This window comes from Burkholderia sp. MSMB1588, assembly GCF_001546925.1.
Lineage (GTDB): Bacteria > Pseudomonadota > Gammaproteobacteria > Burkholderiales > Burkholderiaceae > Burkholderia > Burkholderia humptydooensis.
The window spans coordinates 54,725-110,588 of record NZ_LNJS01000002.1 but is presented as its reverse complement, the minus strand read 5'-3'; the positions used below and the strand labels follow the sequence as shown (position 1 = coordinate 110,588).

53 protein-coding genes and 3 pseudogenes (2 of these 56 cut by a window edge) are annotated in these 55,864 nt (G+C 67.6%); 29 read left to right on the top strand and 27 right to left on the bottom strand.

Annotated features, from left to right (window positions below):
• The 4 genes from WS92_RS28745 to WS92_RS28730 form a co-directional block, all read left to right on the top strand.
• Positions 1-701, top strand: the end of a protein-coding gene (locus WS92_RS28745; RefSeq protein WP_041861796.1) for a site-specific DNA-methyltransferase. The gene continues 1,309 nt to the left of window position 1, outside the view; only the last 701 of its 2,010 coding nucleotides appear in the window; its start codon lies off the left edge, out of view; its stop codon occupies positions 699-701.
• Between the two features lie 40 nt (positions 702-741).
• The gene (locus WS92_RS28740) at positions 742-3,771 is read left to right on the top strand and encodes a type III restriction-modification system endonuclease (protein WP_059933088.1); all 3,030 of its coding nucleotides are present in this window, start codon (positions 742-744) and stop codon (positions 3,769-3,771) included.
• Positions 3,772-4,010: 239 nt separating this feature from the next.
• Entirely contained in the window at positions 4,011-5,111 is a 1,101-nt protein-coding gene (locus WS92_RS28735) for a porin (RefSeq protein ID WP_059933086.1), read from the top strand.
• A 216-nt stretch (positions 5,112-5,327) separates the two neighbouring features.
• On the top strand, positions 5,328-6,287 hold the full coding sequence (locus WS92_RS28730) for an AraC-like ligand-binding domain-containing protein (protein WP_059933084.1): 960 nt from the start codon (positions 5,328-5,330) through the stop codon (positions 6,285-6,287).
• Between the two features lie 94 nt (positions 6,288-6,381).
• Here the strand turns inward: WS92_RS28730 and WS92_RS28725 are convergent, their stop codons facing one another.
• From WS92_RS28725 to WS92_RS28680, 10 genes are all read right to left on the bottom strand, one after another.
• Complete coding sequence (locus tag WS92_RS28725; protein ID WP_059933082.1) at positions 6,382-7,113, bottom strand: ABC transporter ATP-binding protein; 732 nt, start codon at positions 7,111-7,113, stop codon at positions 6,382-6,384.
• A gap of 54 nt (positions 7,114-7,167) precedes the next feature.
• Positions 7,168-7,890, bottom strand: coding sequence for an ABC transporter ATP-binding protein (locus tag WS92_RS28720; protein WP_059933080.1), 723 nt, complete (start codon positions 7,888-7,890; stop codon positions 7,168-7,170).
• The gene (locus WS92_RS28715; protein ID WP_059933078.1) at positions 7,887-8,936 is read right to left on the bottom strand and encodes a branched-chain amino acid ABC transporter permease; all 1,050 of its coding nucleotides are present in this window, start codon (positions 8,934-8,936) and stop codon (positions 7,887-7,889) included. Before WS92_RS28715 ends, WS92_RS28720 begins: the two co-directional genes overlap by 4 nt.
• Positions 8,933-9,811, bottom strand: a complete 879-nt coding sequence (locus tag WS92_RS28710; protein WP_059933076.1) for a branched-chain amino acid ABC transporter permease — start codon at positions 9,809-9,811, stop codon at positions 8,933-8,935. The genes WS92_RS28715 and WS92_RS28710 overlap by 4 nt, the downstream gene beginning before the upstream one ends.
• Positions 9,812-9,815: 4 nt before the next feature.
• Positions 9,816-11,075 (bottom strand): ABC transporter substrate-binding protein, encoded by a 1,260-nt coding sequence (locus WS92_RS28705; protein ID WP_082743813.1) that lies wholly within the window; start codon positions 11,073-11,075, stop codon positions 9,816-9,818.
• Between the two features lie 119 nt (positions 11,076-11,194).
• Positions 11,195-12,700 (bottom strand): aldehyde dehydrogenase family protein, encoded by a 1,506-nt coding sequence (locus tag WS92_RS28700; RefSeq protein ID WP_059933073.1) that lies wholly within the window; start codon positions 12,698-12,700, stop codon positions 11,195-11,197.
• A 55-nt stretch (positions 12,701-12,755) separates the two neighbouring features.
• Complete coding sequence (locus WS92_RS28695; RefSeq protein ID WP_059933194.1) at positions 12,756-13,148, bottom strand: nuclear transport factor 2 family protein; 393 nt, start codon at positions 13,146-13,148, stop codon at positions 12,756-12,758.
• Positions 13,149-13,158: 10 nt separating this feature from the next.
• Positions 13,159-13,950: a molybdenum cofactor biosynthesis F family protein gene (locus WS92_RS28690; protein WP_059933071.1), complete on the bottom strand. Its 792-nt coding sequence runs from the start codon at positions 13,948-13,950 to the stop codon at positions 13,159-13,161.
• 43 nt (positions 13,951-13,993) lie between these two features.
• Complete coding sequence (locus WS92_RS28685; RefSeq protein WP_006024026.1) at positions 13,994-14,791, bottom strand: SDR family NAD(P)-dependent oxidoreductase; 798 nt, start codon at positions 14,789-14,791, stop codon at positions 13,994-13,996.
• 73 nt (positions 14,792-14,864) lie between these two features.
• Entirely contained in the window at positions 14,865-16,538 is a 1,674-nt protein-coding gene (locus WS92_RS28680) for a GMC family oxidoreductase (RefSeq protein WP_006024027.1), read from the bottom strand.
• Positions 16,539-16,822: 284 nt separating this feature from the next.
• On the opposite strand from WS92_RS28680, the gene WS92_RS28675 reads away from it, so the two are divergent.
• On the top strand, positions 16,823-17,164 hold the full coding sequence (locus WS92_RS28675; RefSeq protein ID WP_006024029.1) for a PadR family transcriptional regulator: 342 nt from the start codon (positions 16,823-16,825) through the stop codon (positions 17,162-17,164).
• A complete protein-coding gene (locus tag WS92_RS28670; protein ID WP_059933069.1) occupies positions 17,161-18,051 on the top strand; it encodes a DUF1700 domain-containing protein in 891 nt (296 codons plus the stop codon). Before WS92_RS28675 ends, WS92_RS28670 begins: the two co-directional genes overlap by 4 nt.
• 162 nt (positions 18,052-18,213) lie before the next feature.
• Here the strand turns inward: WS92_RS28670 and WS92_RS28665 are convergent, their stop codons facing one another.
• The 3 genes from WS92_RS28665 to WS92_RS28655 all read right to left on the bottom strand — a co-directional run bounded on the left by WS92_RS28665 (position 18,214) and on the right by WS92_RS28655 (position 21,270).
• Positions 18,214-19,203, bottom strand: a complete 990-nt coding sequence (locus WS92_RS28665) for a fatty acid desaturase family protein (protein ID WP_006024031.1) — start codon at positions 19,201-19,203, stop codon at positions 18,214-18,216.
• 35 nt (positions 19,204-19,238) lie between these two features.
• Entirely contained in the window at positions 19,239-20,075 is an 837-nt protein-coding gene (locus WS92_RS28660; protein ID WP_059933067.1) for a PaaX family transcriptional regulator C-terminal domain-containing protein, read from the bottom strand.
• Between the two features lie 157 nt (positions 20,076-20,232).
• Positions 20,233-21,270, bottom strand: coding sequence for a GlxA family transcriptional regulator (locus WS92_RS28655; RefSeq protein WP_059933065.1), 1,038 nt, complete (start codon positions 21,268-21,270; stop codon positions 20,233-20,235).
• A gap of 112 nt (positions 21,271-21,382) precedes the next feature.
• Here WS92_RS28655 and WS92_RS28650 point away from each other — a divergent pair, with 112 nt between their 5' ends.
• The 4 genes from WS92_RS28650 to WS92_RS28635 all read left to right on the top strand — a co-directional run bounded on the left by WS92_RS28650 (position 21,383) and on the right by WS92_RS28635 (position 27,376).
• Positions 21,383-22,519 carry an acyl-CoA dehydrogenase family protein gene (locus tag WS92_RS28650; protein ID WP_006024035.1) on the top strand — a complete coding sequence of 379 codons (1,137 nt, stop codon included), beginning with the start codon at positions 21,383-21,385 and terminating at the stop codon, positions 22,517-22,519.
• A gap of 283 nt (positions 22,520-22,802) precedes the next feature.
• A complete protein-coding gene (locus WS92_RS28645; protein ID WP_059933063.1) occupies positions 22,803-24,008 on the top strand; it encodes an acetyl-CoA C-acetyltransferase in 1,206 nt (401 codons plus the stop codon).
• 12 nt (positions 24,009-24,020) lie between these two features.
• Positions 24,021-26,144: a 3-hydroxyacyl-CoA dehydrogenase NAD-binding domain-containing protein gene (locus WS92_RS28640; protein ID WP_059933061.1), complete on the top strand. Its 2,124-nt coding sequence runs from the start codon at positions 24,021-24,023 to the stop codon at positions 26,142-26,144.
• A 98-nt stretch (positions 26,145-26,242) separates the two neighbouring features.
• Entirely contained in the window at positions 26,243-27,376 is a 1,134-nt protein-coding gene (locus tag WS92_RS28635; RefSeq protein ID WP_006024038.1) for a CaiB/BaiF CoA transferase family protein, read from the top strand.
• A gap of 82 nt (positions 27,377-27,458) precedes the next feature.
• Here WS92_RS28635 and WS92_RS28630 read toward each other — a convergent pair whose 3' ends face one another.
• From WS92_RS28630 to WS92_RS28620, 3 genes and pseudogenes are all read right to left on the bottom strand, one after another.
• A complete protein-coding gene (locus tag WS92_RS28630) occupies positions 27,459-28,016 on the bottom strand; it encodes a hypothetical protein (protein ID WP_009910881.1) in 558 nt (185 codons plus the stop codon).
• Positions 28,017-28,121: 105 nt separating this feature from the next.
• Positions 28,122-28,396 (bottom strand): annotated as a pseudogene (locus tag WS92_RS35350) (sigma factor-like helix-turn-helix DNA-binding protein); the annotation flags it as partial.
• 245 nt (positions 28,397-28,641) lie between these two features.
• Positions 28,642-29,103: a hypothetical protein gene (locus WS92_RS28620; RefSeq protein WP_043281889.1), complete on the bottom strand. Its 462-nt coding sequence runs from the start codon at positions 29,101-29,103 to the stop codon at positions 28,642-28,644.
• Between the two features lie 334 nt (positions 29,104-29,437).
• Between WS92_RS28620 and WS92_RS28615 the strand changes: the two genes are divergently transcribed.
• Entirely contained in the window at positions 29,438-29,878 is a 441-nt protein-coding gene (locus tag WS92_RS28615) for a BPSL0067 family protein (RefSeq protein ID WP_009910885.1), read from the top strand.
• Complete coding sequence (locus tag WS92_RS28610) at positions 29,865-30,230, top strand: STY0301 family protein (protein ID WP_043281890.1); 366 nt, start codon at positions 29,865-29,867, stop codon at positions 30,228-30,230. The genes WS92_RS28615 and WS92_RS28610 overlap by 14 nt, the downstream gene beginning before the upstream one ends.
• A 124-nt stretch (positions 30,231-30,354) precedes the next feature.
• Here the strand turns inward: WS92_RS28610 and WS92_RS28605 are convergent, their stop codons facing one another.
• Both WS92_RS28605 and WS92_RS28600 read right to left on the bottom strand, forming a co-directional pair.
• Complete coding sequence (locus WS92_RS28605; RefSeq protein WP_059933057.1) at positions 30,355-31,107, bottom strand: anti-sigma factor family protein; 753 nt, start codon at positions 31,105-31,107, stop codon at positions 30,355-30,357.
• On the bottom strand, positions 31,104-31,619 hold the full coding sequence (locus WS92_RS28600; RefSeq protein ID WP_059933055.1) for an RNA polymerase sigma factor: 516 nt from the start codon (positions 31,617-31,619) through the stop codon (positions 31,104-31,106). The genes WS92_RS28605 and WS92_RS28600 overlap by 4 nt, the downstream gene beginning before the upstream one ends.
• 168 nt (positions 31,620-31,787) lie before the next feature.
• Between WS92_RS28600 and WS92_RS28595 the strand changes: the two genes are divergently transcribed.
• Positions 31,788-32,870: a catalase family peroxidase gene (locus WS92_RS28595; RefSeq protein ID WP_006024047.1), complete on the top strand. Its 1,083-nt coding sequence runs from the start codon at positions 31,788-31,790 to the stop codon at positions 32,868-32,870.
• Positions 32,867-33,394: a cytochrome b gene (locus tag WS92_RS28590; protein ID WP_059933053.1), complete on the top strand. Its 528-nt coding sequence runs from the start codon at positions 32,867-32,869 to the stop codon at positions 33,392-33,394. Before WS92_RS28595 ends, WS92_RS28590 begins: the two co-directional genes overlap by 4 nt.
• 185 nt (positions 33,395-33,579) lie before the next feature.
• Here WS92_RS28590 and WS92_RS33715 read toward each other — a convergent pair whose 3' ends face one another.
• The 4 genes from WS92_RS33715 to dnaA form a co-directional block, all read right to left on the bottom strand.
• A complete protein-coding gene (locus WS92_RS33715) occupies positions 33,580-33,978 on the bottom strand; it encodes a restriction endonuclease (RefSeq protein ID WP_197420771.1) in 399 nt (132 codons plus the stop codon).
• Positions 33,979-34,538: 560 nt separating this feature from the next.
• Entirely contained in the window at positions 34,539-37,007 is a 2,469-nt protein-coding gene (gyrB, locus tag WS92_RS28580) for a DNA topoisomerase (ATP-hydrolyzing) subunit B (RefSeq protein WP_059933049.1), read from the bottom strand.
• A 188-nt stretch (positions 37,008-37,195) separates the two neighbouring features.
• Positions 37,196-38,299 (bottom strand): DNA polymerase III subunit beta, encoded by a 1,104-nt coding sequence (gene dnaN, locus WS92_RS28575; protein ID WP_006024054.1) that lies wholly within the window; start codon positions 38,297-38,299, stop codon positions 37,196-37,198.
• Positions 38,300-38,461: 162 nt separating this feature from the next.
• On the bottom strand, positions 38,462-40,054 hold the full coding sequence (gene dnaA, locus WS92_RS28570; RefSeq protein ID WP_059933047.1) for a chromosomal replication initiator protein DnaA: 1,593 nt from the start codon (positions 40,052-40,054) through the stop codon (positions 38,462-38,464).
• A gap of 446 nt (positions 40,055-40,500) precedes the next feature.
• Here dnaA and rpmH point away from each other — a divergent pair, with 446 nt between their 5' ends.
• From rpmH to yidC, 4 genes are all read left to right on the top strand, one after another.
• Positions 40,501-40,635 (top strand): 50S ribosomal protein L34, encoded by a 135-nt coding sequence (gene rpmH, locus WS92_RS28565; RefSeq protein WP_004198824.1) that lies wholly within the window; start codon positions 40,501-40,503, stop codon positions 40,633-40,635.
• A 16-nt stretch (positions 40,636-40,651) separates the two neighbouring features.
• Entirely contained in the window at positions 40,652-41,119 is a 468-nt protein-coding gene (rnpA, locus tag WS92_RS28560; RefSeq protein ID WP_041861793.1) for a ribonuclease P protein component, read from the top strand.
• A gap of 80 nt (positions 41,120-41,199) precedes the next feature.
• Positions 41,200-41,469: a membrane protein insertion efficiency factor YidD gene (yidD, locus tag WS92_RS28555; RefSeq protein ID WP_004198815.1), complete on the top strand. Its 270-nt coding sequence runs from the start codon at positions 41,200-41,202 to the stop codon at positions 41,467-41,469.
• An 8-nt stretch (positions 41,470-41,477) separates the two neighbouring features.
• On the top strand, positions 41,478-43,151 hold the full coding sequence (gene yidC, locus WS92_RS28550) for a membrane protein insertase YidC (RefSeq protein WP_059933044.1): 1,674 nt from the start codon (positions 41,478-41,480) through the stop codon (positions 43,149-43,151).
• Between the two features lie 140 nt (positions 43,152-43,291).
• On the opposite strand, the gene WS92_RS28545 is transcribed toward yidC, so the two are convergent.
• Positions 43,292-43,711, bottom strand: a complete 420-nt coding sequence (locus WS92_RS28545; protein WP_009910915.1) for a helix-turn-helix domain-containing protein — start codon at positions 43,709-43,711, stop codon at positions 43,292-43,294.
• A 337-nt stretch (positions 43,712-44,048) separates the two neighbouring features.
• On the opposite strand from WS92_RS28545, the gene mnmE reads away from it, so the two are divergent.
• The 4 genes and pseudogenes from mnmE (at position 44,049) to WS92_RS28530 (ending at position 46,431) form a co-directional block, all read left to right on the top strand.
• On the top strand, positions 44,049-45,452 hold the full coding sequence (gene mnmE, locus WS92_RS28540) for a tRNA uridine-5-carboxymethylaminomethyl(34) synthesis GTPase MnmE (RefSeq protein WP_059933190.1): 1,404 nt from the start codon (positions 44,049-44,051) through the stop codon (positions 45,450-45,452).
• Between the two features lie 196 nt (positions 45,453-45,648).
• A pseudogene (locus WS92_RS37320) lies at positions 45,649-46,096 on the top strand (integrase arm-type DNA-binding domain-containing protein); the annotation flags it as partial.
• Positions 46,097-46,207: pseudogene (locus WS92_RS36855) on the top strand (integrase); the annotation flags it as partial. It abuts the pseudogene before it with no gap.
• A gap of 68 nt (positions 46,208-46,275) precedes the next feature.
• Positions 46,276-46,431, top strand: coding sequence for a lipoprotein (locus tag WS92_RS28530; protein ID WP_009902052.1), 156 nt, complete (start codon positions 46,276-46,278; stop codon positions 46,429-46,431).
• A 315-nt stretch (positions 46,432-46,746) separates the two neighbouring features.
• Here the strand turns inward: WS92_RS28530 and WS92_RS36015 are convergent, their stop codons facing one another.
• On the bottom strand, positions 46,747-46,917 hold the full coding sequence (locus tag WS92_RS36015) for a hypothetical protein (RefSeq protein WP_006024062.1): 171 nt from the start codon (positions 46,915-46,917) through the stop codon (positions 46,747-46,749).
• 157 nt (positions 46,918-47,074) lie between these two features.
• Between WS92_RS36015 and speG the strand changes: the two genes are divergently transcribed.
• The 4 genes from speG to WS92_RS28510 all read left to right on the top strand — a co-directional run bounded on the left by speG (position 47,075) and on the right by WS92_RS28510 (position 49,220).
• Positions 47,075-47,635 (top strand): spermidine N1-acetyltransferase, encoded by a 561-nt coding sequence (gene speG, locus WS92_RS28520; protein ID WP_006024063.1) that lies wholly within the window; start codon positions 47,075-47,077, stop codon positions 47,633-47,635.
• Between the two features lie 11 nt (positions 47,636-47,646).
• Entirely contained in the window at positions 47,647-47,850 is a 204-nt protein-coding gene (locus WS92_RS33695) for a hypothetical protein (protein WP_080594873.1), read from the top strand.
• 260 nt (positions 47,851-48,110) lie between these two features.
• The gene (locus tag WS92_RS28515) at positions 48,111-48,458 is read left to right on the top strand and encodes a surface attachment protein Sap1 (RefSeq protein WP_009910921.1); all 348 of its coding nucleotides are present in this window, start codon (positions 48,111-48,113) and stop codon (positions 48,456-48,458) included.
• Positions 48,459-48,665: 207 nt separating this feature from the next.
• Positions 48,666-49,220, top strand: a complete 555-nt coding sequence (locus WS92_RS28510) for a YaeQ family protein (protein ID WP_006024065.1) — start codon at positions 48,666-48,668, stop codon at positions 49,218-49,220.
• A 127-nt stretch (positions 49,221-49,347) separates the two neighbouring features.
• Here the strand turns inward: WS92_RS28510 and WS92_RS28505 are convergent, their stop codons facing one another.
• Entirely contained in the window at positions 49,348-49,764 is a 417-nt protein-coding gene (locus WS92_RS28505; RefSeq protein ID WP_059933039.1) for a VOC family protein, read from the bottom strand.
• A 399-nt stretch (positions 49,765-50,163) separates the two neighbouring features.
• Here WS92_RS28505 and ada point away from each other — a divergent pair, with 399 nt between their 5' ends.
• From ada to gshA, 3 genes are all read left to right on the top strand, one after another.
• A complete protein-coding gene (ada, locus tag WS92_RS28500; RefSeq protein WP_059933038.1) occupies positions 50,164-51,258 on the top strand; it encodes a bifunctional DNA-binding transcriptional regulator/O6-methylguanine-DNA methyltransferase Ada in 1,095 nt (364 codons plus the stop codon).
• 23 nt (positions 51,259-51,281) lie between these two features.
• Positions 51,282-52,196 (top strand): DNA-3-methyladenine glycosylase family protein, encoded by a 915-nt coding sequence (locus tag WS92_RS28495; protein WP_231755967.1) that lies wholly within the window; start codon positions 51,282-51,284, stop codon positions 52,194-52,196.
• 157 nt (positions 52,197-52,353) lie between these two features.
• Positions 52,354-53,967, top strand: a complete 1,614-nt coding sequence (gene gshA / locus WS92_RS28490) for a glutamate--cysteine ligase (protein ID WP_059933034.1) — start codon at positions 52,354-52,356, stop codon at positions 53,965-53,967.
• Positions 53,968-54,013: 46 nt separating this feature from the next.
• Here gshA and WS92_RS28485 read toward each other — a convergent pair whose 3' ends face one another.
• Both WS92_RS28485 and WS92_RS28480 read right to left on the bottom strand, forming a co-directional pair.
• The gene (locus WS92_RS28485; protein ID WP_015602071.1) at positions 54,014-55,459 is read right to left on the bottom strand and encodes an RNA polymerase sigma factor RpoD/SigA; all 1,446 of its coding nucleotides are present in this window, start codon (positions 55,457-55,459) and stop codon (positions 54,014-54,016) included.
• 247 nt (positions 55,460-55,706) lie between these two features.
• Positions 55,707-55,864 carry the end of a hypothetical protein gene (locus WS92_RS28480; RefSeq protein WP_059933032.1) on the bottom strand. The gene runs 391 nt beyond the window's last position, so the window shows 158 of its 549 coding nt (coding positions 392-549); its start codon lies beyond the right edge, outside the window — the gene reads right to left on this strand; it ends in the stop codon at positions 55,707-55,709.

Here is a 55,864-nt window from a genome sequence, read left to right as displayed (position 1 = left end):
GCGACGATCTGATCGTCGACTTTTTCGGCGGCTCGGGCACGACCGCGCACGCGGTGATGGCGCTCAACGCGGCCGACGGCGGCAATCGCCGCTACGTGCTCGTGCAGTTGCCCGAGCCGCTCGACGCCGGCAGCAAGGACCAGAAGGCCGCCGCCGATTTCTGCGCGGCGCAGCGCGTGCCGCTCAATCTCGCCGAGCTGACGAAGGAGCGGCTGCGTCGCTCGGCGGCGCGGGTCGCGGCCGAGCATCCGGGCGTGCGCGCCGACCTCGGCTTTCGCGTGTTCAGGCTCGATTCGACGAACGTCTCCGAATGGGACCCGCGCGGCGACGACATCCAGCAGTCGCTGTTCGCGGCCGTCGAGCACGTCAAGCCGAACCGCTCCGAGGAAGATCTGCTGTACGAACTGATGCTGAAGCTCGGGCTCGACCTGTGCGCGCCGATCGACGCGCGGACGATCGCCGGCAAGGCGGTCCACGTGATCGACGGCGCGATCGTCGCGTGCTTCGACACGCACATCGACCGCGCGTCGACCGACGCGCTCGGCGAGGGCATCGTCAAGCTGATAGCCGCGGCGGGCGCCGCCGATACGCGCGAGCTGACCTGCGTGTTCCGCGACAGCGGCTTCGCGGACGACGTCGCGAAGGTGAACCTGTCGGCGATCCTCGAGCAGCACGGCGTGAAGCGCATCCGGAGCCTCTGATGCGCGCACGCGAGCCACACGCAGACAAGGAAGATTGAGCATGCAGTTGCATTTCGAGTCGGATCTCGACTATCAGCTCGAAGCGATCGAGGCGGTATGCGATCTGTTTCGCGGCCAGGAGGCGTGCCGCGCCGAATTCAGCGTGACCGCGCAGGCCGCGCGGCGGCGCGCGAGCCCGCAGATTTCGCTCGGGATGGCCGAATCAGGGCTCGGCGTCGGCAATCGGCTGACGCTCGACGCGCACACGTTCGCCGAGAATCTCGCGCGCGTGCAGGTGCGAAACGGGCTGCCGCCGTCCGGCGCGCCAAGCTCGAACGATTTCACCGTCGAGATGGAAACGGGCACGGGCAAGACCTATGTGTACCTGCGCACGATCTTCGAGCTGCACCGCCGCTTCGACTTCACGAAGTTCGTGATCGTCGTGCCGTCGGTCGCGATCAAGGAAGGCGTGTACAAGACGCTGCAGATCACCGGGCAGCATTTCCGGCGCCTGTACGCGGGCGTGCCGTTCGACTACTTCGTCTACGATTCGGCGAAGCTCGGCGAGGTGCGCAGCTTCGCGTCGAAATCGACCGTGCAGATCATGATCGTCACGGTCGCGGCGATCAACAAGAAGGACGTCAACACGCTCTACAAGGACAGCGAGCAGACGGGCGGCGAAAAGCCGATCGGCCTGATTCGAGCGACGCATCCGATCGTGATCGTCGACGAGCCGCAGAGCGTCGACGGCGGGCTCGATGGGCGCGGCAAGGAAGCACTCGACGCGATGCGCCCGCTCTGCACGCTGCGCTACTCGGCGACGCACGCGGACAAGTACCAGATGCTCTACCGGCTCGATGCGATCGACGCGTACGAGCGCAAGCTCGTCAAGCAGATCGAGATCGCGTCGGCGACCGTCGAGGATGCGCACAACAAGCCATTCATCCGCGTGATGTCGATCGGCAGCCGGCGCGGCGCGATCGCCGCGCGCGTCGAGCTTGACGTCGCGACGGCGGCGGGCGACGTCGAGCGGCAGACGGTTTCCGTCTCCGACGGCGACGATCTCGAGCGCGTCGCGCGCCGCGCCGTCTACGCGAATTTCCGGATCGGCGAGATTCACGCGGCGCGCGGCGCCGAGTATCTGGTGCTGCGCTATCCGGGCGGCGACGCGTTCCTGTCGATCGGCGACACATACGGCGACCTCGACACGCTCGCGATCCAGCGCGAGATGATCCGCCGCACGATCCGCGAGCATCTCGACAAGGAACTGCGCCTCACGCCGCTCGGCGTGAAGGTGCTGTCGCTCTTCTTCGTCGATGCGGTCGACAAGTATCGCAAGTACGACCGCCACGGCCAGCCGTTCAAGGGCGACTACGCGCTGCTGTTCGAGGACGAATACCGGCGCGCGGCGAAGCTGCCCGAATATCGCGCGCTGTTCGGCGGCGTCGACGCCGATCTCGCGGCGCAGGCCGTGCACGACGGCTATTTCTCGATCGACAAGAAAGGCGGCTGGACCGACACGAGCGACAGGAGCGCGGGCAGCCGCGAGAATGCGGAGCGCGCGTACGGCCTCATCATGAAGGACAAGGAGCGGCTGCTGTCGTTCGATACGCCGCTCAAGTTCATCTTCTCGCATTCGGCGTTGAAGGAAGGCTGGGACAATCCGAACGTGTTCCAGATCTGCACGCTGCGCGACATCCACAGCGAGCGCGAGCGTCGCCAGACGATCGGCCGCGGGCTGCGCCTCGCCGTCGACCAGCGCGGCGAGCGCGTGCGCGGCTTCGACGTCAACACGCTGACGGTGATCGCGGGCGAAAGCTATGAGCAGTTCGCCGAGAACCTGCAGAAGGAAATCGAAGCCGATACGGGAATCCGCTTCGGCATCGTCGAAACGCATCAGTTCGCCGCGCTGCCCGTGCCGGCCGGCGACGGCAGCGTGCAGCCGCTCGGCATCGAGCGGTCGGCCGCGCTGTGGACGTATCTGCGCGACGCCGGCTATCTCGATGCGCGCGGCCGCGTGCAGGACACGCTGCGCGCGGCGCTCAAGCTGCGCGCATTGCCGCTGCCCGACGAATTCGACGCGCAGCGCGCGCTGATCGTCGACATGCTGCGCAAGCTCGCGGGCCGGCTCGACGTGCGCAACGCGGACGAGCGCCGCCCCATCGCGCTGCGGCGCGACGCGCACGGCAAGGCGGTGTGCCTCAGCGACGAATTCCGTGCGCTGTGGGAGCGCATCCAGTACCGGACGACGTACCGCGTGAACTTCGACAACGCGCGTCTGATCGAGCGCTGCGTCGCCGCGCTGAAGGCGGCGCCCGCCGTCGCGCGCGCGCGGCTGCAATGGCGCAAGGCCGACATCGCGATCGACGCGTCGGGCGTCGAGGCAACCGAAACCGAGGCGGCGGATGCGATCGCGATCGACGAAGGCGAGCTCGACCTGCCGGATCTGCTGACCGAGCTGCAGGACCGCACGCAGCTCACGCGGCGCACGATCGCGACCGTGCTGATCGAAAGCGGCCGGCTCGACGAATTCCCGCGCAATCCTCAACGTTTCATCGCGCTCGCCGCCGCGACGCTCGAGCGCTGCAAGCGCGACGCGCTCGTCGACGGGATCGAATACAAGCTGCTCGGCAAGGAGCACGTGCATGCGCTGTCGCTGTTCGAGGACGAACCGCTTACCGGCTATCTGTCGAGCATGCGGCGCGGCGCGGCGAAATCGATCCACGAGGACGTGCCGTGCGAAACGCCCGCCGAGCGCGCCTTCGTCGAATCGCTCGAACAGGACGACGCGGTCAGGCTGTATGCGAAGCTGCCCGGCTGGTTCAGGATTCCGACGCCGCTCGGCAGCTACAGCCCCGACTGGGCGGTGCTGATCGCCGAGGGCGACGGGCCGCGGCTCTATTTCGTCGTCGAATCGAAGAGCGGCATCGGCGACGGCGATCTGCAAGCGTACGAGCGGCGCAGGATACAGTGCGGCGCCGCACATTTCCGCGCGCTGGAGGTGGCCGCCGACAACCCGGCGCGCTACGTGCGCGCGCGCTCCGCCGACGATCTGCCGACGGCCGCCGCCAACGCGCGCGACGCGGCCTGAATGCCGTCGCCGCAACGCCGTTCGTTTCCGGCGTGCGGCGCGCGCGCCGCATCGCGCCACGCCGCGCATTTCATTTCGACATCCATAACGTCTGACGATCGCCGAGTGCATCGTCGAGCTAGTGTTTGTGCGCCGTCGGGAAAGATGCGCGCCGCACGCTGCTCCACACTCCGAGCCGGAGATCGACGGCGGCGCCCCGAGCGCCGCCGCGCATAACGACACCCCCAACGGAGACGACGATGAAGAAGTTTGCGGTAGCGGCGGCGGGGCTCGCCGTCGCGACGGGCGCGCACGCGTCCGGCGGCAGCGTCACGCTGTTCGGCCTGATCGATGCAGGCGTGTCGTACGTGTCGAACGAAGGCGGCAGGCACAGTGTGAATTTCGACGACGGCATCGCGGTGCCGAACCTATGGGGGCTCAGGGGCACCGAGGATCTCGGCGGCGGCGCGAAGGCGATCTTCGAGCTGACGTCGCAATACGCGCTCGGCAACGGCGCCGCGCTGCCGGCGCCCGGCTCGATGTTCTCGCGCACCGCGCTCGTCGGCTTATGGAGCGAGCGGCTCGGCAGCGTGACGTTCGGCCAGCAATACGACTTCATGACCGATTCGCTGACGTTCGGCTCGTTCGACGGCGCGTTCCGCTACGGCGGCCTGTACAACTTCCGTCAGGGGCCGTTCTCGACGCTCGGGATTCCAAACAATCCGACCGGCTCGTTCGACTTCGACCGGATGGCGGGCTCGAGCCGCGTGCCGAACTCGGTCAAGTACACGAGCGCGAACCTGAGCGGGCTCGTGTTCGGCCTGATGTACGGCTTCGGCAATCAGGCGGGCGGCGGGCTGTCGGCGAACAGCACGGTCAGCGCCGGCCTCAAGTACGAGACGGGCAGTTTCGCGCTCGGCGCCGCATACGTCGAAGTCAAGTATCCGCAGATGAACAACGGGCACGACGGGCTGCGCAACTGGGGGCTCGGCGCGCGTTACGCATTGTCCGCGTTCGATCTGAACCTGCTGTACACGAACACGCGCAACACGCTGACGGGCGCGGCGATCGACGTGATCCAGGCGGGCGCGCGCTACGTCGGCGCGCCTTGGACGATCGGCGCGAACTACGAATACATGAAGGGCAACGCGCAGCTCGACCGCAACTACGCGCATCAGGTCACGGCGGCCGTGCAGTATGCGCTGTCGAAGCGCACGTCCGCGTATGTCGAAACCGTGTATCAGTACGCGGGCGGCAGCGCTGGCGCGCACGCGTGGATCAACGGCGTGATGGGGCCCGATGCGCAGTCGGGCTCGCGCTCGCAGTTTCTCGCGCGCATCGGGATGCTGACCCGTTTCTGATCGTCTTTCGCGCCCGGCGGCGGCCGCGCGGACCCTTGTGTGGGCCAACGCACGTAACGCGGCCGCTCGCGCGTCAAAATCGCTGCCTAAGCAGCCGATTTTCGCGTGCGGAGTAAACCGGATTCAGCCTGTGCCAAATATTTAATATGCTAACTATATCCGGGCAGACCGCATGCCCCTGCATGGTCCGGCTGGACGTGTACTCGCAAGGAGCGCATGGTGAACGGCAGATTCTTCACGACGGCGGGCGAATCGCCCGCGTTTCGCGGCCGCGCGTGGGGCCGCGTCGTCACGCAATACTTCGGCGGACTCGACGCGTGCTGTGACGGCGATGACGCGTTCGACGCGCAGCTCAGCCAGTACGAGATCGGCCCGATGCGCGTGTTCACGATCGCCGCGCCCGCGCACCGGATCGTGAGGCCCGTCGCGGCGCTGCACGATCACGGCTCCGACTTCTTCAAGCTGATCCTGCAACTGAGCGGCGTGAGCGAGATCGAGCAGCGCGGCAAGGTGTTCCGGTTGCGCACGGGCGACTGGAGTCTGTACGACCCGCGCGTGCCGTACAGCATCGCGAACCTGACGCACGTCGAGCAGCTCGCGATCCAGATTCCGCGCAGGCAGCTCGGCGGCTTCGCGGTGCCCGGCCTGCACACGTCGGACGTTTGCGAGTTCGAGCTCAAGGGGCTGTTCTCGCTGTTGTCGTCGTTCCTCGTGTCGTTATCCGAACAATTGCCGTCGCTGCCCGGCACGACAGGCACCGCGCTGTCGGAGACGATCCTCGGCCTGATCGTGTCGACGCTGACCGCGCAGCGCGACGCGCAAGGCGCGCACGTCGCGCTGCCCGCCGTGCTGCGGATGCGCGTCAAGCAATACATCCACGGCCATCTCGCCGACGCCGACCTGTCGATCGACCGGATCGCGCGCGAGCTGCGCTGCTCGAAGCGCTATCTGCACCGGATCTTCGAGGAGGAAGGCGTGACGATCGACCGCTACATCTGGTCGAGCCGGCTCGAGCGCTGCAAGGACGCGCTCGACAACGCGCGCGCGGCGAAACCCGCGATTTCCGAAATCGCGTTCAGTTGGGGATTCAGCAGCAGCGCGCATTTCTGCCGCAGCTTCAAGCAGCGCTATGGCATGACGCCGCGCGAGTTCGTGCGGCGTCGCGCCTTGTCCTGAGTTTCGGGCCCCGAGCGCCGATCGGAACGACGTTCCCGCGCGAGCGGCGGCCGGCCTGCTCGCATCGCGCCCGCCGCCGCTTCGCTCGCCTGCGTCACGCCGCGTTCGCGCCGCTTCCCTTCGACGCGAGATAGCTGCCGTGCAGAATCTCCGGCCGCTCGCGCAGCGTCTGCGCGCTGCCCGCGAACGCGACGCGCCCGCGTTCGAGCACGTATGCGTTCGTCGCGAGCGCGAGCGCGATCGTCGTGAACTGCTCGATCAGCAGCACCGCGACGCCGTCGTTCGCGATCTGCGCGACGGTCTGCGCGAGACGCTTCGTCACTGCGGGCGCGAGGCCGAGCGACAGCTCGTCGATGAGGAGTGTGTGCGGCTCGCCGATCAGCGCCTGCGACACGCATACCATCTGCTTCTGCCCGCCCGACAGATCATTGCCGCGCGCATCGAGCTTCGGCTTGAGCTCCGGGAAGAGCGCGAGCGCGCGGTCGATCGCATCATCGAGCCGCCGCGCCGACAGGAACGCGCCCGCCGCGCGCAGGTTGTCGCGCACCGACAGATCACCGAGCACGCGGTGCCCTTCCGGCACGACCGCGACGCCGCGGCGACGCACCGCTTCGGGCCGCAGCGCGCCGAGCGGCGCGCCGTCGAGCAGCACGTCGCCCGACGTCGCGGGCAGCGCGCCGGCAATGCTCATCACGAGCGTCGATTTGCCGGCGCCGTTCGCGCCGACGAGCGCCGTCACCCGGCCGGGCGCGACCGCGAGCGATACGCCGTGCAGCACGGGCTTGTTCGCGCGATGGACGACGAGATCTTTCACTTCGAGCCGCATGATCGCCGGACTCCTTGTCGAATGGGGTGCGGCGCGCGCGCCGCGCCAAGTGCTTCAGGCTTCATGCTCGTCGAACGCCTGGCCGAGATATGCGCTGCGCACGAGCGGATCGTCGAGTACCGCGCGCGTCGGCCCGAGCGCGAGCCGCTTGCCGAAATCGAGCACGAGCGTCGCCTCGCACACGGCGTCGATCAGATCGACGTCGTGATCGATCAGCAGCACCTGCGCGCCGATGCATTCCGGAATGCGAACGATCACGTCGGCGAGCCGCGCCGCTTCCGTCTCGTTCAGGCCCGCGCCAGGCTCGTCGAGCAGCAGCAGGCGCGGCTCGCCGACGAGCGCCTTGCCGAGCTCCAGCATCCGGCGCTGATACAGGTTGAGCGCCGCGCCCGGCGCGTGCGCGACGTCCGCGAGGCCGACGAGCTCGAGCGCGCGCCGCGTGTCGTCGCGCGCGGCGAAGGCCGGCATCACGTGCTCGGCGAGCGCGAGCACGTTGTCGTGAACGCTCAGATCCTCGACGATCTGTTCGGTCTGGAACGTCCGTCGCACGCCCGCGCGCACGCGCTCGGCGACGGAGAGCGCGAGCAGCGCGCGGCCGTCGAGCGCGACGCTGCCCGCGCGCGGCCGCAAAAAGCCGCTCAGCACGTTGAGCAGCGTCGTCTTGCCCGCGCCGTTCGGGCCGATCAGCCCGCAGATGGGCGCGGCGAGCTGCGCGTCGAGCGCATCGAGCACGCGCGTGCCGCCGAACTGCACGGTGAGGTTCGAGATCTCGATCATCGCGCGCCTCCGTCGCGGGCGCGAAACGCGCGCCCGACACGCGACGCAAGCCCGGCAAGCTGCCCGGCGATGCCGGCGGGCGCCGTGATCAGCGCATGCAGCAGCGCCGCGCCGAAGAAGATCATCGCGAGATAGCCGTTCACGCCGAAGTCGGTCAGGAGCGCGGGCACCGCGCGCAGCAACAGCCCCGTGATCAGCGCGCCGAACCAGTGATAAACGCCGCCGACGACCGACAGCGCGAACAGCAGCACCGATTCCGATGCGGCGAACGCGCGCCCGTCGAGCTGGCCGACGGAGCCCGCGAGCAGGCCGCCCGACAGCCCGGCGAGCAGGCCCGCGAGCCCGAACGCCCAGGTCCGGTAGAAGACGACGTTGACGCCCGCCGCGAGCGCCGGCATCTCGCCGCGCCGGATCAGCGCCCACGAGCGCCCCGCTTTCGAGCGCCGATGCAGCTCGATCAGCGCGAACGCGAGCGCGGCCCACGCGGCGACGTAGCGGAAATACGCGGCGTCGCTCTGGCCGGCGAGCGGCCGCGCCATCATCTGCCGCGCGCCGAACGACAGATGGCCGGTGAAGCCGCCGCCGCCGTCCGGAAAGCCGATCGCGGACGCGACGACCTGAAACCCGCCCGCCATCATCAGCGTGACGAGCGCGAGATAGAGGCCGCGCAGGCGCAGCGCGGGCAGCCCGGCGATCATCCCGATCGCGCTGCCGCCCGCCGCGCCCGCGATCACGCACAGCTCGAACGGCGCGCCCAGATGCGCGAGCCTGAGCGCGATCCAGCCGCCGACGCCGAGCAGCGCATGCTGCGACAGGCACACGAGCCCGAGCTGCCGGGACAGCAGCGCGACGCCCGCGGCGGCGATGCTGACCGTCAGCGCGGACGTCAGCGTCTTGATCCAGTATGCGTCGGCGACGGCGGGCACGACGAGCGCGATCGCGGCGAGCGTGCCGAGCGTCGCGGCGAGCGGCAGGCGCGCGCCGGACGGCCTGGCGCGCGCGGCCGCGTCGCGCGGCGGCGCGGCGAAGGCGAGGGGCGTTTTCATGATTCGTTCGCGGCGTGGCCGCTCGATTGAGAGCCGATAAAGAGCATCGCGACGAGCGCGATCAGGAACGGCGTCGCGCTGCGGTACGGCGCGAAGCCGGGCACGGTGATCGCGAGCGCCTCGGCGAGGCCGATCGCGACGCCGGCCGCCACCGTCGCGGGCAGCGACGCGAGCCGGCCGACGATCGCCGCGGCGAACGCCGGGATCACGAGGAACGTGAGCACCGCCGCCTGCAGGCGCACGAGGTTCGCGAGCAGCAGGCCGGTAATGCCCGCGAATACGCCCGAAATCGCCCAGGCGGCCGCGTCGACGCTCAGCACGCGAATGCCGAGCAGGCCGCTCAGGCGCCGGTCGTTCGACAGCGCGCGCATCTGCAGCCCGAGCCGCGTGCGCGCGAGCACGAGGCCGATCGCCGCCATCATCGCGAACGCGAGCGCGAGGCCGACGATGCGCGTGTACGTGAAGCGGACGTCGCCGAAGTCGAGCGCTTCGCTGTCGGTCGGCAGCACGAGGCGGCGCGGCGTGTCGCCCCAATGCCATTCGCAGAAGCCGAGCAGCACGAGCGCGAAGCCGAGCGTCGCGACGCTGCGCACGACGCGATCGCGCGCGGCGAGCCGCGGCGCGATCGCGAGGCCGTAGACGAGCGACGCCGCGGTCGACGCGGCGATCGCCGCGCCCCACGCGAGCGCCTGCGGATAGTCGGCGTCGAGGCACGCGGCCGCGACGTAGGCGCCCAACGCGCCCGTCGCGCCGAACGCGAAGTTCAGCACGCCGGACGCGCGATACAGCACGACGAGGCCGACGCCCGACAGCGCGTAGACCGCGCCGACGCCGAGCCCGGAGATCAGATAAGGGGCGAGGTCGATCGCGTTCATGGCGTCAGTGCATCTTCCTTTCGGCCGCGCGGATGTCGGCGAGTTGCGGATCGTCGACTGCCTGGCACGCCGACGCCGTCTTCCAGCCCGCGCCCGTCGATTGCGCCATCCGGCCCGCGTTGTTCGCGTTGTGCCGCTCGCCCGCGCCGACGTAGAACGGGCCGCACAGGATGTCGCTGCGGAAGTCCTTCACCTCGCGCAGCGCGGCCGTCACGTGCGCGCGGTCGAGCTGGTTCGCGGGCAGTTTCAGCAACGTGTCGGTCACGAGCCGCGCGGCGAGATAGCCCGCCTGCGAGAACGTGTCGCGCGGGTCCTTCCTGTCGCCGTACTTGTCCATTACCGCGCGCCAGTTCCGGTTGTCGGGCGTTTGCGCGTCGAGCGGCTGGAATTCGAGATTCACGTCGAAGTTGCCCTTCCAGTACGGGCCGATCGCCTTCGGCACGCCGAGGTCGTAGCCGGACGCCGCCGAGACGAAGCGAATCCGCCCGCCGAGGTTCTGCTGCTCGGCGGCCGACAGGACCGGCACCATCAGCCCTTTCGGCAGCCCGAGCAGAATCGCCTGCGGATGCTTTGACGCCGCCTGCAGCACGACCGACGTCGGATCGGCGGAGTCAGGGTCCATCACGATCGTGTCGACGCTCACGCCGTTGCGCTTGCCCCAGAGCGCCGGCCCTTCGCACGACCACGCGCCGAGGCTCGGGATGTTCGGCGCGATGCACACCATCCGCGTCGCCTTGTACTGCTGCTTCGCGTACAGCGCCGCCTCCGTCATCGACAGACGCGGCCCCATGTTGAGCGGCACGTAGTTGCGCGCGAAATAGCATTCGCGCGGCACGCCGACGCCCGCGATCGCGATCACGTTTTCCTGTTCGTAGAACTTCGCGTTCGCACCGCATTCGACGAAGCTCGCGTTGCCCGCGAGCGCGAGCACCTTGCGGTCGCGCACGAGCTTCGACGCGACCTGCGACGCGGTTTCCGGATTCCATTGATCGTCTTCGACGAGATACTGGACCGGCCGGCCGTTGATGCCGCCGTTCGCGTTCACGCACCTGAAATACGCGGCGGCCGCGCGTGCCGACGAGCTGAAATCGTCGGGCCCGGTCTTGCCGACGATCGCGCCGATCGGAATCGGCGCGCCGGTTGCGGGCTTGCCGTTCGCGAGCCCGCAGCTCTGCGCGAACGCCGCATGCTGCGCGAGAAATCCCGCCGCGGCGATGCACGCGCCGGCAAGCGTGCGCTTCATGTGAGGGAAAAGCGGCTTCATCGTGTCTCCTGATGTTGTCGTGGGGCGCGGCTTTCCGCGTGCGGGCCGCGCCCTCGGGGGCTGCGTGGATGCTTCGGGGTTGCTTCAGTGCCGCTTCGGCGCACCGACGCTCGTGTCGCTCAATGCGCGATGCAGACGGACTTGAGCTCGGTGAACTGTTCGAGCGCCGCGCGGCCGAGCTCGCGGCCGTAGCCCGATTGCTTGAAGCCGCCGAACGGCAGGTTGCTGTCGAGCATGTTGTGCGTGTTGACCCAGACGATGCCCGCCTTCAGCCGCGGCACGACGCGATGCACGCGCGACAGGTTCTGCGACCACACGCTCGCCGCGAGCCCGAAATCGGTGTCGTTCGCGAGCCGCACCGCGTCGTCGAGCGTGTCGAACGGCGTGACCGTGACGACCGGCCCGAACACCTCTTCGCGCACGATCCGCATCGAAGGCGCGGCGTCGACGAACACCGTCGGCTTCACGAAATAGCCGCCGTCGAGCGCGCGCGTACCGCCCGTGACGAGCGTCGCGCCCTCTTCCTTCGCGGCGTCGACGTGGCCGAGCACGCGCTCGAAGTGCCGTTTCGACACGAGCGGGCCGATCTGCGTGTTCGGATCGAAGCCCGAGCCGATCTTCATCGATTCGGCCGCCGCCGCGATGCCGGCGACGACTTGCTCGAACAGGCGTTTTTGCACGTACACGCGCGAGCCCGCCGTGCAGACCTGCCCCTGATTGAAGAAGATGCCCTGCGCCGCGCCGCGCGCGGCGACGTCGGGATCGGCATCGTCGAAGACGATCAGCGGCGATTTGCCGCCGAGCTCGAGCGTGAAGCGCGCCATCCGGTCGACGGCCGCGTGGCCGATCGCGCGGCCCACGCCGACCGAGCCAGTGAACGTGATCTTGTCGACGCCCGGATGCGCGACGAGCGCCGCGCCCGCCTCGGCGCCCGTGCCCGTCACGACGTTCAGCACGCCGTCGGGCAGCCCCGCTTCCTGCGCGAGTTCGCCGAGGCGCAATGCGGTGAGCGGCGTTTCCTCCGACGGCTTCAGCACGACCGTGCAGCCGCATGCGAGTGCGGTCGCGATCTTCCACAGCGCGATCGCGAGCGGAAAATTCCACGGCACGATCGCGCCGACGACGCCCACTGCCTCGCGGCGCGTGTACGCGAAATACTCGGTGCCGGCGGGCGCGGCGATCGACGTGTCGAGCGTCGAGCCTTCTAGCTTCGTCGCCCAGCCGGCCACATAGCGCACGTACTCGGCGCCGCCCAGCACGTCGATCGCGCGCGCGACGCCGACGAGCTTGCCGGTTTCGAGCGTCTCGAGCGCGGCGAGCTCGTCCGCGTGACGCTCGATCCGGTCGGCGAGCCGATGCAGCAGCTTCTCGCGGCTCGCGGGCCGCATGCGCGGCCAGTCGCCCGAATCGAACGCGCGTCGCGCGGCGGCGACGGCCGCGTCGACATCGCGCGCGTCGCTCGCGGCGACTTCGGCGATGGTCATCTCGGTCGCGGGATCGACGACGGGCAGATAGCGGCCCGAGCGCGGCTCGGCGGCGCTGCCGTCGAGCCAGTTGCCGAACTGGCGGCGGGCGAGAAAGCCGGATTGGCGTTGATGCTGGGTCGAGAGAGCGGCCAGGTTCATGGAGATCTCGTGCGAAACAAAAAAACGCGTTGGTTGAACGAACGGACGAAGGCGCTTACGGCTGCATCGCCTGCGCGACGAGCAGCGTGTCGGTGAACTGCTCGAAGCGCACGATCTTGCCCGCGTCGACGCGCCACACGTGCGCGACGCGGCATTCGAACGACTTGCCGGTTCGCCTGTACGTGCCCGAGTAGCGGCCGATGCCGATCACCGTGTCGCCCGCGTCGTGCAGCGCGTCGAGCGCGAACGTGTAGCCGTCCCACTCCTCGCCGAGGCGCCGGAACACGTTGCGGACGATCTCGTCCGCGCTGCGGTACGTGCCGGCGCACGGAAAGCCCGCCATCTCGGTCCATTCGATCGCGGGCGCGATGTCGGCCATCATCGCGGCGGGGTCGTGTCTGTCGGACGCCGCATAGTGATCGGCGACGATTTGATAAGGGGTACGCATCGTGTGATCCTCAGACGGGTTGCGCATCGTTCGGGTAGACGGTCTGCGACAGTTTGCGGATGAAGGAGCCGGCCGGCCGGTTCGCGATCGCGCCGTCGCCCGTCTCGCCGAGGAACTTGCCCGTCGAGCGGCCGACCGCGAAGTTGAAGACGAACACCGAGGCAACCGGAATCAGGAATTCGCGGAACGTGAACACGTAGAGGTCGTCGGCGAACCTGTAGGTTGTCGCGAGATCGACGTCGCCGTGGCCGCGCTGCTCGCCGACGAGGCATTGCCAGCAGTAGCGCGTCGAGCTCAGGTACGTGTGCTCGTACGTGTGGTTCGGGCTGTAGACGTTCAGCGTGCGCGTGCCGATCAGGTCGCGCGTCTCCTCGGGCGCAGCGCCCGAAGCGCCCGCGCCCGCTTCGCCGCCCGCGAGCGTGCCGACCAGAAAATCCTGCGCGACGCGCGGCGCGGCGCCCGCTTCATCGCGGCTGCGAATCCGCGACAGGATGCCGAGCGCGCGCCGCGTCGCGGTGTTGAACACGAGCGTCAGCGCTTCGGCCGGCCGGCTCCGGAACGTGACGTCGACGAAGAACGTGTCGGGCGCGACTTCGATCGCCTCGTACCAGTCGGTGTCGCTCGCGTCGCCGCGATGCCACGCGAGCGTGTGGTCGCCGACGAAGCGCGCGGCGAACGCGCCGCTCGGCAGCTCGAACGTCAATGCGCGGCCGGCGAGCGCGCCGGTCGCGGGCAGCCGGTTCGTGTCGATGCCGGCCGCGAAGTCTTCATAGTTCTTCCAGTCCTGCGGTTTGTCGTTCATCGGTGGGTCCTCGGAAAAATGTTTTTTCGCGTGGCCGTGGCGCTCAGCGCGCGAATTCGATAGTCGGCAGGTCGACGGCCGATGCGCCGCCGTCGACGAGCAGTGACGTGCCCGTGATCATCGACGCATACGGCGACGCGAGATACAGCACCGTGTCGGCGATTTCGTCGGGCTCCGCCGGGCGGCCGAGCGGCACGTCGCGCGTGACGAGCCGGTAGGCGTCCTCGCGCGTCGCGAGCCCGCGCGCGTCGCGCAGCGCGTCCATCTGCTCGTCGGCCATCGCGGTGCGCACCCAGCCCGGACACACCGCGTTCACGCGCACGCCGGCGCTGCCGTAGTCGCGCGCGAGCGAGCGCGTGAGGCCGATCAGCGCATGCTTCGTCGTCACGTAGCCGACGACGTTCGGGCCCGCGAAATGTCCGGCGAGCGAAGAGAGGATCACGATGTTGCCGCGCCGCTCGATCAGCTCGGGCAGCAGCTCGCGCGCGCAGACGAACGCGGTGTCGAGATTCACCCGCGTCGATTGCGCCCACGACGCGTCGTCGGTGTCGAGCGCGCCGCCGACGCCGTGGCCGCCCGCGTTCGCGACCAGCACGTCGACGCGCCCGAACGCCGCGCGCGCGTCATCGAGCGCGCGTCGCACGTCGCGCGCGTCGGCCGCGTCGCCCGCGACGGCGATCGCGGCGGCGCCGAGCGGTTGCGCGGCCGCGTCGAGCGGCTCGCGACGGCGGCCGAGCAGAACGACCTTGCCGCCCGCTTCGACGAACCTGCGCGCGACGGCCGCGCCGATGCCCGTGCCGCCGCCCGTGATCAACGCGACCTTGTCGTTGAACGTGTGCATGACTGACGTCTCCTTCGAGTGGATGTGAAAAGCGCGATCGTGACGATTCGCCGCGACGGCGGGAGCGCGGCGCTCAGCGCACGCCGCCGGCGTCGAGCGGCGCGGCGGCATGCGACGCGCCCGCGACAATGCGCGCGTTCGGCGCGCCCGCCGGCGGCAGCATGAACTCGGCGCAGCGCTCGGCGATCATGATCGTCGGCGCATTCGTGTTGCCGGATACGAGCGAGGGCATCACCGATGCATCGCAGATCCGCAGCCCGCCGACGCCGCGCACGCGCAGTTGCGAATCGACGACCGACGCCGGATCGCCGCCCATTCGGCACGTGCCCGACGGGTGATAGACAGTCTTCGCGTGCGAGCGCACGTACGCGGCGAGATCGACGCGACCGCCTTCGGCCGGCAGCATCTCGCCCGCGATCGCCTTCGACATCGACGGCGTCCGCATGATCTCGCGCGCAAGCGACAGGCCGCGCACGAGCGTCGCGAAATCGTCCGGATGACTGAGGAAATTGCCGTCGAACAGGATCGGCGCGAGCGGATCGGCGCTGCGCAGGCGCACCGTGCCGCGCGACTTCGGCCGCAGGAAGCACGGGTTGATCGAGATCCCGTGCCCTTCGAGCGGCTCGCGGCCGACGTCGCCGACGAGCACGGGCAGCACGTGGAACTGCACGTCGGGGCGGCCGCCTTGCGCGGTATCGACGAAGCCGCCGCTCTCGACGACGTTCGACGTGAGGAGCCCCGTGCGGAACAGCGCGTACTGGATGCCGTGGCGCAGCGCGTTGAGCCCGCGGTCCTGGCCCGCGAGGCTCACCGGCTCGCGCGCGCGGCCGTACAGCGACACTTCGAGATGGTCCTGGAAGTTGAGCCCGACCTCGGGCGCGTCGTGGACGACCGGAATGCCGTGTCGCTGCAACTGCTCGGCAGGGCCGACGCCCGACAGCATCAGCAGCTTCGGGCTCGCGAGCGCGCCCGCGGACAGCACGATCTCGGCGCGCGCGCGCACGAGCCGCTCCTCGCCGCCGCGCAGCCGATAGCGGACGCCGGCCGCGACGCCGTTTTCGAACACGATGCGCGTGACGAACGCGTCGGTCTCGACCGTCAGCAGCGGGTTGCGCCGGACGTCGGCGAGATACGTCGCGGCGGTGCTGCCGCGCCGGCCTTCGAACGTCGTCGTCTGATAGAAGCCGACGCCCGCCTGCGACGCGCCGTTGAAGTCGTCGTTGTACGGCAGCCCGAACTCCTGCGCGCCCTGAACGAACGCCTGGCTCAGCGGATGACGAAAACGCGTGTCGCTCACGTGCAGCGGCCCATCCGCGCCGTGCAGCGGCCCCGCGAGCCGGTGGTTGTGCTCGGCGCGCCGGAAGAACGGCAGCACGTCATCCCAGCCCCAGCCGTCGCAGCCGGCGTCGCGCCAGCCGTCGTAATCGGCGGGCGTGCCGCGGATGTACACCATCGCGTTCACCGAGCTGCCGCCGCCGAGCGTGCGGCCCTGCGGCACGTGCATCCGCCGGCCGGCCGCGTGCGCTTGCGGCTCCGTCTCGTAGATCCAGGTCCGCTTCGTGCCGATCACGCGCACGAACGTCGCGGGCGTGCGGACGAAGAACGAATTGTCGGGCGGGCCGGCTTCGAGCAGCAGCACGCGATGCCCGGCGTGGACGAGCCGGTGCGTGACGACGCAGCCGGCCGAGCCGCCGCCGATCACGATGTAGTCGAATTCCGTCGAGCCGTTGGGGGTTGCCGCGGACATGTGTCGCTTCTCGCTGGGTCGGATGGATGGACAGGCTGCCACTATCGGCGAAATCGGCCGGCGTGCGCGCCGTGTGCGCTGTCGATCAATTCAAACTGCGTTCTGAGCGGCGGACGGCGACGGCGCGCGCGTTGCGCGGCGGCATTCATCGTGCATAAAACAGTACCTTGCATTAGACGATACCCGTTGCTATAGTCGGCCCATGTTCAGCGGCGGCCTGCACGACGGGCCGCCGCTGAACATGACACGGTATCTTGCAACGCACACTACGCCGGCGGAATGGAATGAAGACCCAGTTGAAGAAAGGCACGCTCGACATGTGCGTGCTCGCCGTGCTGGCGCGGCGGGACAGCTACGCGTACGAGCTCGTGTCGACGCTCGCCGAAACGATGGAGATCAGCGAAGGCACGATCTACCCGCTGATGCGGCGTCTGCAGGCCGAGGCGTGGGTGACGACCTACCTCGTCGAATCGACGTCGGGGCCGCCGCGCAAGTACTACTCGATCACCGGCGCCGGGCGCGCGAGCCTGCGGCAGATGGAGGACGAGTGGCTCGGTTTCGTCGACGAAGTCAACGGCGTGCTGGCGCTGCACGGCACGCGAGCGGACGGAGAGGAACGGCAATGAAGCAGGACGCATTCAGCCAGCGGTTGCGGCAGGCGCTCGGCAGCCTGCCGAAGCGGGACATCGACGAGATCGTCGCCGATTACCGCGAGTACATCGGCGACGCGCTCGCGGCCGGGCGCGCGGAAGAAGACGTGATCGCCGCGCTCGGCGATCCGGAGAAGCTCGCGCGCGAGCTGAAGGCGCAGGCGAATTTCCGGCAATGGGAGGAGCGTCGCTCGTTCGGCAATCTGATGCGCGTCGTCGGCTCGATCGCGGGCCTCGGGCTGCTGCACCTGATCCTGCTCGTGCCGTTCCTGCTGTACATGCTCGTGCTGACGACGGGCTATGTGTTCTTCGGCGCGCTGACGGTGGCGGGGCTCGTCACGCTCGTCGCGTTCGGCAGCCATTACGTATTCGGCACGCCCGTGCCGGGCGTCCTGCCGTTCGGCGGCGGCGCGGCGCAGGTCGGCGCGGCCGGCGCGGCCGGTGCGACGGCCGGCAAGGGCGCGGCGGACGGCACGGAGGCGCGGGGCGGCGAGATCGCGAACACGGGCGCGTCGGCGCCGGGCGTGAACGTGCCCGGCGTCGCGGGCGGCAATGTGCAGATCACGCCGGACGGTCGCGGCGGCATGAACCTGTCGGTGACGAACGGCGAGAATGCGGTGTCGATCGTCGGCGGCCGGATCACCGTCGACAACGGCAAGCAGCACGTCAGCGTCGCCGCGCCGACCGGGTTCGCGCTCGGGGGCATCGCGTTCGGCTACGGGCTGGCGATGCTGCCGATCGGGATCGTCGGGCTGCTCGTGTGCATCTGGTTGACGCGCGTCACGTGGCGCGCGCTCGTGCGGTATGTGCGGCGGCGGATCGATGCGGTGTCGGCGAAGCTCGAGCGTGGGCGGGTGGGTTGAGGTTCGGGCGTTCGAGGACAATCAGCGCTTCGGATAAGCTCGCCGGAGGCGAAGCATCTTTTTCTGTGTCGCGGAATGTGCGAACCACTGTCTGTATTTTTGTATTTTGTTTGTATACAAACATGAGAGCGCCGGATGTCCGTCATCCGGCGTTCTGCTCCCTCAGGCCGCCGCCATCTTTCCGCTGACGGTCTTCAGCACCTGCCAGTACGACGGCGGCCGCGCGACGCAGCCGCGCTCGCGCAGCATCCGGTGCATCTTCGGCAGCCGGAAGTACGGCACCGACGCCATCAGATGATGCTCGACGTGGTAGTTCACGTGGATCGGCGCGACGGTCGCGCGCGCGAGCCAGCCGGCGCGCGTCGTGCGCGTGTTGCGCAGCGGATCGTCGCTCGTCTCGAGGCATGCATGCTCGGCCATCGAGCGGATGCGGATGAAAAGCGGAAACGGCGTCACGTACGCGAGCACCCACACGCCGTACAGCCACGGATGGCCGCTTGCCCATAGCGCGCCGAACAGGATGGCGTTCGTGATCAGCATGCCGGCCGCGGTGCGGAAGAACGCGGCCGGATAGTCCCGCCAGCGGCGGCCCGTCTGCGGCAGGCGCCGGATGTCGTTCGTCAGCGACCACTCGAGCACGCCCGCGTCCATCAGCACGCGGCCGATCAGGAACTTGACGCCCGTGACGCCCGAAAGGTCGCGCAAGCACTTGCGCACGAGCGATGCGCGCGTCGTCGGCAGGCCCGCGACGAGCGACAGATCGGGATCGACGCTCGACGACGTCGTCGCATGATGCGTCAGGTGGTATGGGCGGTACTTGTGCAACTCGTTCCAGATCGGCCGCGCGCACAGCCAGTCGACGAGCACGTCGTTCGCCCAGCGCGCGCGGAACAGCGTGCCGTGCGCGGCGTCGTGCTGGAGGATGCCGAGGCAGAGCTGGCGTCCGGCGATGATCGTCATGCCGGCCGCGAGCGCGAGCGCGAAGCCCCAGGCCGGAAAATGCGCGCGCGCATACGCGAGGCCCGCGAACGCGAGCGCGATCACCGCCCACGTCGAGCCGACCGCCCACGCGCCGCGCCAGTTCGAGCGCACGGTCAGCGCGCGGATCTCGTCGCGGGTGAAGAGGTCGCGGATGCGGATTCTGTCGGTCATGTCGAGGTCTCCTCCGGCCGTTTGTCGCGCCAGTGCTAGTGCAGGTGGCCCGCGATCGCGCCGCGCGCCGCGCCCGGCGCGGACGGCTGCTCGCTGTCGAGGAGCGCGCGCCAGATCCGGTGGCCCGCGCCGACATAGCGCCGCGCGCATTCGATGAACGCCGCGCGCGCGGCGACGTCGACGAACGGCTCCGGCAGCAGCGGATCGAACACGACCTGCCGGATCGCCTTGCCGCCGAGCAGGAACGCCTCGCGCGCGGCGACGTCGAGATCGAGCTCCGGCGCACGCGTGAGCCAGTCTTCGAGCTGCGCGCCGAGCGTGCGATACGTGTCCGACAGCGCTTCGCCGTCCCACAGCGCGCGGATGCGCGCTTCCTGCGCGGCGTCGAAGCCCATCGCGACGAACACGGCCGCCGCCGGCTCGACGCCGAGCTTCGTCAGCCGCCGGCGCACCGAGTCGACATTGCCCGCGATGTTGTCCGGGCGCACGTACAGGCTCTTGTCCCATTCGCGGAAGCCGAGCATCTCGAACGCGCGCTCGCGGCGGGCGAGGGCGGTGCGGTCGACGCGGCCGAGCGAGATGCACGACACCATCAGATACGCGCCGCTCCAGCGGCGCAGCCGCGATTCGACGGTGCGCCACGCGGTCAGCTCCTCGGACAGCTCGACGGCCGACGGCCCGAGCCGGTAGCTGCCGCGCTCCGCGCCTTCGACGAGCGACTCGGCCGCAAGCCGCGCGAGCGCGACGCGCACGCTGTTCTCGGTGAGACCGAACAGCCGGCACGCGATGATCGCCTCGCGCACCTGCAGCGGCTCGCCGTCCTTGGCGACCAGCAAATCGAGGATCAGATGTTTCGCGGTGGGTTGCGTCATGGGGCTTTTCGCGGCTGGCAAACGAAAGGTGATTACTCAGAATTTATTTATATAGAATTTTTAGTAATGTTTCAAGTGAATTGACAGGGGAAATGACGGCGGCCGCGGTGGCCGGCACCGAGCCCGCGCGATCGCAGCCCGATTACTTTCCGGCCCATCAGCCCGCGCCGCCGCCCTCAGCCGCATCGCGCCGCGCGCCGGGCCGATGCCGGTTCCGATACTGAATCGGGCTGCATCCTTGCCCCGCGAGGAACGCATGGCTCAACGCGCTCGCGCTCGCGAAGCCGCATTCGTCGGCGATGTGATCGAGCGTCATCCGGCTCGTGCGCAGCAGGAATGCGGCGAGCTCGACGCGCAGCGCGGCGACGTAGCGCCGCAGCGTGAGCCCGGTCGCGGCCGCGAAGCGCCGCGACAGCGTGCGCTCGCTCATCGCCGCGCGCGCGGCGAGTTCGGCGAGCGTCGGCGGATGCGCGAGCGCGCGCTCGACGCCGTCCTGCACCGCGAGCACCGGCGCATCGCCGTGCCGCTTGTACTGCGCGGCCCACACAGCCATGTGCTCGTACGACGGCAGCGACTGCGTGAGCGCGACCCGCAGCAGCCGCTGCGACACGCCCGCGCCGAAGCAGTAGTCGATCACGTACGCGCACGCATCGACAGCCGGATTGATGCCGCTCACGGTGATGAGCCGCCCGTCGACCACGAGCGGCTTCGACGGCGTATAGCGCACCGCCGGAAAATGCCGCGCGAACAGCGTGCGCTCGCTTGGCAGCCCGGTCGCGCCGCGGCCGTCGAGCAAGCCGGCCTTCGCGAGGAGCGGCGCCGCGTTGAGCCCGACGACGAGCGCGCCCGCCGCATAGCGGCGCTTCAGCCAATCGATGAACACGCGCTCGACCGTGCCGATCTGCTCGTCCGGCATGAATTGCGCGGGGACGATCACGACTTCGTGCGCGTCGGCGTCGCGCAGCGCGGCCGTCGCCGGCACGTCGATGCCGCCGATCGTCGGCACCGGCCGGCCGTCGTGTGACAGGATCGCGATGTCGAACAGCCGGCTGTTCACGACGTCCAGGCTGCGCGCCTTCATCGTGCCGGCGAGCAGCAGCATTTCGTGCGTGAGGAACACATAGCCGCCCAACAGGCGCGGCGGCAGAAGGATCGCGACCCCGGGCCGGCCGGCGTCACGCGGCGGTTTTTTCATGTCAAGAAAATGGCGTTTCGGATCAACGCAGATTGTCCCGGACTTGCTCAAATACCGCAAACAGCCTGTCGCCGACGCCAGCGCGCCGCGCGATTTCCTCACTGGAGACGCCATGATTTCCCGCACCCTCTTCGCCGAAGAGCACGAGCAGTTCCGCGAGTCCGTCCGCCGCTTCATCGAATCCGAGGTGATGCCGCACCACGAGCGCTGGGAGGAGCAGGGCTATGTCGACCGCGAGGTGTGGACGAAGGCGGCCGCGGCGGGCTACCACTGCGCGAGCATGCCGCAAGCGTACGGCGGCGCGGGCGCGGACATCCGCTACAGCGTCGTGCTGTTCGAGGAGATCGCGCGCGCGGGCGCGTCGGGGCTCGGCTTCGGGCTGCATTCGGAGATCGTCGCGCCGTACATCCTCCATTACGGCAGCGAGGCGCTGAAGGCGCGCTACCTGCCGAAGCTCGCGAGCGCCGAGATGATCGGCGCGATCGCGATGACCGAGCCCGGCGCGGGCTCCGACCTGCAAGGCGTGCGCACGACCGCGGTGCGCGACGGCGGTCACTACGTGCTCAACGGCTCGAAGATCTTCATCACGAACGGCTGGCATGCGGACGTCGTGATCGTCGTCGCGCGCACGACGCCCGAGGGCGGCTCGAAGGGCACGAGCCTGTTCGTCGTCGACACGGACATGGCGGGCTTCAGCAAGGGCAAGCGGCTGAAGAAGGTGGGCATGAAGGCGCAGGATACGTCGGAGCTCTTTTTCGACGGCGTGCGCGTGCCCGCCGGGAATCTGCTCGGCGAGGAGAACCGCGGCTTCGTCTATCTGATGCAGGAACTGCCGTGGGAGCGGCTGCAGATCGCGATCAGCGCGATCGCGTCGGCCGAGGCGGCGCTTGCGTGGACGCTCGACTACACGCGCGATCGCCGCGCGTTCGGCCGCGCGGTGATCGACTTCCAGACGAGCCGCCACGCGCTCGCCGAGATGAAGAGTGAGATCCAGATCGGGCGCGTGTTCGTCGACAAATGCATCGAGTTGCAGCTCGCGGGCAAGCTCGACGCGGCGACGGCTTCGATGGCGAAGTACTGGACGACCGAGCTGCAGTTCAAGGTGATCGATCGCTGCGTGCAACTGCACGGCGGCTACGGCTACATGTGGGAATACCCGATCGCGCGCGCATGGGCCGATTCGCGCGTGCAGCAGATCTACGGCGGCACCAACGAAATCATGAAGGAGCTGATCGCGCGCACGCTGTGACGGCGCATGGCGCGCGAAACGGCTCGCCAAACAGCAAGCCGGATGACGCGCCGATCTTCCGAGGTCGATTCGCCTGCCGGCGAGCCGATCGACCGCTCGCCTGAGCGCCCGACGGTGAGGAATCGACCAGCAAGACCCGGCCAGCGAGATCGGCTAGGCCCGACGAGCGCACCCCGGCCGCAGCGTGAAGCGGCCGCCCCGCCCGCCGGCCGAATGCGGCCGCAACCGGCCGTCCTGACAGGCCGTCCTGACAGGCCGTCTCCATCAACTGAAGGAACGATTCATGGAAGCCTACATTTTCGACGCCGTGCGCACGCCGCGCGGCAAAGGCAAGAAGGACGGCAGCCTGCACGGCGTCACGCCGCTCGCGCTCGCCGCAACCGCGCTGCGCGCGATTCGCGATCGCAACGGTCTCGACACGAGCGCCGTCGATGACGTCGTGCTCGGCTGCGTCGAGCCCGTCGGCGAGCAGGGCGCGTGCATCGGCCGCATCGCGGTGCTTGCGGCGGGTTACGCGCAGACGACGGCCGGCGTGCAGGTCAACCGCTTCTGCGCGTCGGGCCTCGAAGCGTGCAACATGGCGGCCGCGCAGGTGATGTCCGGCCAGTCGGACATGGCGATCGGCGGCGGCGTCGAGAGCATGTCGCGCGTGCCGATGGGCGCGAGCGGCGGCGCATGGCCCGTCGATCCGGCCATCGCGATTCCGAGCTACTTCGTGCCGCAGGGCGTATCGGCCGACACGATCGCGACGAAGTGGGGCTACAGCCGCGCCGACGTCGACGCATACGCCGCCGAGAGCCACCGCCGCGCATACGCGGCGACGCAGGCCGGCTGGTTCGCGCGCTCGATCGTGCCGGTGCGCGACGTCAACGGCCTGACGATCCTCGATCGCGACGAGACGATCCGCCCGCAGACGACGTCCGAGACGCTCGCGACGCTCAAGCCTTCGTTCGCCGAGCTGGGCGAGATGTACGGCTTCGACGCGGTGATCCGCCAGCGCTATCCGGAGCTCGAACGCATCGAGCACGTGCACCACGCGGGCAACAGCTCGGGGATCGTCGACGGCGCGTCGGCCGTGCTGATCGGCTCGCTCGAGGCGGGCAAGCGTGCGGGCCTCGCGCCGCGCGCGCGGGTCCGCTCGTTCGCGAGCATCGGCTCGGAGCCGTCGATCATGCTGACGGGGCCGGCCTACGCGGCCGAGAAGGCGCTCAAGCGCGCCGGCATGCGCGCGGCCGACATCGACCTGTACGAGCTGAACGAAGCATTCGCGTCGGTCGTGCTGCGCTTCATGGACGCGATGGCGATTGCGCACGACCGGATCAACGTGAACGGCGGCGCGATCGCGATGGGCCATCCGCTCGGCGCGACGGGCGCGATGATCCTCGGCACGCTGCTCGACGAGCTGGAGCGGCGCGGCGCGGCCACGGGCCTCGCCACCTTGTGCGTCGGCGCCGGCATGGGCACGGCGACCATCATCGAACGGATTTGACGGGGGACGACCATGATCGATTACACGCTCGATGACGACGGCATCGCGACCTTGAGCTGGAACCTGCCGCAGCGCAGCCAGAACGTGCTGAACGGCGAGAGCTGCGAGGCGTTCTTCGCGGCGGCGGCGCGCGCGCTTCAGGACGCGGCGGTGAAGGGGATACTCGTCACGTCGGCGAAGCCCGATTTCATCGCGGGCGGCGACCTCGAATGGCTGCAGGCGAGCGACGATGCCGAGACGCTCTTCGCGCGCACGTGCGAGCTGCACCGCGCGCTGCGCGCGCTCGAGACGGGCGGCAAGCCGGTGGCGATCGCGATGCCGGGCTCGGCGCTCGGCGGCGGGCTCGAGATCGCGCTCGCGGGCCACTACCGCGTCGCGGCCGACACGCCGAGGGCGCGCTTCGGCCTGCCGGAAGTGACGCTCGGCCTGCTGCCGGGCGGCGGCGGCACGCAGCGCCTGCCGCGCCTCGTCGGCATCCAGGCGTCGCTGCCGCTCCTGCTCGAAGGCAAGCGGCTGAAGGCGGCCGACGCGCTGGCCGCGGGCATCCTGCACGCGGTCGTGCCGGCGGGCGAGGAGATCGCGGCCGCGCGCGCGTGGCTGCTCGATGCGAGCAGCCGCACCGCGACGCAGCCGTGGGACGCGAAGGGCTTCAAGATTCCGGGCGGCGCGCTCACGCATCCGTCCGTCCAGCAGGTGTTCATGGCGGCGAACGCGCTCGCGCGGCAGAAGACCTACGGCAATTATCCGGCCGTCGCGAGCATCCTGTCGTGCGTGTACGAAGGGCTGCTGACCGATCTCGACACGGGCCTGAAGACCGAGGCGCGCTATTTCGTGAAGGCGGTGCTGTCGCCGCAAGCGAAGGCGATGATCCGCACGCTGTTCTTCGGGATGAACGAAGCGAACAAGCTCGCCGCGCGGCCGGCCGGCGTGCCGGCGCAGCGCTACCGGAAGATCGGCGTGCTCGGCGCGGGGATGATGGGCGCGGGCATCGCGTACGTGAGCGCGAAGGCGGGGCTCGACGTCGTGCTGATCGACACGAGCGAAGAGGCGGCCGCGCGCGGCAAGGACTATTCGCGCAAGCTCGTCGACAAACAGGTGCAGCGCGGCCGGCTCGCGCAGGAAAAGGCCGACGCGCTGCTTGCGAGGATCGCGCCGACGACAGATTTCGCGCGGCTCGACGGCGCGGAGCTCGTGATCGAGGCGGTGTTCGAGGATCGCGCGATCAAGGCCGACGTGACGCGCAAGAGCGAAGCGGTGCTCGCGCCCGATGCGCTCTTCGCGTCGAACACGTCGACGCTGCCGATCACGGGGCTCGCGCAGGCGAGCGCGCGGCCGGCGAACTTCATCGGCCTGCATTTCTTCTCGCCGGTGGAGAAGATGCCGCTTGTCGAAGTGATCGTCGGCCGGGAGACGAGCGAGGCGACGCTCGCGCGCGCGCTCGATTACGTGAAAGCGATCGGGATGACGCCGATCGTCGTCAACGATTCGCGCGGCTTCTACACGAGCCGCGTGTTCTCGACCTACGTGCTCGAAGGGCTCGCGATGCTCGCCGAGGGCGTCGCGCCCGCGCTGATCGAGAACGCCGGGCTGCTCGCCGGGATGCCCGTCGGCCCGCTCGCGCTGACCGACGAGGTGTCGAGCGAGCTGATCCACAAGATCACGAAGCAGACGCGCGCCGATCTCGGCGACGCGTACGCCGCGCGGCCGGGCGAGGACGTGGCCGCGAGAATGGTCGAGCTCGGCCGGCTCGGCCGCAAGGCGGGGCTCGGCTATTACGACTATCCGGCGACGGGCGGCAGGAAGGCGCTGTGGCCGGGGCTCGCGCGCGAGTTTCCGGTCGCGGCCGAGCAGCCCGACGTGACGGCGCTGATCGAGCGGCTCGTGACGGTGCAGGCGGTCGAGACCGCGCGCTGCCTCGAAGAGCGCGTGCTGATGACGGCGCGCGACGCGGATGTCGGCGCGATTCTCGGCTGGGGCTTCCCGGCGTTCCGCGGCGGGCCGGTGTCGCACATTCACGGCGTCGGGGTGGACGCGTTCGTCGCGACGTGCGATCGTCTCGCAGCGCGGTACGGTGCGCGCTTCGCCGCGCCGGCGCTGTTGCGCGAGATGGCGGCGCAGGGGCAGAGTTTCTACTGAGCGGGGTCGCGCGAAGCGCGCGGTGTTCGTGGCGCGTTGGGCTGCGCGCCGCGTAGCGCGGCGCCACGCCAAAGACATCGAACCTCACGGGAGCGGGCATGGGCCCTTTGCACGGAATCCGAATCGTCGAAATCGCCGGCATCGGTCCGGCGCCGTTCTGCGGGATGCTGCTTGCCGACATGGGCGCGGACGTGATCCTCGTCGAGCGCACGGCCGGCCGCGACGGCGATCCTCTCGACCTCGGCCGCCACGCGATCTTCAATCGCGGCAAGCGCTCGCTCGCGCTCGACCTGAAGCAGCCGGAGGCGATCGATGCGGTGCTGCGGCTCGCCGAGGGCGCCGACGCACTGATCGAAGGAATGCGCCCCGGCGTGATGGAGCGGCTCGGGCTCGGCCCCGACGCGTGCTTCGCGCGCAATCCGAAGCTCGTCTACGGACGGATGACGGGCTGGGGGCAGGATGGGCCGCTCGCGCACGCGGCGGGCCACGACATCAACTACATCGGCCTGTCCGGCGCGCTCTGGTACGCGGGGCAGCCGGGCGACGCGCCGCTCGCGCCGCCGACGCTCGTCGGCGATCTCGGCGGCGGCGCGCTGTATCTCGCGATCGGCGTGCTCGCGGGCATTGTCGACGCGCGCCTGCGCGGGCAGGGGCAAGTCGTCGACGCGGCGATCGTCGACGGCAGCGCGAATCTGATGAACCTGCTGCTGTCGATTCACGCGGCGGGCTTCATGCCGATGGCGCGCGGCCAGGGCTTGCTCGACGGCCCGCACTGGTACGGCAGCTATCGCTGCGCGTGCGGCGGCCATGTCAGCGTCGGCGCGCTGGAGCCGCAGTTCTACGCGCTGCTCGTGGACAAGCTCGATCTCGCCGGCGACGAGGATTTCCGGCATCCGTACGATGCGAGCCGCTGGCCCCGGCTGCGCGCGCGGCTCGCGGAAATTTTCGCGAGCCGGCCGCGCGCGCATTGGGTCGAGCTGATGGAGGGCACCGACGTCTGTTTCGCGCCGGTGCTGAGCCCGGTCGAAGCGAAGTCGCATCCGCATCTGGCGGCGCGCGGCGTCTATGCGGAGCGCGACGGCGTGCTGCAGGCGGCGCCGGCGCCGCGGTTTTCCGGCTCGCCGAACGCGCGGCCCGGCGCGGTGCCGCGGCGCGGCGCGGACAGCGCCGCGATCCTGCGCGAAGCGGGGTTCGCGGAAGACGAGATCGCGGCGTTCGTCGCGAAAGGATGACTCGCCGGGCGCGTGAAGCCGCTTCGCGCGATCGGTCTGCCTCGGGCGGCGCGTTTCGTTACAGCGCTCGCCCCTCGCCCGCTCATTTTCCGCCGGCAGTCGGCAGCGGATTCCATTGCCTGAGTGCGCGCTCCTTCGCCGGCCCGTTCTTCTCGATCCATGCGCTCACTTCGTTGCCGACCGCGCGCCCGTATTCGCGATGCGAGTAGATCGCGCCCGCGCCCGCGCCGTCGACGAGCGCGATGCGCGTGAACACCGCTTCGATGAAATCGCGCGTCGGGAACGCGACCGAGATGAAGTATTCGGCCGGCTTGCCGCGCGCGGCCGGCACCGCGTTGACCTTCAGGATCAACGCGCCGTTCTGCTTGTAGAGCCCGAGCACGGAATCCGCGATCGAGGCGAGCCCGTCGGCCGTCGTCGCGTCCGGGTAGCGCACGAGCGTGATCATCGTGCGCCATGTCGACAGATCGTCCTCGCCCTTCGGCGTGTATTCGAGCCGATTGCCGGTGGCGTCGCGCTGGAAGAAATCGACGCCGTCGAACGTCAGCGTCTTGCCGGCAGGCGCGGCGTGGGCGGCGGAAGCGATGCACGTCATGGACGCGACGAACGCCAGGGCGAGCCAGGCCCGGATGATGCGCATGGGGTGATCCTCGTGGTTGGGTCGAAGCATCGGCGGCCGTCTTCGGCGCGGCCGCACACCCGGACTGTAGCCGAATCGCTTCGATCGTGACGCGCAACCTGCCGCTTATCGAGGATGCCGCGCGGCGAGACGCTGCATGACCGCCGCCACGATGCGATCGCAATCGCCGCCGCCGAACTCGAATACGTCGTGCTCGACGAGATCGATCTCGCGTGCGAGCGCTTCGCGCGGAAATGGCGGCTGCGCACCGTTGCCTCGGGAATGCCGAGGCAACGCGCGGTTTCGTCGACGCTCAGCTCTTCGACCGAACGCAGCACGAACACGATCCGAAACGCATGCGGCAACTGCTCGAGTTGCTGCTCGAGCAGGCCGCGCAGCTCAGCGCGCGCCGCGGCCTGATACGAAGGGTCGGGATCGCGCGCGCTCAGCGCATCGATAAATGACGGACAGGCGGTGCGCGAAAACGGGACCCGATGCGGCAGGCGTTTTCGCGCATCGTGACGACATAGATGTCGCGTGTCGCTGCCACGTTCCGGCGCGGGGAAATCGATCGACGCGGCGCGACGGACGGCGGGACGATGCGCGTCGCGCAATGGCGCACGCAATGCGCGCCGGCTTGCGCCCGCTAGTGCCGCATCGTTCCGCTCCATCCGTGCATGCCGCCGCCGTGCGGCGGTCCGTGATGGAAACCCCCGCCCATCGGCGGGCCGATGTGGCTCGGCGTCATCGGATGAAAATGATGGAACCGGTGGAAGTGGTGAAAGCGATCGACGAAGACGAAAGTCGTGCCGCCGACGACGAAGAAAGGCGTGCTCCAGTACCACGGATCGGAGTACGGATACTCGGCGATCGGATACCACATCACGCTGCCGTCGTCGTTCTCGACGAGCCGCCAGGTTCCGTCACTTTGCAGGCAGGCGCGGCCGACGACTTGCTGCATCGTGCCGTCGATTTCCGCCTGTCCGGCGATCGCCCGGCAGTGCGACGTGTCGATCGACGCGGTCGTTCCGTCATAGGTTTGCGCGCACGCGGAGACGGACACGCCTGCGCAAATCAGCGCAGCGGCGCAACGAATCAGCTCGTTCATGATAGGGCTCTGAATGGACACCCCGAAATATCGACGCGCGGCACATCGGCCGGCGTCGTCCTGCATGTCGCTGTTTGTCGATAGGTGCGAGCGGCTGCGGCATGGGCGAAACATCGCTTCCGCGAAACGCCTGACGCTCGACCTGTAAACGAACGGACGTGCCGCGCTATTCCATGATGAGGCGCGAGAAGAAGGCGAAGCGCAAATTGCACTCCGGCGCAAGAATTGTGTTGAATTGTCGCGGCGGTTGATCGTTTCCCGCATCTGCCTGACAATCCGGTTCGCCTGGCTGGTTGTGTCAATTCGAATTCCGCTTAAAAAAACCGAGGAAACCATGCCTTACGTCTCCACCCATTATTCGAGCAATGCCGACGCGCCGGTCGGCCGCTGGACCTGCGCGCCCACGTCGAAGCTCGCGCCATTCGACAAGGCGCCGTCCGGCAGCGTTACGTCCGGCCGCGATCTCTGCGGGCAATGCGTGTCGTACGTGAAACGGGTCTGCCCGACGCTGCCGCTCACCGCGCAGTGGCGCAAGGGCACGGCGGTGAAGGGGAACGCGTCGATCGTCGCGGGCACCGTGATCGCGACATTCAACGCGGCCGGCAAGTACGACGGCCACGCGGCCATCTACGTCAGCCAGTCGAAGGACGGCGGCATCCTCGTCTACGACCAGTTCGTCACGCCGCCCACGCCGCAACCGGTTCAGCAACGGCGCCTGCGCTGGGGCGCGCATGGCCGGTCGAACAACGGAGACAATTTTTATGTCGTGGAGTAAGGCAGCCTGCGCATTGCTCGCGGTGTCGTTTTTCGGGTGCGCGGGCGCGTTCGGCACGACGGGCGTGTCCGGCGCGAGCGCGGAAGTGTGCCCGGTGCGGGCGCAGAGCCCGCTGCAATACGTCGACGTGTTCGACGGCGCGCCGAGCGACCTCGCGACGCTGATTCCCGATGACGCCGGCGAGCGGAAAGGGCATTGGGCGCTGGGTTACGTGTACGACGCGGGACGCTACGTGACGGTCCGCTGCAAGTACGCGGACGGCCAGACGAAGGACGTCAGGCTCGCCGGGCGGGTGAATCGCTGCGATTACCGGATCGACGACAAGAAGACGCTGAAAGTGATGTGCAAATGACCGTCGCGTGATGCACGGCGGCCGCTTCGCCGAGATTGTCCGCGCGCCCGACAATGCGTTCGCGCCCTCGCTCGACACCGCGAGCGCATCGGACGAAACTTGCACGTTCGCCGTGCCCCGCCCGTCAGATCTGCGCGTCTAGCGCTCGCGCGACGGCCGCCTCGCCGACGCTATCCGCCCGCCCGACGACCGCATAGTTGAACCCGCGCACCGATCCGTAGCGCGCGAGCAGCGCGCCGTCGACGCGCCTTCCTGCCGCGAGCAGCCGATTCGCCGATTCGGGCGGCCGCACGTAGAAACTCAGCGTGCGCCCGGCCGCATCCTCGTACAGCACCATCGCGGCCGTACCGCGCTCGGTCGCGAACAACCGCCCGCCGACGGGCGCGAAGCCCGCGCCGCTCAGATCCGGCAACCGCACCGATGCGCCGACCTCGCGCGCAACCCACGCCTGCAATTCGCCCGGCTGCTTCTGCACGACGTCGGCGCGCGCGCTGCGGTCGACAACCATCAGTCTGTACGCGGCGACGGCGTCGCTCATCGGCGCGGCGGGCGCGCCGTTCCAGCCGTGCGCCTGCCAGCCGCCCACCGCGCCGAGCCCGACGCACAGCACGAGCGACGCAGCCACAGCGAGCCGCGCACGCGCACGTTCGGCGCGGCGCGCGCGCAACGCGGCGGGATCGAGTGCCGCCGTCGGCGCGGGCACCGCGACCGAATCGAGCGCCGCGCGCAACTGCTGCGCATCCTGCCGCCAGCGCCGAACCTGCGCCGCGCGCGCCGGATGCAGCACGAGCCAGCGCTCGACGGCCGCGCGCGCATCGGCGTCGAGCCGGCCGTCGACATAGGCGTGAAGATCGTGTTCGTCGGGGGGAATGTTCATCTCATCAAACGCAGCGAAGGAGCGGAAATCTCGCCGTCGCCGAGCGTGCGCAGCGCCTGCCGCGCGCGCGACAGCCGCGACATCACGGTGCCGATCGGGATGTCGAGCAGCTCGGCGACTTCCTGATAGCTGAACCCCTCGACGGCCACGAGCAGCAGCAAACTGCGCTGCTCCGTCGACAGTCGGCCGAACGCGTCGAGCATCGAGCGGGCGATCGCGTGATCCTCGGCGGATGGCCATTGCGGCTCGTCGTCGCCCTTGATCCGGCCGAGCAGCCACGCGTGGCGCTTCGCGCGGCGCGTCGCGTCGACGAACTGCCGGTACAGGATCGTGAAGAGCCAACTGCGCAGCGCCGAAGCGTCGCTGCGCGTCGACCAGCGCGACAGCGCGCGCTCGAGCGTCGATTGCACGAGATCGTCGGCGCTGTGAACGTCGCGGGTCAGCCAGAGCGCGAAGCGGCGCAGTCGAGGCAACAGTTCGCGCAGTTGGTCGTCGAGATCGGCGGGAGGCATGGCGGGTCGGATCGAATGCCGTCGTGAGCGTGGATTCAATGCGTGAGACGCTCGATCGTCGAGGGTTATTCCACGCGTCGGCAAAAAATATTTTTCGATGGAATAAACCGGACGGCGGTCCGTCATACGCGCGTTCGACACATGGCCTGACGGTCGGGAGCGTACACGATGGAACATCCTTCAACACCGCCGGCCGGGCCGGCGCGCGGCCTCTGGCGGTGGGCGCTGATCGGCGGCGTGGTGGCGGCACTCGCGGCGTCGTTCGGCTACGTCGGCGGCTGGCTCGCGCCGCACCGGCTGACGCCGCAGCGACTCGTCGACGCGTTGCAGCGCAATAGCGGCCTGCATCCGGGCTACCGGCGCAATCACGCGAAAGGCGTGTGCGTGACGGGCTATTTCGAAGGCAACGGCGCGGCGAGCGCGCATTCGACCGCGCCCTTTTTCGCGGCGGTGCGCACGCCGGTGGTCGGGCGCTTCGCGCTGCCGGGCGGCAATCCGTACGCGCCGGACAACAGCGTGCCGATCCGCAGCCTCGCGCTGCGCCTGACCGCGCCCGACGGCGAGCAATGGCGCATGGGAATGAACAGCATGCCGGTGTTTCCGGTCGCGACGCCGCGTGCGTTCTACGAACAGACGGTGGCGGGCCGGCCCGATCCGAAGACGGGCAAGCCCGACCCGGCGAAGCTGAAGGCGTTCTTCGACGCGCATCCGGAGACGGCCGCGTTCCGCGCGTGGGCGAAGACGGCGAAGCCGAGCGCGAGCTACGTCACCGAGACGTATTACAGCCTGAACGCGTTCTATCTTGTCGATGCGGCGGGAAGGCGGCAGGCGGTGCGGTGGCGCGTCGCGCCGGAACAGACGGCCGAGGCGGGCGATGTCGCGAAGGCCGGCGATTCGAACGTGCTGCAGGAGGACCTGACGCGGCGCATCGGCTCCGGGCCGCAGCGCTGGCATTTGCTGCTCACGCTGGCGGAGCCGGGCGACCCCGTCGACGACGCGACGCGCACATGGCCCGCGAATCGCACGACGATCGATGCGGGCACGCTCGTGCTCGATCGCGTGGAGGCGCAGGACAGCGGCGCGTGCCGCGACGTCAACTACGACCCGACGATCCTGCCCGACGGCATCCGAGCGTCGGGCGACCCGCTGCTCGCCGCGCGCTCGGCCGCGTATGCGGATTCGTATCTGCGCCGCACGAGCGAAGAGGCCGGGATACCCGGCGCTGCGCATCCGCTTTCGGAGAAACGATGATGAAGACTACGTTCAACCCTCTCGCGCGGCTGCTGCATTGGGTGATGGCGGCGATGATCGTCTCGATGTTCTTTATTGGCGCGGGGATGGTGGCGCCGGTGTCGGGGTGGCATGCGGTGCTGATCGCGATTCACAAGCCGCTTGGTGTGGCGGTGCTGGTGCTGGCTTGCGTGCGGGTGGTGGTGCGGTTGAGTTCTCGGCCGCCGGCGTTGCCGGCGGATTTGCCGGGGTGGCAGAAGCTCGCGGCGCATGGGTCGCATCTCGCGCTGTATGCGTTGATGATCGCGATGCCGTTGGTCGGGTGGGCGATGCTGTCGGCGGGCGGGTATCCGGTGACGTTGGGCGGCGGCGTGCGATTGCCGTCGATTGTGCCTGCCGATCCGGTTTGGTTTGCTTGGCTGCGGCATGCGCATCGGTGGCTGGCTTATTTGTTCTTTGCGACGTTTCTCGCGCATTTTGCCGCCGCGCTTTATCACGGGGTGATTCGGCGGGATGGGGTGTTGAGGGCGATGGTGGGGAGGTGACGGCGGTGATTACAGGCGTGGCGGTTTTTGAGCAGAGCCTGAAGTACGGGGCGTGCGCAGGGAAATACTGCCATTTTGGCTGGGAAGCGATTCAGTCGAATCCAGAAAACCAACGGACTTTCAAAGGGGCCTTTTGGTGTACCCTTTGCCCCGATTTTTAGTGCTTACGTATGCCGGATAACAAGTTAGTTTTTGAACTCGTCAAAAAATGACGTGTCGACGGCAAAAGTTTGTACGGGTTTCAGTCCTAGCTCCAACTGTTCCAGCATATCGACAAGCTTTTCGCCATCGATAAGCTCGATTGGCGGGACGCCGTCGCGAGCTGCTTCGCGACGTGCTTCCGCCGTAAATGTTCCAGTCGTGATGATGATGCCTTTGTCAGTCCGGCCTGACATTGCTCCGCGAAAATCACGAACTTGTGACGGGGGCACGGATTTTGCGTAGCGTTTGCATTGGAATAGAACTTTAAACGAGACGAGTGGATTAACCTGGAGTGTGCCATATCCATCTATGCCTCCGTCACCGCTACTCCCTGTTACAACCACTTGTACAAAGCCGGCTTCGCGAAGAAGCCTCTGGGACAATCGTTCGAACCCCGACGCCGGCAGATTTTTAAGTAACTGAATGAGCTCGTAGCGATAGTCACTTGTGGCCGCAGCCGCGGGTTCTGAGGCCTCAACTGAGATAGCTCCGAGCTACCAGCTTTCGCTCGCCGCTCCTCTCCGAAAATGCGATTCCATTTTGTAGCAATGCTACGGGCCTGATCAATCGAAAGGGCCGTGCGACGACCGGCCTCTGTGAGCGCCCAGACCCCGCGCTTTGACGAGTCGACCAATCCCTCTCGCACTAGGTAGAGTCGTGCCCATCGTATCCGGTTGCGAAAACGCCCTTCCCCTGACGGCAGGATTTCATTTTGCACATCATCTGAAATATTGAGATCTCGCGCAATACGTTCCACAACTTTTTTCTTTTGCCATTTTCATATATATTCCGAAATTGGAGGGCCTGTGCCTTCTCGCTGCATTTTAAAGGATATTAAATTTTCAGTGGGTATGCGCTGGGAGTGAGCTATTAAAAAAGACCCATAAATTTCTCAATTTATGGGTCCATTTTTCTCAGGTTATGCGTCTATCTACAGACAGCCTCAAACATCAATATTCCCCGCCCTCAGCGCATTATTCTCGATAAACGCCCTGCGCGGCTCGACCTCATCCCCCATCAACGTGGTAAAGATCCCGTCTGCCGCAATCGCATCCTCGATCTGCACGCGCAGCAACCGCCGCACCGCCGGGTCCATCGTCGTTTCCCATAGCTGCTCGGGGTTCATCTCGCCCAACCCCTTATACCGCTGCTTGGACATGTTCCGCTCGGCGTCGGCCATCAGCCACTTCATCGCTTCCTTGAAGTCCGACACGTTCGAGCCCCGCTCCCCGCGCTTGATCGCCGCCCCCGCGCCGATCAAGCCCTTGAACGTATTCGCGGTGTTCACGAGCTGCTGATAATCGGCCGTGTGCTGGAACTCCTCGTCGATCACCGACACGCGCACGTTGCCGTGATGCGTGCGCTCGACGCGCAGCGAGCGCTGCTCGCGCACCGCATCGTAAGCCGGCACGACGCGCACCTCGGTCTTCGAGTCGTCGGACAGCATGGCGGCGAGCGCCTTCGCCGACGCCTCCGTCGACGCCTCGCTCGACAGATCGATCGCCACGCCGTCCATGACCGCCTCGAGCGCGGCCGGGTCGTACAGGCGGCTCAGCCGCTCCACCACGCCCTGCGCCAGCAGATACGAACGCGCGAGCTCGCCGAGCGCGTCGCCCGAGATCGGCGTGCCGTTCTCGGCCGGCACGAGCTCCGAGCCCTGCAGCGCGAGGCGCAGCATGTGCGCGTTCAGCTCGGCGTCGTCCTTCAGGTAGCGCTCGTCGCGGCCCGCCTTCACCTTGTAAAGCGGCGGCTGCGCGATGTACACGTAGCCGCGCTCGATCATCTCCGGCATCTGCCGGTAGAAGAACGTCAGCAGCAGCGTGCGGATGTGCGCGCCGTCGACGTCCGCGTCGGTCATGATGATGATGCGGTGATAGCGCAGCTTCTCGAGGTTGTAGTCGTCCTTGCCGATCCCGCAGCCCAGCGCGGTCACGAGCGTGACGATCTGCTCGGACGACAGCAGCTTGTCATAGCGCGCCTTCTCGACGTTCAGCACCTTGCCGCGCAGCGGCAGGATCGCCTGGAACTTGCGGTCGCGCCCCTGCTTCGCCGAGCCGCCCGCCGAGTCGCCCTCGACGATGTAGATTTCCGACTTCGCCGGATCCTTCTCCTGGCAGTCCGCGAGCTTGCCCGGCAGGCCCACGCCGTCGAGCACGCCCTTGCGGCGCGTCATCTCGCGCGCCTTGCGCGCGGCATCCCGCGCGCGCGCCGCTTCGACGATCTTGCTGCAGATGATCTTCGCGTCGTTCGGCGTCTCGAGCAGGAACTCCTCGAGCGCCTTCGCGACCACTTCCTCCACCGGCGCGCGCACTTCGGACGAAACCAGCTTGTCCTTCGTCTGCGAACTGAACTTCGGCTCCGGCACCTTCACCGACAGCACGCACGACAGCCCCTCGCGCATGTCGTCGCCGCTCGTCTCGACCTTCGCCTTCTTCGCGATTTCGTTGTCGGCGATGTACTTGTTGATGACGCGCGTCATCGCCGCGCGCAGGCCGGTCAAGTGCGTGCCGCCGTCGCGCTGCGGGATGTTGTTCGTGAAGCACAGCACGTTCTCGTTGTAGCTGTCGTTCCACTGCATCGCCACTTCCACGCCGACGCCGTCCTTCTCGCCGTTGACGTGGAAGATCGTCGGGTGCAGCACGCTCTTCGTTTTGTTGATGTACTCGACGAAGCCCTTTACGCCGCCCGCGAACGCGAAATCGTCTTCCTTGCCGGAGCGCAGGTCGGTCAGGCGAATGCGCACGCCGTTGTTCAGGAACGACAGCTCGCGGATGCGCTTCGCGAGGATGTCGTAATGGTATTCAACGGTGCCGAAGATCGTCGGATCGGCCATGAAGTGCACTTCGGTGCCGCGGTTCTCGGTGTCGCCGATCACCTGCATCGGCGACACCTGCTCGCCGTCGAGCTCTTCGAGCATGCGGTTCTGCGCGATGCCGCGATGGAATTCCATGAAGTGCTTCTTGCCGTCGCGGCGCACGGTGAGGCGCAGCCAGCTCGACAGCGCGTTCACGCACGACACGCCGACGCCGTGCAGGCCGCCCGACACCTTGTAGCTGTTCTGGTCGAACTTGCCGCCCGCGTGCAGCTCGGTCATCACGATTTCGGCGGCCGAGCGCTTCGGCTCGTGCTTGTCGTTGAGCTTGACGTCGGTCGGGATGCCGCGGCCGTTGTCCGTCACGGAGATCGAATTGTCCGCGTGAATGGTCACGCGGATGTCGTTGCAGTAACCGGCGAGCGCCTCGTCGATCGAGTTGTCGAGCACCTCGAACACGAGGTGATGCAGACCGGTGCCGTCCGACGTGTCGCCGATGTACATCCCGGGTCGCTTGCGCACCGCTTCCAGGCCTTCGAGGATCTGGATCGACGACGCGCCGTAGCTATTTTCGGGCTGCGAATTGTGCTGTTCAGTCATGGGTGTCTTCCGGTTCTGCTGGGCTACTCGAGTGGCGGCGCGGTGCTTCTGCCGAAAAACCCGGGCCGCCTCGGGTTTTTCGCCCCTTTCGGGGGCCGGCGTCGCGCGCCGGCGCTCGAGCGTGCGAATCGCCATAAAAACGCCAAAGGGGCGTCGCGCCCCTTGGTGTGTCCGGCGAGTCGTGCGCGTCAGATGCGCATCGGCATCACCACGTACTTGAATTCATCGTTCTCGGGCACGGTGATGAGGGCGCTCGAACTCGCGTCGCCGAGGCTCACCTGGACGGTGTCGACCTTCAGGTTCGCGAGCACGTCGAGCAGATACGTGACGTTGAAGCCGATGTCGACGGTGTCGCCCTGGTAGGCGATTTCCAGTTCTTCCTGCGCCTCTTCCTGGTCGGCGTTCGTCGACATGATCTTCAACTGGCCGGGCGCGATGATGCAGCGCACGCCCTTGAACTTGTCGGACGTGAGGATCGCCGCGCGCTGCAGCGAGCGCTGCAGCTCTTCGCGGCCGATCTCGAACGTGTTCTTGTGCGCTTTCGGGATCACGCGCTGGAAGTCGGGGAACTTGCCCTCGACGAGCTTCGACACCAGCTCGACCTGGCCGAACGTGAACTTCGCCTGCGTTTGCGCGATGTCGATCTTGACCGTGTCGTCGATGTCCTCGAGCAGGCGCTGCAGCTCGAGAATCGTCTTGCGCGGCACGATCACTTCCTGGCGGCCGAACGCGCCTTCGATCTTCATCGACGAGAACGCGAGGCGGTGGCCGTCGGTCGCCACCGCCATCAGGCGGTCGCCGTCCACGACGAGCAGCATCCCGTTCAGGTAGTAGCGGATGTCCTGCTGCGCCATCGCGAAGTACACCATGCCGAGCAACTGGCGGAACGCCTTCTGCGGAACGGCGAGGCTCGCGCCGAAATCCTTCGATTGCGCGACGGTCGGGAACTCGTCGGCCGCGAGCGTCTGCAGTGCGAAACGGCTCTTGCCGGACTGGACCGTCAGGCGCTTGTCGGCGAGCGACAGCGTGACCTGGCCGTCCGGCATCGCGCGCAGGATGTCGAGCAGCTTGCGGGCCGCGACGGTCGTCGCGACCTGGTCGCCGCCGACGCCGAAATCGGCGCGCGTCGTGATCTGGAGCTCGAGGTCGGTCGACAGGAACGACACGTCCGGGCCGTTCTTCGTGATCAACAGATTGGCGAGGATCGGCAACGTGTGGCGGCGTTCGACGATACCGCTCACGGTTTGCAGCGGCCTAAGGAGGGTGTCTCGTTCGGTCTTGACCAGTTGCATAGAGTTCCTTCGTTCAATTAACGGCCTGCAAGCCTCGCAGCGCCTGGCCGGGCGGGCCGTCGGCCCGCCGCCGGCCGGGCGGTCAAACCAGTATTGTGCCTCAAAACCGAACCGCCCCTTTTAAATTGGGGCGGCTCCGCGATTCTCAAGCGCTCGCGCGCATCAGCCCTTGAGCGTCTGCTCGAGCACGTGCAACTCGTGGTTGAGCTGCGCGTCCTTGCCGCGTTCGTCGGCGATCTTGCGCACCGCGTGCAGCACGGTCGTGTGATCGCGCCCGCCGAACAGCTCGCCGATTTCGGGCAGGCTCTTCTGCGTGAGCTCCTTCGCGAGATACATCGCGATCTGCCGCGGCCGCGCGATGTTCGCGGGGCGCTTCTTCGAATACATGTCGGCGACCTTGATGTTGTAGAAATCGGCGACCGTCTTCTGGATGTTCTCGACCGAGATCTGCCGGTTCTGCACGGTGAGCAGATCCTTCAACGCCTCCTTTGTCAGCTCGATCGTGATCTCGCGGCCGTGGAATTTCGAGTACGCGAGGATCTTGCGCAGCGCGCCTTCGAGCTCGCGCACGTTCGAGCGCAGATGCTTCGCGACGAAGAACGCGACATCTTCCGACAGGCTCACGCCTTCCGATTGCGCCTTGCGCATCAGGATCGCGACGCGCATTTCGAGCTCGGGCGGTTCGATCGCGACGGTCAGGCCCGAATCGAAGCGCGAGATCAGGCGATCGTCGATGCCGGAGATCTCCTTCGGATAGGTATCGCTCGTGATGATTACCTGCGCCTTGTTCGCGACGAGCGCTTCGAACGCGTAGAAGAATTCCTCCTGCGTGCGCGACTTGCCGGAGAAGAACTGGATGTCGTCGATGAGGAGCAGGTCGAGCGAATGATAGTAGCGCTTGAAATCGTCGAACGCCTTGCGCTGGTACGCCTTCACGACATCGGACACGTACTGCTCCGCGTGGATGTAGCGGATGCGCGCGCCCGGCTTGTCGAGCAGCAACTGGTTGCCGATCGCATGGATCAGGTGGGTCTTGCCGAGGCCGACGCCGCCGTACAGGAACAGCGGGTTGTACGAGATGCCCGGATTGTCGGCCACCTGGATCGCCGCCGCGCGCGCGAGCTGGTTCGCCTTGCCGGTGACGAAGTTGTCGAACGTGAGCACGGGGTTGAGCTTCGAGCGCTCGTACATCGAGTCGGCGGCTTCGCTGTTCGCGCTCGCCGCGCCGGGGCGCCACGTGCGGCGGCCGGCCGCCGCTTCGTGCGCGGTGAGGCTCGGCAGATCGAGGTCGGCGGCTTCGTCGGCGTTCAGCGCGGCGGCGTTCGCCTTGGCCGCTTGCGCGGCGGCGACGGCCGCCGCGGTGGCGGCGTTCATGCCGGCGGGCGCGGGTGCGTTCGCATCGGCGGCGCCCGCCGGCACGGGGCCGGCCGTAACCGGAGCGGGATTCGCCGCCGACAGCGGGGCGCGGGGCGCGAGCGGCGCCGCGCCGGCGGCGCTGCGCTGGCCCGCCTTCGGATCGAGCACGAATTGCACGTCGATCGGCGCGTTCCAGAAATCCCGGGCCAGATCGGAGATCCGGCCCGAGAACTGGCTCTTGACCCAATCGAGCTTGAAGCGGTTCGGTGCGGCGATCGACAGCGTGTTCGCAGCGGCATCGAAGGCGACCGGGGCCAAGGGTTTGATCCACGTCACGTACTGTTGGGGCGTCAATTCACGCTCCAATAGCGCGGAACAGTGTTGCCAGAAATCGTTCATCGAAGAGCTGTCGTTGTTTCGTTTGCACGCGCGGCGCGCGGCCGCCCTTGTCGCGGATGCGCAACAAGGCCCGGTGCGGCCGTGCGGACGTGCCTCGGACGCTTGCGCGACAAGGGTTTGAGCGCAGGCGCGAGCCGAGGCGGCGTGCGGGATTCTTGGAGATAAGGCGAGATTCTACCGCCAAACGGAGTGCGCGCGGGAGTTATCCACAGGGGCGAATGGCCGGTGGGGCGCGATCGCCGCAGCGCGGCGGAGCCGGGGAACGACCCGGCCGAAGTAGCCTAGGCGTGCCTCTAACGTATTGACCGCCAAGAGAAAAACAGTTTAAATAGCGGGTTCCGCGAAAACCAATCCTGTTATTTTCGGCGATTGCGTTCGCCCGGTTGCCTCGAAAGAGAGGGCACGCGGTCCCTGATTCCCGATATTCTCGAACAAGTGAGAGCAACATGAAACGTACCTACCAACCTTCCGTGACGCGCCGCAAGCGCACCCATGGCTTCCGCGTGCGCATGAAGACGGCCGGCGGCCGCAAGGTCATCAACGCCCGCCGCGCGAAGGGCCGCAAGCGTCTCGCCATCTAAGGGCGGGTTGCGCGCCGTGTCCGCCGTCCGCAGCGATGCGGGCGAGGCAGCCGCTGTCCCGGGTTCGATTCCGTTGCAAGCGTCCGCCGCCTTCCCCAAAGCTGCGCGACTTCTGAAAACGGATGAATTTTCATCCGTTTTTCGTTTGCGCCCGTGGCGGCGCAGCGCGCACTTCGTGATCTACGGCAAGCCGACGGGGCACGAAGCGCGTCTTGGGCTCGTCATCGGCAAGAAGTACGCTGCGCGTGCGGTGACGCGCAATCTGGTCAAGCGGCTCGCCCGCGAAGCGTTTCGCACGCGTCGCGCCGAGTTCGCCGGCTGGGACATTCTGCTGCGCCTGCATACGCGCTTCGACAAGAAGGCGATGCCGAGCGCCGCATCCGCGCCGCTCGCGGCGCTGTGCGCGGGCGAGATCCGCGAGCTGCTCGACCGGGCAGCCCGGGAGATTGCCCGGCGCAACGGGGCGAAGCCCGCGTCCGAGTGACGCGCCGACGCCCGTCGCGGACGGCCTCCGATCCGTCCGCCCGATTGGCTCGAACGCGGCGCAACGGCGCCGCCACTGCTATGCAAACGGTTCTGATCGCGTTGCTGCGCTTCTACAAGCTTGCCGTGAGCCCGCTGCTCGGCAGCCGATGCCGTTTTTATCCCTCCTGTTCGGATTACGCGCGCGAGGCAATCCAGTATCATGGCGCCGCGCGCGGCACTTACCTTGCCGCCAGGCGCCTGTGCCGATGCCATCCGTTCTCCGCGGGCGGCGTCGACCTCGTCCCGCCGCCCAACTCCGACGCACGTAACGCTCCTCACGAAGCTGAGGCGTCGTCCCATCGACTCTGAGACAACGCATGGATATCAAACGCACCGTCCTATGGGTGATCTTCTTCATGTCAGCGGTCATGCTGTTCGACAACTGGCAACGGTCCCACGGACGCCCGTCGATGTTCTTCCCGAACGTCACGCAGACGAACACCGCGTCGAACGCAACTAACGGTGCTGGCGCATCGGGCGCGAGCGCGGCGGCGGTGAACGCGCTGCCGGCGGCCGCGACGGGCGCGGCTCCCGCGACGACGGCGCCCGCGGCGCAGGCGCAGCTCGTGCGCTTCTCGACCGACGTCTACAACGGCGAGATCGACACGCGCGGCGGCACGCTCGCGAAGCTGACGCTGACGAAGGCGGGCGACGGCAAGCAGCCCGACCTGTCGGTGACGCTGTTCGACAACGCGGCGAACCACACGTACCTCGCACGCACGGGCCTCCTCGGCGGCGACTTCCCGAACCACAACGACATCTACGCGCAAGTGGCCGGCCCGACGTCGCTCTCGGCCGGCCAGAACGCGCTGAAGCTGTCGTTCGAATCGCCGGTGAAGGGCGGCGTGAAGGTGGTGAAGACGTACACGTTCACGCGCGGCAGCTACGTGATCGGCGTCGACACGAAGATCGAGAACGTCGGCACCGCGCCCGTCACGCCGAGCGTGTACATGGAGCTCGTGCGCGACAACACGTCGGTCGAGACGCCGATGTTCTCGCACACGTTCCTCGGGCCGGCGGTGTACACGGATCAGAAGCACTTCCAGAAGATCACGTTCAGCGACATCGACAAGAACAAGGCCGATTACGTCCCGTCCGCCGACAACGGCTGGATCGCGATGGTTCAGCACTACTTCGCGTCCGCGTGGATACCGCAGGCGGGCGCGAAGCGCGACATCTACGTCGAGAAGATCGACCCGACGCTGTACCGCGTCGGCGTGAAGCAGCCGGTCGCGGCGATCGCGCCGGGCCAGTCGGCCGACGTGTCCGCGCGTCTGTTCGCCGGTCCGGAAGAAGAGCGGATGCTTGAAGGCATCGCGCCGGGGCTCGAGCTCGTGAAGGACTACGGCTGGGTGACGATCATCGCGAAGCCGCTGTTCTGGCTGCTCGAGAAGATCCACGGCTTCGTCGGCAACTGGGGCTGGGCGATCGTGCTGCTCACGCTGCTGATCAAGGCGGTGTTCTTCCCGCTGTCGGCGGCGAGCTACAAGTCGATGGCGCGGATGAAGGAAATCACGCCGCGGATGCAGGCGCTGCGCGAGCGCTTCAAGAGCGATCCGCAGAAGATGAACGCGGCGCTGATGGAGCTGTACAAGACCGAGAAGGTCAATCCGTTCGGCGGCTGCCTGCCGGTCGTGATCCAGATCCCGGTGTTCATCTCGCTGTACTGGGTGCTGCTCGCATCGGTGGAAATGCGTGGCGCGCCGTGGATTCTGTGGATTCACGACCTGTCGCAGCGCGACCCGTACTTCATCCTGCCGGTGCTGATGGCCGTGTCGATGTTCGTGCAGACGAAGCTGAACCCGACCCCGCCGGACCCGGTCCAGGCGAAGATGATGATGTTCATGCCGATCGCGTTCTCGGTGATGTTCTTCTTCTTCCCGGCCGGCCTCGTGCTGTACTACGTGGTGAACAACGTGCTGTCGATCGCGCAGCAGTACTACATCACGCGCACGCTCGGCGGCGCCGCGGCGAAGAAAAAAGCGAGCTGACGCCCGACCGGACGAACAAAGGGGCGATGCAGTTCGCCCCTTTTTCCAGCCGCTCCGGATAGCAGGACATCGTTTCGATCGAAGATACGAAAAAGCCGTCTGGTTCGTCAGGCGGCTTTTTCGTTCAGGCGGCGGCGTGGTCAGCGCTTCGACGTATCGCCGTAGAACTGCTCGATGAGTTCCTGCACCAGATAGCGATGATGCGGCGAGAGCGCCTCGATCTTCGATGCGAGCTCGATCGTCTCGGGCGTGGGCGGATACTTTTCGTCGCGCGGCAACGGCTGCGGCGTGGTGCGCGCCGCGCTCGGCGGCGGGCCATAGTGCAGCCAATGCAGGTCCACCCGAAGCCACTCGGCAAGCGTGCGAAGCTTGTCCGGCGTCGGAATCGTGCGGCCCGTCAGCCATTTGTGCGCGGTTTGCGGAGAAACCGGATGCTCGCCGTGATGACGCAAATTGAAATGCAAAGCGAGTTCCGTCGCGCCGGTCACTTTTTCTGGGCTGCGCAACAAGGCGAATTTGAGACGTTCGGTGAACGCCACTTTTTCTTCGAGTGTCGGCATGGCCAGATTGTGCAGTTCGACCGCTGCCAGGAAGACAACCAATCAGGTTATGTTTAGCCCAACTGAGTGACTGTTTAACTGGTGGATGCCAGAGGTTGCGATCGGCTGCGGGTGCGCTCATGCTTGCTGATCGGTGGTCGAGGTCGTTTCGCCGTCAGGACGCTTCGAATTCGTCACATCAATTGGTTAGCGCAACTAAGATAAACAAAAAATTGCGGAAAATGGCAGGGTGGAACGTTGTCCGCGCAATACTATTGCGCGGCCGGGCTACAATTCGGCATTCAAGGATATCTGCGGTTCTTTGGATTTCTATTTCATTTATTTCAGAATTTTTGCCATGCTCGCCACTGATTCCGATTCGATCGTCGCCATTGCCACCGCGTCCGGCCGAGGCGGAATCGGCGTCGTGCGCATCTCGTTCGGGCGAGCCGGAGAAGCGGCGGCGCTTGCGCTGAGCGAGGCGCTGTGCGGCGCGCGGCTCGCGCCGAGACATGCGAGCTACGTGCCGTTTCTCGACGGCGCGGGCGAGCCGCTCGACCGGGGCATCGCGCTCTATTTTCCCGCGCCGCATTCGTATACGGGCGAGCACGTGCTCGAACTGCAAGGCCACGGCGGGCCGATCGTGCTGCAGCTCGTGCTGCAGCGCTGCCTCGACGCGGGGCGCGCGTATGGCCTGCGGCTGGCAGGGCCGGGCGAATTCACGCGCCGCGCGTTCCTGAACGACAAGCTCGATCTTGCGCAGGCGGAGGCCGTCGCCGATCTGATCGAGGCGAGCACCGAGGCGGCCGCGCGCTCGGCGGGCCGCTCGCTCGACGGCGTGTTTTCGCGTGACGTCCATGTGCTCGTCGACGACGTGATCGCGCTGCGGATGCTCGTCGAGGCGACGCTCGACTTTCCGGAAGAGGAGATCGATTTTCTCGAGGCGGCCGATGCGCGCGGCAAGCTTGCGCACATCCGCGAGCGGCTCGCGCACGTGCTCGGCGACGCGCGGCAGGGGGCGCTGTTGCGCGAGGGGCTGTCGGTCGTGCTCGCCGGGCAGCCGAACGTCGGCAAGTCGTCGCTATTGAACGCGCTTGCGGGCGCGGAGCTCGCGATCGTCACGCCGATCGCCGGCACGACGCGCGACAAGGTCGCCCAGACGATCCAGGTCGAAGGCATTCCGCTGCACATCGTCGATACGGCCGGCTTGCGCGAGACGGAGGACGAGGTCGAGAAGATCGGCATCGCGCGCACGTGGGGCGAGATCGAGCGGGCCGACGTCGTGCTGCATTTGCTTGATGCGCGGAGCGGGCGCGGCCCGGACGACGAGGTGATCGCCGCGCGTTTTCCGGCCGGCGTGCCGGTCGTGCGCGTGCTGAACAAGACGGATCTGACGGATGCGCCGGCATCGGTTGCGCGAGTGGGCGGTGGCGCGGCGTGCGCGGATGTGTGCGAAGTGCGGCTGTCGGCGAAGCGCGGCGACGGGATCGATCTGCTGCGCGGCGAGCTGCTGCGGATCGCCGGGTGGCAGGCGGGCGCGGAGAGCGTGTATCTCGCGCGCGAGCGGCATCTGATTGCGCTGCGCGCGGCGCAGGCGCATCTCGCGCGGGCGGCCGGGCATGCGGATCAGAATGCTCAGGCGCTGGATCTTTTCGCCGAGGAACTGCGGCTCGCGCAGGAGCAGCTCAATTCGATCACCGGGGAGTTCACGTCTGATGATTTGTTGGGGGTGATTTTTAGTCGGTTTTGTATTGGTAAATAATCAGTTGCCTATCGTTGCCAAAGTTTCACACGCAATAAGCCGGAAAGCCCCGTCATATAAAGGTTTATCCCCAATATTCCCACAAGTTTACCAATCGACAGCCAGATGTTTTTGGCATACAGATGGCATACGAAGCGCGTCGTCGCGAAATTGTGTATGCCAATAGGGGAAGACCACGCCAAAAGTTGTTCAACCGCTGACCGATACCCGCGTCAAGGCATTACAACCAAAGGCCGCCCGCTATCCTGTCTCTGACGGAGGCGGCCTGATTTTGGAGGTGATGCCGTCAGGGTCAAAATTCTGGCGCTGCCGCTACTCACTCCATGGCAAGCGCCAGCCGCCCGTCACGATTGGCGAATATCCTGCAGTCAGCTTGGCGACTGCTCGCGAGCGCGCCCGCCGATATAAGGAGACCATGGCCGGTGGCGTTTCCCCTGTAGCCGCTCGATACCGTCCGCGAGTTCGCTGCGTACTGGCTAGAACAACAAATGGCGGACAAGTCGGCCGAGTATCAGCGGACGACGAAACGCGCACTTGGGAAGGACGTGTATCCGGCGATCGGCAGCAAGCCGGTTTCCGAGGTGACGCCCGGCGACGTGCTGGCGATCTGCGACCGGATCAAGAAGCGTGGAGCGCCGAGGATGCCGGCCGCCGCGGGCCAGTACACGATCGAAGCCGACGCGGCCAACGGAACGACGCGGCAGCAGCCGGTGAACATTACCGCGGGCTCGGTCTCGAACCTCAATTTCGGGTTCCGAACGTTCGGCAATACGAACGGAAGGGGCCGCGCCCCTTCCGCCTCTATCACTAACGGGGAAACAACATGAAGAAAATCATCATCGCATTGGCGGTTTCCGCAGGTGTCCTGAGCGGCTGCGCCGTCTATGTTCCGGATCAGCCTGGCGTCATCATGGCGCCCCAGGGAGGCCCGGGCAACGGCTTCTGCCCGCCGGGGCAGGCGAAGAAAGGAAACTGCTGATTTCCGCGATTTTTGCGGACCCAAGGCGCCTTCGAGCACTTTTTTTATGCCGGAAACGCGGGGCATCGATGGTCGGCAACGGTGCGCGTCGCATTGGCGCGCGCCGGCTCGCCGCGCGATGTGCGATGCCGGAAAAGCAAACGCCGGCCCCGGCTTGTCGCCGAATTCGGCGCGGCGAACGATTCATCCGGGCGAAGCGCATGAGCTTACGCGGCGCGCGCTTGCCATCGCCGCCCGCCGTGCGCTTGCGCGGCGGACGTCTCCTCCTCGTACGCGGCAAATCCGCGCGGCCGGTGCGCGGACGACTCGACGTCGTCAGTGCCCTCGCCGCAGGAGCCGCCACGGGTGGCGCCAGTCGACATGCGGCGTGTGCTCGTCGCGCGGATGCTGCAGGCGGTGCTCCTGCCAGAGTTCGTCGGAGTACAGCACCGCGACGATGAGAAGCGGCAGCACGAGAAAAACGCCCAGTATCACTTGCTCGATCACGATAGCCTCCATCGCGGGGCGGGAACCCTCGATTCATTTTAGGCTCTGTATCAAAGCCCACAGTCATTTTCCGCCGACGCATCCTTCGACGCACTCCGCGCTTGCACGGGTGTCCATACCGCCCCATGCCACCCCCGAATGACTCAAGGACATCATCATGCAAATCCAGAACGAACAACACACGCTCGCGCTGAGGCCGCTCGAGCGCCAGGACCTGCGTTTCGTCCACGAACTGAACAACGACGCGAAGATCATGCGTTACTGGTTCGAAGAGCCGTATGAAACGTTCACCGAGCTGTCGCAACTGTATGACCAGCACGTGCACGACCAGCGCGAGCGCCGTTTCGTCGCGTTCGATTCCGATGGCGAGCTCGTCGGTCTCGTCGAGCTGATCGAGCTCGACTACATTCACCGCCGCGGCGAGTTCCAGATCATCATCGCGCCGAACCGGCAAGGTCGCGGCCACGCGACGCGCGCAACCCGGCTCGCGGTCGAATATGCGTTCAAGGTGTTGAACCTGCGCAAGCTGTATTTGATCGTCGACAAATCGAACGCCGCCGCGATCCGGGTTTACGAGAAATGCGGTTTCAAGCACGAGGCCGAGCTGATCGAAGAGTTTTTCGGCAACGGCCAGTATCACAATGCATTGAGAATGTGCATTTTCCAGCGTGATTATTTCGCCGCCCAGCAAGGCGCGGAATTGCACGGGCACGAATAAGGCCGGCCGGCATGCATGCCGGTGCGCCGCGCCAGCCGGGCGCGGCCCGTATCGCGACAGGACGGATGCCGGGTGCGAATGCGCCTGGCATTTTTTTTGTATTTTGCAGAACAAAGGATTTTGATGTGGCGGCGCGAGATTTTTCGATGACTTTATGTGCGGCGCATCACATCGATAACCGACTGCTTTTGGATTATCCATCTCGTTCATCGTGAAAAAACGCGCGCAACCGAAAGGCTTGCGGGACAAGACCTTTGGGCATCCGAAAAATCGGGATGACGCATGTATGGCGCGGCGGCGGGCGCCGCGAGCGGGGTTGCGCAACGGGTGCGGCAATTCGTCGCTATTGCGGTCGCACAACGAATGTGCTTGCGATCGCCCTTGCTTCTTCTAGTATGAAAAAGTGTGAGTCGACGCAAGCCTTTAAATACATAGCTAACCCGAGCTCATGACCCGAGCGAATGGGAGACACGACATGATGAAGCGTACCGGTCTTTTTCTGGCACTGACGAGCGGCATCGTTGCGGTTTCGGTGGCGCAGGCGGACAGCGGCGCATTGCTCAAGCCGCAGCAGGAGATCCAACTGACGAAAAACGCGTGGGGGTGTCTGTCGAAAGACAATCTGGACTCCGTACTGAGCCACGAGCGTGACGGCAAGTCGCAAGCGAAGCAGCAATACTTCGACGACTACCGGTGCCTGTCGGTGCCCGAGGGCCAGCGCTTCCGGGTCGTCAGCGTCGACAAGGGCGACGTGCAGTTCGTGAGCGCCGAGAACAGCGACCAGCAAGGTCTCTGGGCCGACGCGCGCTTCATCAAGCAGTAACGCGATCGCGTTTGCGTCCGCGGTCCGAGCCGACGCGCGGGCGCGACGGAATCGAGCGGCCCGGCGTCAGTCGGGCCGTCTTGCGTTTACGGCCATTGCTCGCCGCCGTTGCCGACGGCAACTCCGAGCGACGTCGCGCTTGCATCGCGCATTCGGTATCATCACGCCCCGAACCGAATCAACGGCCCCCGCGGGCCCCGATGCCGAATGGCGATCAAATCGACGATCTACAAGGCGGAGCTGCAAATCGCCGACATGGACCGGCACTATTATGCCGATCACTCGCTCACCGTCGCCCGTCACCCGTCCGAAACGGACGAGCGGATGATGGTGCGCATTGCCGCGTTCGCGCTGTTTGCGCACGAGCGGCTCGAGTTCTGCAAGGGACTGTCGGATACCGACGAGCCCGATCTCTGGCAAAAGGACCTGACGGGGGCGATCGAAGCGTGGATCGACGTCGGGCAGCCCGACGAGCGCCGCATCGCGAAGGCGAGCGGCCGCGCCGAGCGCGTGAACGTGATCGCGTACGGCGGACGCACGTCCGACATCTGGTGGCAGGGCGTGCGCGGCAAGGTCGAGCGGTTGCGCAACGTGCAGGTGATGTCGCTCGCCGACGGCGTTGCGGCGGCGCTGGGCGGCATCGCCGAGCGCACGATGCGCCTGCAGTGCACGATCCAGGACGGCGCCGCATGGCTGTCGAGCGCGACGCACGATCCGGTCGCGATCGAATGGACGGTGTTGAAGGCGCGCGAGGACGCCTGAGCGGGCGCGAAGCGATGGGTCGTGCTTGGCGGCCGGATCGCGGGTCGTTCGCCGGAGGAGTCTCATCTTTGCGGCTTGCAGCGCTGGGTGCCCGGGCATCCCGTTTCGCCGGCTCACGCGTTCGCCCTCAGGGCGCGACGGTCTCCGGCGGGCCCTTCAGTTCGACCATGTTGCCTTCCGGATCGAACAGATAGATCGACGGCCCGTAGCCGTCCGCGCCATAGCGCCGCGCCTCGTCGCCCGGCCTCGCGCCATGTGCGATGAGGTGCGCGTGCAGCGCGGCCGCATCGAACGGCTCGACGCGCAGACACAGATGATCCATGTTCCGACCCTTCCCGGGCGCCCCGCTGTCCGCCCGGTCGATTGGCGAGCCGACCGCGAGCAGGTCGATCAGCGAGCGCCCGGCGCGCAATTGAACGAGTCCCAATTCCCGCTGCTCCTTTTCGACATGGCAGCCGAGCACGTCGCAATAGAAGCGGGTCATCGCCGCCAGGTCGGCGGCGCGCAGCACCACGTGATCGATCTCGTGGATGTGGAATTTCATCGGGAACGTCTCCTTCGAGAGGAAAGTCCTACCGAGTGTAGACGGTCCGTGCGGCACATGGACGGACGCAAAATCGATGGACGAAAAAAAGCCCGCTCACATTCGAACGGGCTTAATCCATATCAGGAGGAGACATGGAGGAGACAGTTCCAACTATACACATCCGGATGGTGCGACGCAATATTCTTTGTGTAAAAAAACGTCAGGACGGCAATCTGTCGCATTCGCACTGCAGCAAAATGGGGCCGAGGCGGCGCTCGTGCCTCGATTGCGGCAACAAATCCGACGATTGTGTCGTTCGTGTGACGGCGGCTCGAATGAGAGCGCAAGAAACAGCGCGTATGCGCGCCGGGCGACGCCTACAGTGACCGGCATCCGTTCCGCCTTTGCGAGGTCATCATGAAGCAGCCAGCCTACTCGACCGACGATGCGCGCTGGGCCGCGCTCGTCTCGCGCGACGCCGATGCCGACGGCGCGTTCTGTTACGCGGTCAGGACGACCGGCGTGTTCTGCCGGCCGTCGTGCGCGTCGCGGCTGCCGAGGCGCGAGAACGTGTCGTTCTTCGCCGACACGGGCGCCGCGCGCGCGGCAGGCTATCGTCCGTGCAAGCGCTGTCAGCCCGAGGGATTGCCGCGCGAGCTCGAAATCGTCCATCGCGCGTGCGCGGTGCTCGACGCGCATCGTCAGGACCGCTTCACGCTCGCGCAACTGAGCGACGCCGTTCACGTGAGCCCGTTTCATCTTCAACGGCTGTTCAAGCGCGTCGTCGGCGTGTCGCCGCGCCAATACCAGGCCGCGCAGCGCGGCGCCGCATTGCGCGACGCGTTGCAAAGCGGCGCCGCCGTCACGCGCGCGGCCGTAGACGCGGGCTTCAATTCACCGTCGCGGCTCTACGAATCGGTGCCGCGCGAGCTCGGCATGTCGCCATCCGCGTTTCGCCGCAAGGGTGCCGGCCTGAAGATCGATTACGCGACGGCCGATACGCGGCTCGGCGTCGTGCTCGTCGCGGCGACGAGCAAGGGCATCTGCAAGATTGCGTTCGGGCACGCCGCGACGCCGCTCGTCGACGAGCTCCGAACGGCGTTCGCGAACGCGCAGATCGCCGAGTCGGTAGAGCGGATCGCGCCGTTCATCGCGCAGGTCGATGCGTATCTGAACGGCACGCGCCGGCGCTTCGAACTGCCGCTCGATCTCGCCGCGACCGAATTCCAGCAGCGTGTGTGGGATGCGTTGCGTCGGATTCCTTACGGCGAGACGCGCAGCTACACGCAGATCGCCGAGGCGCTCGGCGCGCCGCGCGCGGTGCGGGCGGTCGCGAGCGCGTGCGCGTCGAATCCGGTTGCGCTCGCGATTCCGTGCCACCGCGTCGTGCAGAAGGGCGGTTCGCTCGCCAGCTACCGGTGGGGCTTGCCGCGCAAGGCGGCGCTCCTCGATGCCGAAGCGCAGCGCGCGGCGGGCGAATCCGTCGGGCTCGTCGTGGACGACGCAGCTTGAGCGCCGCCGTCGAATCGGCCGTCATGCGGCCCGGCAGCGTCGCGCTCGAGCTGCCGTTCAAATCCCCATACGATTGGCCGCGCGTGCTGCGCTTCTTCGCGGGGCGCGCGATTCCGGGCGTCGAGGCGGTCGAGGACGGCGCGTACCGGCGCACGGTCGATTATCGCGGCGCGAGCGGCACATTGACGGTGCGCAGGCATCCGCGCAAGCGCTGTCTCGTCGCGCTCGTCGAGGGCGACGCGGCGCGGCACGCAGACGCCGCATTCGCCGCGCGGCTCGCGACGATGCTCGATCTGCGCGCCGATCCCGCCGCGATCGGCGCGCATCTCGCGCGCGACGCGTGGCTCGCGCCGCTCGTCGACGCCGCGCCCGGCCTGCGTGTGCCGGGCGCGTGGTCGGGCTTCGAGCTGATCGTGCGGGCGATCGTCGGCCAGCAGGTGAGCGTGAAGGCCGCGACGACGATCGTCGGGCGGCTCGTCGAGCGCGCGGGCGAGAGGCTCGGCGCGCACGCGTCGGGCCCGGCCGGCTGGCGGTTTCCGGAGCCTGCGGCGCTTGCCGCGTGCGACTTGTCGCGGATCGGGATGCCGGGCAAGCGTGCGGCGGCGCTGCAGGGCGTCGCGCGCGCGGTCGCCGCGGGTGACGTGCCGCTCGATGCGTACGCGACCGACCCGGCCGGCGTGCGCGCCGCGCTGCTCGCGCTGCCGGGGATCGGCCCGTGGACCGTCGAATACGTCGCGATGCGCGCATGGCGCGATGCCGACGCATGGCCCGCGACCGACCTCGTGCTGATGCAGGCGATCGTCGCGCGCGACCCGGCGCTCGACCGGCCGGCGAGCCAGCGCCTTCGCTCCGATGCGTGGCGGCCGTGGCGCGCGTATGCGGCGATGCATTTGTGGAACGAGATCGCCGATCGCGCCGGTTCGGCGCGCGGCGGATAGGCGCGCGCGCCGTCCCGCGCGGCCGGCGCGAATCGTCAGGCAAGGCCGAAGGGCAGGTCAAGCGAGCCTTTCGGCGAGATGTTAAAGTGCCCGCTACTGTCAAATCCCGCCAGGTTGTCCGCGCGTGCCGCGGATCGCCGGGCCCGCACTTGCATCGATGCCGAACAACATGACTTCCCGCCAGACAGCCTTGTTGCACCAACGCCTTGCCGTGTTGAGCACGAGCCCGACGCGCGAGCAACTGCCTGACGGCCTGCGCGGCATCGAGAAGGAAAGCCTGCGCGTGACGCGCGACGGGATGATCGCGTTTACGCCGCATCCGCGTGCGCTCGGATCGGCGCTCACGCATCCGGCGCTGACGACCGATTATTCGGAGGCGCTCGTCGAGCTGATCACGCCAGCGGAGCGCGACGCCGCGACGACGCTCGAGCGGCTCGACGAACTGCATCGCTACGTCTATGCGTCGATCGGCGACGAGATGCTGTGGACGGACTCGATGCCGGGCCTGTTGCCCGCCGACGATGAAATCCCGATCGCGGACTACGGCACGTCGAACATCGGGCGGCTGAAGACCGTCTACCGGCGCGGCCTCGCGCATCGCTACGGCCGCACGATGCAGTGCATCGCGGGGATTCACTACAACTATTCGCTAAGCGAGGAAGTGTGGCGGCGGCTGCACGCGGAGGAAGGCTCGACCGCGAACCTCGTCGATTACCAGTCGGAGCGCTATCTCGCGCAGATCCGCAATTTCCGCCGCACGAGCTGGCTGCTGATGTACCTGTTCGGCGCGTCGCCCGCGCTCGATCTCGGTTTCCTGCGCGGCCGGGCGCACAAGCTCGACGCGTTCGACGCCGCGACGCTGTATCGCCCGCACGCGACGAGCCTGCGGATGAGCGACCTCGGCTACTCGAACACGACCGCGCAGGCGGCGCTGGAGGCCGACTACAACACGCTGTCCGGCTATCTCGACGCGCTGTCGAAGGCGGTCAGCGAGCCGTATCCGCCGTACGAGGCGATCGGCACGCACCGCGACGGCGAGTGGATTCAGATCAACACGAACGTGCTGCAGATCGAGAACGAGTTCTACTCGACGATCCGGCCGAAGCGCGTCACGTATTCGGGCGAGCGGCCGCTGCACGCGCTCGCGTCGCGCGGCGTCCAGTACATCGAGGTGCGCTGTCTCGACATCGATCCGTTCGAGCCGACGGGCATCGCGCTCGACACCGCGCGCTTCATCGACGCGTACCTGCTCGTCTGCGCGCTCGACGAGAGCGCGCCGCTCACGTGCGACGCGTATCGCGAGTCGAATGCGAACTTCGGCCGCGTGACGATGGAGGGGCGCAAGCCGGGGCTCGAGCTGACGCGCGACGGCGCGGCCGTGCCGATGCGCGCATGGGCGGGCGAGATCTTCGCGCAGATCGAAGCCGCGGGCCGCGTGCTCGACGACATCCGCGGCGGCGACGCCCATGCGCGCGCGATCGCCGCGCAGCGCGCGAAGCTCGACGATCCGGAGCTCACGCCTTCCGCGCGCGTGCTGCACGCGATGCGCGAGAACGGGCAGTCGTTCATCGAGTTCGCCCGCGCGCAAAGCGAAGCGCATGCGGCGTATTTCCGCGGCCGCCCGCTCGACGAGGCCGCGATGCGCGACGCGCGCTCGCTCGCCGAACGCTCGCTCGGCGAGCAAGCCGAGCTCGAAGCGAAGAACGCCGGCTCGTTCGACGCGTTCGTCGCCGCGTATCGCGCATATACGTTGAATCGCTTCAGCGTGTGACGAGCGGCGCGCGGCGTCGCGCGCCGTGCCGCGTGCGGCGCGGGCGTTACGGCTGCGCGTCGAGGAAGTCGTGCGCGTTGCACGCTTCGGCGGTGACGCGCAGCGTCTGCAGCGCGCGCTTCTCGATGCGGCGAACCTGCTCGCGCGACACGCCCGTCTGCGCGGCGATCTGCTCGTAGCTCCACGGCTCGTCGCCGCCGATGCCGAAGCGCCGGCGCAGGATGTCGGCTTCCTGCGCGGACATCGTTTTCAGCAGCGACGTGACGACGTCGCACATCTGCCCGTGGGCGAGCGCATCGAACAGGCTCGGCGTCGATGCGTCCTCGACGAGGTCGCCGAATTCGGCCTGGTCGTCGTTGCCGAGCGGCGCGTTCAGCGAGCGCGGCTCGCGAGGCAGCATCAGCATCGCGCGCAGCCGCTCGACCGGCAGCCCGGTCGCCGCCGAGAGCTCGGCGAGCGATGCGCGGGCGCCGCTGCGCCGTTCGATCCGATCGGCGACCTTGCGCACGCGGCGCACTTCGTCGCCGACGTGAACCGGCACGCGGATCGTGCGGGCGCGGTCCGCGATCGCGCGCGAAATCGCCTGACGAATCCACCACGTCGCATACGTCGAGAACTTGAAGCCGCGCCGATATTCGAATTTCTCGATCGCGCGCAGCAGGCCGAGATTGCCTTCCTGCAGCAGATCGGCGAGATCGAGGCCGCGCGACGCGTGCTTGCGCGCGATCGACAGCACGAGCCGCAGATTCGCTTCCGCCATTCTCGCGGTTGCGGCCGAGATGCGCGCTTCGCCGTCCGCGAACGCATGCAGCGCGCCCGCGCCGCCTTTTGCCGGCGATGCCGGCAGGCGGCGCATCGCACGCCGCACCGCATCGATTTCCGCCGACGGCCAGCCATGTGCGGCGAGCGCCGCGAACGCCCGCTTGCACGCGCGGGCGTACGCGCGCGCGCCGTCGCCGCCGCGGGCGCGTGCGCGCTGCAGCGCGGCGCGCGCGTGGCCGAGCGCTGGATCGTCCGGCAGCGACGCGAGTTCGAGAAGATCGAGCGCCTCGGCAAGCGCCAACAGCACCTGCTCGCGGCCCGCCTCGATTTCGGCGGCGAGCGCGATTTCCTGCGCATGCGTCAGCAGCGGCACCGCGTGCATCCGGCGCACGAAGAGCGCGAGCGGATCGGTCGAGACTACGGTGTCGTCCGGCGCGGCGTCGTTTGGTTCGGATGACGGAGCATCGTCGTCGTCGCGCCAATCGGCATCTGCGTGCGCGGGCCGCGTCAGCTTGTCGCCGAACGAACCGGCGCCGCCGTTTTCGTCGGATGCGTGATGATCGAGGGGATCGGGCTCGCCGAGGCCGTGCGTATGCGCGTGCGCGTCGGACGGCGCGCTCGCGAACTCGTCGGCGACGTCGGCGTATTCCGGGTCGCCGCGGGCGCCGGCAAGTTCGAGCAATCGGTCGATGCCCTGTTCGTAGCGCACTTCGCGCTCTGAGACTGTCATGGCAAACGCGGATCGGGCCGCGGTACGTCGTGACGGAGCGAGTCCGTCGAGCCAGGCCCGTCGGCTCGTCGCGGACGCCCGTCCGCGCCGATGGACCTTACAGGCGTGCATCTGGTGGCGAATCGCGAAATTTCAATGGCGGACAACGGTACGCGCGCAAGCCGCGTGCCGGTGCGCGGCGGCGCCCAAACAGGTTCGGATGCCTTGACGATCCGGCCGCGAGCGCAGGCGTTCCTGCTCGCGCGCGCTATTCATATGATTCGCGGCGAACCGGCGCGGCGTCCGGAGCCGGGCTTTCGACGCTCGCCGCCGCGCGCTCGCGCAAGCGGCTATCGTCATCGTCTTCGTCGTCGCGTTCGACGGGACCTTCGCCCGCTTCGACGTCGCGCTCGTCGGCGAGTTCGG

Excerpts from the sequence above, each read along its gene's own strand:
- WS92_RS28740 (WP_059933088.1), top strand. The coding sequence starts at position 742 with ATGCAGTTGCATTTCGAGTCGGATCTCGACTATCAGCTCGAAGCGATC.
- WS92_RS28735 (WP_059933086.1), top strand. The coding sequence starts at position 4,011 with ATGAAGAAGTTTGCGGTAGCGGCGGCGGGGCTCGCCGTCGCGACGGGC.
- WS92_RS28730 (WP_059933084.1), top strand. The coding sequence starts at position 5,328 with ATGGTGAACGGCAGATTCTTCACGACGGCGGGCGAATCGCCCGCGTTT.
- WS92_RS28725 (WP_059933082.1), bottom strand. The coding sequence starts at position 7,113 with ATGCGGCTCGAAGTGAAAGATCTCGTCGTCCATCGCGCGAACAAGCCC.
- WS92_RS28720 (WP_059933080.1), bottom strand. The coding sequence starts at position 7,890 with ATGATCGAGATCTCGAACCTCACCGTGCAGTTCGGCGGCACGCGCGTG.
- WS92_RS28715 (WP_059933078.1), bottom strand. The coding sequence starts at position 8,936 with ATGAAAACGCCCCTCGCCTTCGCCGCGCCGCCGCGCGACGCGGCCGCG.
- WS92_RS28710 (WP_059933076.1), bottom strand. The coding sequence starts at position 9,811 with ATGAACGCGATCGACCTCGCCCCTTATCTGATCTCCGGGCTCGGCGTC.
- WS92_RS28705 (WP_082743813.1), bottom strand. The coding sequence starts at position 11,075 with ATGAAGCCGCTTTTCCCTCACATGAAGCGCACGCTTGCCGGCGCGTGC.
- WS92_RS28700 (WP_059933073.1), bottom strand. The coding sequence starts at position 12,700 with ATGAACCTGGCCGCTCTCTCGACCCAGCATCAACGCCAATCCGGCTTT.
- WS92_RS28695 (WP_059933194.1), bottom strand. The coding sequence starts at position 13,148 with ATGCGTACCCCTTATCAAATCGTCGCCGATCACTATGCGGCGTCCGAC.
- WS92_RS28690 (WP_059933071.1), bottom strand. The coding sequence starts at position 13,950 with ATGAACGACAAACCGCAGGACTGGAAGAACTATGAAGACTTCGCGGCC.
- WS92_RS28685 (WP_006024026.1), bottom strand. The coding sequence starts at position 14,791 with ATGCACACGTTCAACGACAAGGTCGCGTTGATCACGGGCGGCGGCACG.
- WS92_RS28680 (WP_006024027.1), bottom strand. The coding sequence starts at position 16,538 with ATGTCCGCGGCAACCCCCAACGGCTCGACGGAATTCGACTACATCGTG.
- WS92_RS28675 (WP_006024029.1), top strand. The coding sequence starts at position 16,823 with ATGAAGACCCAGTTGAAGAAAGGCACGCTCGACATGTGCGTGCTCGCC.
- WS92_RS28670 (WP_059933069.1), top strand. The coding sequence starts at position 17,161 with ATGAAGCAGGACGCATTCAGCCAGCGGTTGCGGCAGGCGCTCGGCAGC.
- WS92_RS28665 (WP_006024031.1), bottom strand. The coding sequence starts at position 19,203 with ATGACCGACAGAATCCGCATCCGCGACCTCTTCACCCGCGACGAGATC.
- WS92_RS28660 (WP_059933067.1), bottom strand. The coding sequence starts at position 20,075 with ATGACGCAACCCACCGCGAAACATCTGATCCTCGATTTGCTGGTCGCC.
- WS92_RS28655 (WP_059933065.1), bottom strand. The coding sequence starts at position 21,270 with ATGAAAAAACCGCCGCGTGACGCCGGCCGGCCCGGGGTCGCGATCCTT.
- WS92_RS28650 (WP_006024035.1), top strand. The coding sequence starts at position 21,383 with ATGATTTCCCGCACCCTCTTCGCCGAAGAGCACGAGCAGTTCCGCGAG.
- WS92_RS28645 (WP_059933063.1), top strand. The coding sequence starts at position 22,803 with ATGGAAGCCTACATTTTCGACGCCGTGCGCACGCCGCGCGGCAAAGGC.
- WS92_RS28640 (WP_059933061.1), top strand. The coding sequence starts at position 24,021 with ATGATCGATTACACGCTCGATGACGACGGCATCGCGACCTTGAGCTGG.
- WS92_RS28635 (WP_006024038.1), top strand. The coding sequence starts at position 26,243 with ATGGGCCCTTTGCACGGAATCCGAATCGTCGAAATCGCCGGCATCGGT.
- WS92_RS28630 (WP_009910881.1), bottom strand. The coding sequence starts at position 28,016 with ATGCGCATCATCCGGGCCTGGCTCGCCCTGGCGTTCGTCGCGTCCATG.
- WS92_RS28620 (WP_043281889.1), bottom strand. The coding sequence starts at position 29,103 with ATGAACGAGCTGATTCGTTGCGCCGCTGCGCTGATTTGCGCAGGCGTG.
- WS92_RS28615 (WP_009910885.1), top strand. The coding sequence starts at position 29,438 with ATGCCTTACGTCTCCACCCATTATTCGAGCAATGCCGACGCGCCGGTC.
- WS92_RS28610 (WP_043281890.1), top strand. The coding sequence starts at position 29,865 with ATGTCGTGGAGTAAGGCAGCCTGCGCATTGCTCGCGGTGTCGTTTTTC.
- WS92_RS28605 (WP_059933057.1), bottom strand. The coding sequence starts at position 31,107 with ATGAACATTCCCCCCGACGAACACGATCTTCACGCCTATGTCGACGGC.
- WS92_RS28600 (WP_059933055.1), bottom strand. The coding sequence starts at position 31,619 with ATGCCTCCCGCCGATCTCGACGACCAACTGCGCGAACTGTTGCCTCGA.
- WS92_RS28595 (WP_006024047.1), top strand. The coding sequence starts at position 31,788 with ATGGAACATCCTTCAACACCGCCGGCCGGGCCGGCGCGCGGCCTCTGG.
- WS92_RS28590 (WP_059933053.1), top strand. The coding sequence starts at position 32,867 with ATGATGAAGACTACGTTCAACCCTCTCGCGCGGCTGCTGCATTGGGTG.
- gyrB (WP_059933049.1), bottom strand. The coding sequence starts at position 37,007 with ATGACTGAACAGCACAATTCGCAGCCCGAAAATAGCTACGGCGCGTCG.
- dnaN (WP_006024054.1), bottom strand. The coding sequence starts at position 38,299 with ATGCAACTGGTCAAGACCGAACGAGACACCCTCCTTAGGCCGCTGCAA.
- dnaA (WP_059933047.1), bottom strand. The coding sequence starts at position 40,054 with ATGAACGATTTCTGGCAACACTGTTCCGCGCTATTGGAGCGTGAATTG.
- rpmH (WP_004198824.1), top strand. The coding sequence starts at position 40,501 with ATGAAACGTACCTACCAACCTTCCGTGACGCGCCGCAAGCGCACCCAT.
- yidD (WP_004198815.1), top strand. The coding sequence starts at position 41,200 with ATGCAAACGGTTCTGATCGCGTTGCTGCGCTTCTACAAGCTTGCCGTG.
- yidC (WP_059933044.1), top strand. The coding sequence starts at position 41,478 with ATGGATATCAAACGCACCGTCCTATGGGTGATCTTCTTCATGTCAGCG.
- WS92_RS28545 (WP_009910915.1), bottom strand. The coding sequence starts at position 43,711 with ATGCCGACACTCGAAGAAAAAGTGGCGTTCACCGAACGTCTCAAATTC.
- mnmE (WP_059933190.1), top strand. The coding sequence starts at position 44,049 with ATGCTCGCCACTGATTCCGATTCGATCGTCGCCATTGCCACCGCGTCC.
- WS92_RS28530 (WP_009902052.1), top strand. The coding sequence starts at position 46,276 with ATGAAGAAAATCATCATCGCATTGGCGGTTTCCGCAGGTGTCCTGAGC.
- speG (WP_006024063.1), top strand. The coding sequence starts at position 47,075 with ATGCAAATCCAGAACGAACAACACACGCTCGCGCTGAGGCCGCTCGAG.
- WS92_RS33695 (WP_080594873.1), top strand. The coding sequence starts at position 47,647 with ATGCATGCCGGTGCGCCGCGCCAGCCGGGCGCGGCCCGTATCGCGACA.
- WS92_RS28515 (WP_009910921.1), top strand. The coding sequence starts at position 48,111 with ATGATGAAGCGTACCGGTCTTTTTCTGGCACTGACGAGCGGCATCGTT.
- WS92_RS28510 (WP_006024065.1), top strand. The coding sequence starts at position 48,666 with ATGGCGATCAAATCGACGATCTACAAGGCGGAGCTGCAAATCGCCGAC.
- WS92_RS28505 (WP_059933039.1), bottom strand. The coding sequence starts at position 49,764 with ATGAAATTCCACATCCACGAGATCGATCACGTGGTGCTGCGCGCCGCC.
- ada (WP_059933038.1), top strand. The coding sequence starts at position 50,164 with ATGAAGCAGCCAGCCTACTCGACCGACGATGCGCGCTGGGCCGCGCTC.
- WS92_RS28495 (WP_231755967.1), top strand. The coding sequence starts at position 51,282 with ATGCGGCCCGGCAGCGTCGCGCTCGAGCTGCCGTTCAAATCCCCATAC.
- gshA (WP_059933034.1), top strand. The coding sequence starts at position 52,354 with ATGCCGAACAACATGACTTCCCGCCAGACAGCCTTGTTGCACCAACGC.
- WS92_RS28485 (WP_015602071.1), bottom strand. The coding sequence starts at position 55,459 with ATGACAGTCTCAGAGCGCGAAGTGCGCTACGAACAGGGCATCGACCGA.